Here is a 56,352-nt window from a genome sequence, read left to right as displayed (position 1 = left end):
CAGGCTCATCTGGCGAGCCTCTCCCGGCCTACCCTCTAGAGAACTCTGCCCGCATCCTTTCAAACAAGAACAATCAATGACAATTTAAATTGTCATGTTGACAATTACAAAATACAATGTCATCATGACAACAGATGATGGCATCCAAGACTGGCAAGAGGATGTCTTTACCAAGGAACCCAGACCATGAACAAGCACTTAGAACGAATGCGAAAAGACTTCCAAGGCAGCGCTGACGACCTGATTGCCAGTGCGCAAGAGGTGGCAAAAATTCTCAATTTAGATCAAGAAGCCACTGAAGGAAACGAACGATTGGTTCGCCACTATGTCTCCGTGGGTGTCGTGGACAAGCCGACAAGAGAGGGGCGTGACGCACTCTACGGGTTCAGGCACTTGGTTCAATTTGTGGCTGCAAGACGATTATTGGCCGAAGGCCTCCCCTTGGCCAAGATCGCCAAGTTCACAGGTGCCGTTCCTACCGAGACGCTGACCGAATACTTGGAGAACCCAAACAAAACCAACGAAGCCGAGCTTCTGGTGGCTGTGTTTCGCTCTGAATCAACCACACGCAATTCGCCGCCGCCCGCCTCCCGCCGTCCACCCCCAGCCAAGCCTCCACAAAGCATGGCCACGGGCATGGGGATGGTCGATGTCGTCCATGAAATGCGTGAGATGGAACAGAGGGTTCGCGATCAGCTGCAGGTCATGCAAAAAAAGGTGCACCTGATGGTTGAAGACGCTGTGAGGAACATGAGCGCCCAGCCCATGCAAGTGCAGGTCTTTGCTGACGAATTCAAACAAGCCGTTTCATCTTTGGCACGAATGATGGACGAGGCAACACATCGCTTTGACTCGATGCTTAAAAAGCCCATGCTGATGATTGAAAAGCAAATGGAACAGCAAAAGTACATGTTTGAAGAAGCACATCGCCAAAAAGATTTTTTGGATCAGATGTTTGGATCTTTGCTGAAAGAACAGCGACAAGACGTCCAGGTCCTCTTTGCTCAACAAACGGCTAGCTTCAACCAATTAATCACTTCGATTCATATGGCTAACGACGAAACAAAGCACCGCATAAGCGCTCTCGAATCCATCTTGCACGACAAGCTCAACCGGCTTGAAGTGGAGATGAAGATTCAAAAAAACAACCCCTAACCCCCCGCCCCAAAACGAAAGCAGGTGTATTGTGAAAATCGTCATCAATCCCATCAGACCAGCCTTGTACGACTCAGACCAAGACTTCCATGTTTTGGTACGTTTGCAGTCTGAGCCCAAAGTGGGCTTTAAACGCACTCCTCTCAATTTGGCAGTCGTAGTTGATCGCTCCGGATCCATGGAAGGCACAAAACTGACTGAGGCCAAGCGTTGCGTCTTGGAACTGATAAAGCGCATGAACCCGCAGGATCACGTAGGCATTGTTCAGTACGACAACCAAGTCGACACAGTCCTACCGCTGTCTCCTGTATCCGAAATTGGCAGTGTGGTCGAAACCTTGATTCAGGGCATAACGGCAAACGCCAACACTGATTTACACGCTGGATGGCTGCGGGGCGGTGAGATGCTAGCGCCAACGGCAGGTCAGGACACAACATGCCACGTAATCTTGTTGTCAGATGGTCAGGCAAACAGCGGTATTACCGACGCTGATCGAATTTGCAAACAGATCTCAGCACTTGCGGAAGCAGGAGTCACCACAACCACAATAGGCCTAGGCGCAGACTTCAACGAAGTATTAATGACTGCCATGGCGCAAGCTGGGCAAGGCAACGCTCACTATGGCGAGCGGGCAGTTGACTTGTCTGAAACGTTTGACGCCGAAATAGGACTGCTTTCTCAGCTGCAATGGCGAAACGTCAAACTGTCGATGACAAACAATGCGGATGACATCAAGGTCATCAACTCGTACGAACGTACGGAGGATGGATGGCGCATGCCCTCTGTGGCAATGGGCTCGGAGTGCTGGATGTTGATTCGCATGTCCATGAAAGAGGCAGTCCGTTGCCAAAATGAACATGGCTCAGCCCTGACGGTGAAAGTGCAGGCTGTCGACTCAAGCGGGCAAATGTTTAATTTCCAAGGTCAATTGAATTCATTGCCAGCTACAACTGAGACGGAATACGCAGCAATGCCAGCACATGAATTGGTTGAGCGAAGAATGAAAGAGCTCTCAGCTGCTCAACTTCAGCTTCAAATTCGAAATGCGGCACTGGCGGGCAACTGGATACAGGTGGAGCAACTGCTGTCTCAGTTTGAAACCATGGGTAAACAAGAACCCTGGATAGCCGCATCAATCGCGTTTACGAGGCAGCTGATGAGCGAACGCGACGAGAGTCGTATGTCAAAAGAAATGCTTTACAAGTCACGAAAAATGAACAACCGTTTGTCCAGCACAGATGAGATGATTTTTAGCATGCAAAGCGACTTGGAAGAACAAGCTTTTTTGCGGCGTAAGTCAACTGAGGGACGCAGGTCTGAGACTTAAAAATGAAAACGACCACCTTCTATCTGAACATTCGAAGATTCAACGCCCTCTTGCCGCTGCTTGCCATATTGTTGATGGCATTAGCGTTGGCTTGGGGGGCCTTCTTTAGCGATACATCCCCTCCTCCAAAGTCAGTGATACCACCTGACAGAAAAGAGAGTGCTTCGAGCGAAGTACTTGATCTTAGCAAGCTTGATGTCGAACTGGATCTAGGGCCTAAGCTTGTGATGCTGAAGGTTGTTATCCGAAAGAAGTCTGGCTCTGATTACAGCCGATCAGCAATTCGGAACTTGGTGTTTGTAGAGGATGACAGCACAGATTTGAAATGGGTTTTTCCCACACAGCAGCAAGAATTGGTCAGTGTTCATCCCCTGATGAATTCGAATGGAGTCATCAAGGGAATTTATGTTGAAGCTATTGATAAAGAGAATGCTGTGAAATCTTCTGAGCATGAGCCTCGCTCAATTTATGTAGTACCACTAGATGGAGCGGGATACAAGAAAATTTTGTCCAATGTCGATGAGGTGATCAGTAGACGCAACGATGCGAATAAGTTGCGGCTGATCTATCAAAAAGACAACACAATTCGAATGGCACAAGTTGATATGCAAGATTTTCTGATCACTGGTGATCACGAGCTTGCAAAAATGACAGAGTTAAAAAAATAAAAAGGGATGCAGCAGAAGCTAAGCAGGTTGGTTCTTCGGATTTTTTACAATAGTACAAAAGTACTTGATAATTCCACAAACGGTATGGCACTGGGATTTCTGAATATTGCAAATATGGCAATGTGTGCGCAAATGTTTGAGGAGGTAAAAAAGAAATTAAGACCAGCGCTCACTGGACAGTATGTAAGTTTTTTTTAACACTTGTTCCACTTTAAATTTATAAGGATTGATGACTGATGCCAATGAACGACTCACAGATCCGGGCAGTTATTGAACAGCAACTAGCTATATACCCAGGCACTTTCTATGGAGCTGCTCAAAACGCTCCTCGTAACGCCAATGGTACTCGGGCGCTCGAGGCTCTTAATCAAGTCGCGCAAGGCGATATCGAAACAGCGGCGCAAACTGAGGAGGACGGTCATGCCACTGAGAGTTGATCAAATTCAGCTCGCCCCTAACGGTCCGATTGGTCCTGTCATTGTTGATTCTCTTGCAAACTTTGACTTGATTGTTGTGACCGGCACAAATGGTGCGGGTAAATCAACGTTGATCGAACCGCTTCGGAGACCTGGCCCCACAACAGGCAGAGCTTCGTGCATAAATGAAGCAGGCGAACGAACCGACTACATCGCGCAAGGCGTGAATCAAAAAATCACGTCCATCACATCCATTGAACTGATGTCGAAATTTGTCGGCTTCGAGCAAGCGTTGGCGTTGGCCGCTGGTACGATTCGCTTCTTGCATGAGGGACGTTTGTTGGCACAACTAAAAAGAAGTCTCAATGCACTGGTTGGTAGTAACGTCAATGCTGAGTCGCCCCTGCTCAACAATCACCGTATGGCTTACTTGCAAGCAGATCAACTTTGTGCTAACACAGTCCGCACTGAGGCGGAATACAACCGAATTGGCGAAGGGCTCGCCTTGCGCACTGCCGCTCGATGGCAGCGTCTTGATCTGAATGCGCAGGAATCCGTTCGTCTTAATGCGGAAAATACACTTCGACCCCAAGCGCGCAGCATCGCTGGTCTTTACGAACTGCGCCAGTTGCTGGCAGAACTTATCGGTCTTCCAGTTCCGGCTTCTGCAATCGAGAGCAATGCGTCGCTTCTACATACGGCAACAGATGAATTACGAGTGGCCCTCAATCATGCGGCCACATTAATTTCTAATGAGGCCGCTTTTGACGCGAACCTAGAAATCAGTCAGTTTGCCGACGAGATTTTAGAGCGATGTTTAGAGGCTTCGGAAAAAATTAGCCTGTTGCTTACTGCAAGAGATGTTCTTCGTGAGTGTCGTAACAGTGCTCTTGTTTATATAGGTAACCAAAATGCCTTGGGATGCATTACTGAAAATTGTGTGGTGTGCGATGGCCGAGTCAATTCAGTCGAACTGTCAGCATCGCTTGAGGCGCAGGTCGCCGGCGAGGATAAAGAAGGTCAGAGACTTCGGGGCGTGTTGAATGACATTGATCTTGCCCGCGTGAGTCTGGATAAAAAGTTGGGTGCATTCAAAGCTGCGGACGTTCGCGCGCGGGAGGAGCACAAGCGTATCGTGGGTGCGATCAGTAACGTCTTGCCGACACTTCACGGTGCCATCAACTGGGATCCTGAGGTAGTCAATTCAGTCAACGTGCTGCGTTTTCAAAGCCAACAATGGATGCAAGAGCACAGCGTTGCGCCGAGTATTGATGCGGTGGATGCAGCTAGCACGCTTTCTGCACTCGCCAAGCAGAAATTTGATGAGTTGGTAGTCACTGAGCAGCGTCTAAATACCAACCTTGAAGTCGATCAAAGAGAATTCAGTACTCTACAAGCCCTCGGTGTTGCGCTGTCAATGCGGCATGCGCTCGATGCGATTCCTTGGGAGGCCAATTTAGACCAGATTGATGCAACACGACGTCTCGCAGCGCAGCGTGATCGTTGGATCGCGGTCATTGACACCATTTCGAAGGAGCTTGAAGCTCGCGCGGCGGAAGCCGCTAGGCTAGTTGTAGACGATCCGGGAGTACAACTAAGATTTCGGCGTTTAATTGAGCGGCTTCCGAACCATCGTAGGCTAAACGATCTCCAATTCCGTGGCGGCACGGTTGAACTAGAGCAACAGAATGCCGGTGACACTCTGTCTGAGGGTCAGAATGTACTTGTCAATATCGCGGCGGCGATTGCCGTGGTTGGCATGGTCGCTGGAACGCCCGACCACCGCCCTGGTTGGATTGTTTTTGATGAACCAACGAACGGACTAGATTCAAAAGGTTGTTCGCAGGTTGCTCAGTACTTAGGTGCATTGACCATAGCTGATATTCCTTGCCAGGTTGTGGTTGCAACATTCGATACAGTATTTGCGGAACAACTTATGAGCTATGCCGTATCGCAGGGGAACCGACGTGTGAAGCATGTCTCCTTGCCGGAGTTCCAGCCTGGCAATGCGGTTACGCCTGTCATTCGCGAACGCATCCCCAACCCTGTTATTTAAAAGGTGCCACATATGGTCAACCTCTCCAATTCCTCAACGATTTTGCTTGAAGCCGTTCTCAACCAAAAGGGCGCCCAAGTGTTTGGCAGTTGGTTTCAGGACGCAGTGGCCCATGCGCTTAGCACGATGGACGTCTATCAAGGGTGTTACATGAACAGAGGAGCGGGACAGCCAGACATCATCAGCGGGAGAACCGGCTTTGAAGTTAAGAGTATCGCGAATGGCACGGTGGCACTTGATGGAAACTATCAAGCGATCCGATCACAGTACTACCATTTCAAACTCGTTGGACTTCGGACTGACGTAAAGCCATTTCCACTTTGGGTTATAGAGATGCCATTGAACCCACCAGAAAGCGTCACATTTCGCCGCATCATGGACGCCCGCACTCCTGTAGACGAGGAACTCAATCGAGAACTGGCAAGCCGTCTTTCCAATGTGTTGGTCGCTGCCGGTACTTCATGGACTGAGGCTTTAGATCGCGATACCGGATGTAATGCTCTTCGACGGGCGGCCGGGACGGAATCGCTAATTTGATGAATTGTTCTCCTGCCCGTGCCTCTTTACTATAAATTGATCATCCCGTACTGTTACGAATATCAATCCGATCCGATTTCAAAAATAAACTGCATCAACATCCAAAGCTGCTCAACCCAGTGATTCAGTGAGCCTATTTAGCAACTAATCGTTGTAGACGCCGATGTCAAATTGAACACCTGTGACAATTGCGCGTTGGCCCGTTCTTCTGTAGTGAAGAGTAGTGGTCAATCGCCAAACGGTACAACTTATTACAGATAAAAAAAATTCAAGATCGTCGGCAACAGACAGCCTTATAAAAAGAACTCAATACTCACTGGGCAGCATAATGACCCAGTGCTCCCCGTCCCAGCAGGCGTAAAGCGTTTGCTCAGACAAGGGGAAGTCCGTAAACGGGATCTCTTGTCTGGCATGCTCATGGCCGTTGCCGTCTTCATAAACCATGGTCGCTCGGGTGCCTTCCACTGTGACTCGGATCAGCACAAACCAGTCCTCAGTGCCAATCTCGCTTAGGTGGCTGGCAACTGCATCCATCATCCAAAAACACTCGGCCTCTTCTGCCAAGTACTTGGTGCCATCTGTCAAAAGGTGCCTACGGCTGATCCGGTAGTAACGCTCTGTACCGGTGAAGTGCGAAAGTTGGCTTGCATCGAATTTTTTCATCTGTAGTCCTCTTTGTATGACCACAGTTTTGTGTCAGACACGCAGATGGACAACCGATTTCAAGAGTCCCGACAGATTGGACGGATACCGACTCAACACCGCTTTTTGAGTCTGTTCGTTTTTGGCATTGAGTTGAAGTTGTGTGTGATTTGTTCGGCGCTCAAGGCTTACATGCGCCAAGCAGCACACACAAAAAGTCCATGCGTAAAACGCCCTACACCACGTTTTTCTTTGGGTCCGAATACTCAGAGTGCTGACTCAACCGATCAGCGCTTGTAGGGCTTTTTTGACGCCCTGCCCTGCTGCGCACTGAAAGAGTGCGAAATCGCGGCGGAAATCTATGAAAAACATGCTTTTCCATGATTTCGGTGGTTGAGCATTGAAATCATTGAAGAAAATTTCAGCGAAAAAGTTATCCACAGGAAGTTCATCCTGAGCCAGATCTAGTCTGAAACCCGCCACATTGGCCGGGCACCGGTTGTCCAGATAAATATGTGAAAACACAATGCAGTCAACGCAAACACATGATTACAGGAGAACTTAAATGGCACAGGCAAAAACACTGACTAAAGACGAATTGGCGCGCGTACTGGACTACATAGACACGCGCCGCTTTGCGCAGCGCAACAGGGCAATGATGTTGCTCACGCACCTGGCGGGCTTGCGCATTGGCGAGGTGGCCTGCTTGCGTTGGAGCGACGTGATCAACACAGATGGCACAGTGAAAGAAGAAATTCGCTTGCTACCCGACATGACAAAGGGCAGACACGCTCGCACAGTTTTCGTCAACATCAAATTGCGCGAGGAGTTGGAGACTTACGCAGCACAGGCCAAGTGCGTGGAACGTAGCTACCCATTTTTTGCGAGCCAAAAAAGCATCCGTACTGGGTTCAGCGCAAATAGCCTAGCACAGACATTTGCGTTGTTGTATTCAGGTGCAGGACTGCAAGGTGCGAGCAGTCATAGCGGTCGCAGAACGTTTTTGACGTCATTGGCCAACAAAGGCACTGCCATTCACATTCTCAAAACTTTGGCTGGCCATCGCAGCATCCAGACCACTGCCGCATATTTGTACAGCAGCCCAACCCAGTTGAAGGCTGCAGTTGAACTTGTCTAGGCCTGATCTCAACGGGTCTCTTCGCAGACAAGCAACCGAATCAGTAGAGAATTAATTTAAATTGAAAAATTCTCTTTAAACTTTAATTTTAATAAATTTCAATTAACGCTGAGGGTGTTGGCAGGTCAATAAAATATGTTGCAATTTTCCTTGCGACACGATATGCTTATGTGAAATAGGAGTGTTTATGAAAAAATTTCTTACCGCATTCGCTACTCTTGCAGCTGCCTTTGCCGCGGATGCTGCCCCAACGTCCTCAAACGCTGCGGCCTCTTCATTTGTGAAAGATTCACAAAACATCTCTATGGCTCAGACTTCATCTCTTGGTGAGAACATTTCAATCAAGGATGCTAACGGCGATGAGTTCAATTTTGTACTCAAAAGAGCCGAAGATACTGGTTTGCTGATGGCATACCACTCTTCGCACAGATCACATAGCTCGCACAGTTCGCACCGATCCCACTACTCTAGCCGCTAATGCTCGAATTTTGAACGGTCTGATAGTCCGCCTTTGGCGGACTTTTTTATATCGGATTTCATAATGAAATTGAATTTGAGCAAAGAAATCTATAGCCTCGAAGCAACTCAAAAAGCAGCTTATCGTTTCATTGATCGAGTCACCATACTGATCGAACCAGCTGGCGAAGAGTGGCTATGCGAAATTGAGCCCGTAGCAGGCCACGAAGATAAGTTTAATGAGCACATTGCCAACTTTAAACGAGAACTTCTTGATCAACAGCTGCGAAAGAAAATCAAGGAAGAGACTGAAGATGTTCGTAACCTGATCCTGGCCTATACGTTTTCACGCACAGGATTACAGGGGTGACAAAATTTAGCCCTCTTATCGAATACAAGGCAACTCAAGGCCAGTATCAACTGCTGCCCTTCAAATTTGAGCCCTTGGATGATCACGAAGTGGTGATCACAAACTTTGTAGGTGAATTCGCCTTCATTTCACGCGAAGACTTGGAGGCGACTCTTAGTAAGAAGCTCGATCCGAATAGCAAAATTTACTCTTTACTGCGTTCTCGCCACTTCATCAAAGAGAATGGTGATGAAGCCAGCATTGAGTTGTTGGGTCTAAAGACTCGAACGAAGTACAACAAGCTACGAAACTTCACCAACTTGCACATCTTCGTGGTTACGCTTCGCTGCGATCACAGCTGCCAATACTGCCAAGTCTCACGTCAGTCTGAAAACAAAGTTGCCTTTGATATGACGATTGACATGGCTGAAAAAGCCCTTGCAATCGTCTTCAGATCGCCGAACCCTGCCATCAAGATCGAATTCCAGGGCGGTGAGCCATTACTCAACTTCGATCTCGTCAAGCACATCGTACTCAGGGCAAAAGAGATCAACGAAACTCAAAAACGTGATCTTCAATTTGTGATCACAAGCACATTGACTCTGGTAACAGACGAAATTTTGGTTTTTTGCAAGTCTCATAAAGTCTATCTTTCCACTTCGCTCGACGGTCCAGAGGACCTGCACAATCGGAACCGACCCAGACCAGGCCGTGACAGTTACGCGCGGTTCGTAGAGGGCCTAGAAAGAACACGAGGCGTGCTCGGATTTGACGCTGTGTCGGCCCTAATGACTACTTCACCGGCTAGCCTGACACGAGCCAAAGACATTGTTGACGAGTATCTCAAGCATGGCTTTGATGGAATCTTCTTTCGCCATTTATCACCCTATGGATTTGCGATTAAAACAAAGAGCTATGGTGCATACAACGTAGATAGGTGGCTGAAGTTCTATCAAGAAGGTCTCGACTACATCATCGAACTTAACAAGCAAGGCGTGCGGTTCACGGAGCATTTCGCTGCGCTAATGTTGACGAAAATGCTGACGTCAAACGATCCAGGCTATGTTGACCTAATGAATCCATCGGGTGCTGGCATCGCAGCCGTAGTCTTCAACTATGACGGGGACATCTATGCCTCCGATGAAAGTCGGATGCTACGAGAAATGGACGATACAACCTTTAAGATTGGTAACCTCTTTACGAGCAGCTATGAGGATGTTTTTACCAATGAGGTACTGCTTGGCGCACTTGAAGATTCATTTACGTTGTCTGCGCCAATGTGCAGTGATTGTGCTTTTGAGCCTTGGTGCGGCGCTGATCCGGTGTATCACCATGCAATGCATGGAGATGTTCTCGGCCGCAAGCCCGAGTCGGAATTTTGCAAGCGCATCATGGGCGTGGTGAAGTTGCTCCTAGAGCGCATGAAGTCTGACCAGCAGGTCAAAACTATTTTTATGAGGTGGGCAAACAGATGCTGATGCTCTCCGGTCGAGTCGTTCGTAAGTCAGACGTACTTTCTGACATCAAGGAACCGCGTCTTTACAGTCTGTCGACCAACCCCTACTTGCCTTTGCCCCTCAGGGGTAAGAAGGCCTTCCTAGCTAGAGATTCTTCACCTGTACCTACTGGCTTCGGACACTACTTTGTTCTTCCTAGTGCGTCTTCGGAGGGGTTTCCACCTGACAAAACAACCGGTCTGGGCCTAGAGTTTGACTACTTTGGCGATGGAGATGTCGTTAGTTTGTTAGCCGACGGCCGTATTCGATCGCTCTTTCGCGCCAATTCAAACCACAACAGTATTTTGCTGACTGAGCAATGTAACCACTATTGCCTGATGTGTTCGCAGCCGCCAAAGCGCGTTGATGACAGCTGGCTGCTAGCAGAAGCCTTCGAGGCTATAAAAATGATGCCTCGCGAAACAAAAGAAATTGGTTTCACTGGAGGAGAGCCTACGTTATACGGAGATGACTTCATCAAGCTACTCCATCACACCAAAAGTTGGCTGCCCCAAACGAGCTTGCATGTTTTATCCAATGGGCGGGCCTTCGCAGATGAGGCGTTTTCCAAGGCTTACGCTCAAGTAGAACACCCAGATCTAATGATCGGAATTCCAATTTACTCTGCCGATGCGAGTGTGCATGACTATGTCGTTCAATCCAAGGGCGCGTTCGATGAGACCGTGCGAGGCGTACTCAACCTTAAACGCCATGGACAGAGGGTTGAGATTCGAGTAGTCATCCACAAACAAACCTGTGAAGGTTTGTCAGAGCTGGCAAATTTTATTTCTCGCAACCTCCTCTTTGTCGATCAAGTGGCATTGATGGGACTTGAGCATATCGGCTTTGCTAGGGCTAATATCGATAGCCTTTGGGTAGATCCAATTGAATACAAGGATCAGCTTAGTGAAGCAGTAAGAATTTTAACAAGCTACGGCATACGTACAGCGGTCTACAACCATCCTCTTTGCTTGGTAAATCCAGATGTCTTACCTGTATATGTCAAGTCCATATCAGATTGGAAAAACGAGTTTGCCAAAGAATGTGCCCCTTGCGTCCGAAAGAGTGAATGCGGTGGATTTTTTTCATCAGGTATCCGTAACGGATACAGCCAATCCATCACACCCTTTTTGTGAAAATTCATAGTGTTGCTACACCACGCTTTAACTGATTTGAATCGACTATTCAATGACTAGACCTACTGCGTCTGACAGGGCGTTCGGAGTATTGCTTTGCATCTGTGCGGCATCTGCAGCCTTATATGCCGCTTGGAAATCAAACGTAGCTCTCTCTGTGTCACTTATCTTGCTCACCTCCGTCATGGTAGTCATGGTCCTGTGCTGTCCAACCAAATTCACAAGACTGAAGCACGGATGGCTGTGGCTAGGCGAGCGAATTGGTTCTATCGTCAGCCCCATAGTTTTGGCAGCACTCTACTTCATCGTATTGACTCCTACTGCTGTTATTTCACGCTTGGTTGGCCGAGACGCCTTGAGGCTTAAACGCCCTACCTGTTCTACTTATTGGATTACGCGGCAACAGCTCGAGCGCTCGCAAAGTGATTTTTTTAGACAGCAATACTAAAAAAAATGAATCTTCTTTATGAACTTCTTCAGTTTCTTAGAGCCAGAAAAAAACTCTGGCTCCTTCCGATTATTTTGATCATGCTCACGTTGGGAGGTTTGATGGTAGCCGCCAAAGGATCCATCCTTGCGCCTTTCATTTACACTATCTTCTGATTAGATGCGCATTCTTGGGATTTCCGCTTATTACCATGATGCCGCTGCGTGTCTACTGGTGCACGGTGAGATCAAATGCGCGGCACAAGAAGAACGATTCACGCGGGTCAAGCATGATCCTAGCTTTCCAATAAACGCGATTCGATTCTGCCTTGAATTTTCCAACACACAGCCGTCGGAAGTCGACTACGTCGTTTTCTACGACAAGCCTTTTTTGAAGTTTGAAAGACTTCTGGAAACGTACCTTGCTTTTGCTCCGAGAGGATTTCGTAGCTTCTCTTTAGCCCTTCCTAGTTGGATTAAGGACAAGCTATTTCAAAAATCTCAGTTGTTGCAAGACTTGACAGAGCACGTGGGCCAAAACGTAAATTGGACACCTCGCTTAGCTTTCTCAGAGCATCATCTGAGTCATGCGGCAAGTGCATTTTTCCCTTCACCCTTTGAGTCGGCGGCAATACTAACGATGGACGGGGTCGGGGAATGGACAACCACATCCATGGGATTCGGGAGTGGGAATAGTCTAGCGATTGAACGAGAGATTCAATTTCCTCATTCAATTGGACTTCTGTACTCAGCGTTTACTTACTACCTGGGTTTTCGAGTGAACTCAGGCGAGTACAAGGTAATGGGGCTAGCACCTTATGGAACTCCAAAGTATATAAGTTTAATCAAAGACAATCTCATTGATGTAAAAGCCGATGGGTCCTTCGCTCTCAACCTGCGCTACTTCGATTACTGCACGGGTTTGACGATGACCAACGAAGCGTTTCATGAATTGTTCGGTGGAAGTCCACGAACATCGGAGGCAACACTTGAGACTCGCCATCTTGATATTGCGGCCTCCATTCAAGCCGTAACTGAAGAAGTCGTTCTGACTTTGGGGCGTGAAGTATCACGTCAAACCGGTGCTCGAAATCTTTGTCTGGCTGGCGGTGTGGCATTGAACTGTGTAGCTAATGGAAAGCTCTCTCGGACTGGTATTTTTGACCGGATTTGGATTCAGCCAGCTGCAGGTGATGCGGGTGGAGCGATCGGGGCGGCACTGGCCTTGTATTACCAGCTTCTTGGGGAAAGTCGCGTCGTTTCACCAAGCGATGGAATGAAGGGCGCCCTACTTGGACCTGAGTATTCTCAGAAAGATATTGAGCAACGCTTGTTATCATGCGGCGCTCGATTCACGGTATTAGAAGAAAACGAACTGCTAACTAAAACTGCCCAGAGTATCGCTAAGGGAAAGGCGATTGGATGGATGACTGGGCGCATGGAATTCGGCCCACGGGCCCTTGGTGCAAGAAGCATCCTCGCCGACCCTAGATTACCTTCGACTCAGCGGCAACTTAATCTGAAGATCAAGTTTCGGGAGTCATTCCGGCCTTTCGCCCCAAGTGTCCGTGAAGAGGACGCAAATGAGTGGTTCGACCTACGGGAGCCGAGCCCATACATGTTATTGGTTGGTGAGGTAGGGGAGCGGCAGCGGCTACAAGTAAACCACAATGACGATAAGATCGTCGGGTTGGATAAGCAATCAATACAACTATCGACCATACCGGCCGTAACTCACGTTGACGGAACTGCGCGAGTTCAGACAGTCAGTCGCGATGTAAATCCGCGGTTTCACGGATTACTGACCCGATTTAAGGAAATTACTGGATGTCCCGTATTGGTCAACACGTCTTTCAACGTAAGAGGTGAGCCAATCGTGAATACGCCTGAAGATGCCTTTCGCTGCTTTTTAGGCACAGGGCTCGATGCACTCGTTGTAGGTAATTGCTTTCTCGAAAAAAGCGAGCAAACCGAAATACCGCCAAGGCCGCATCATGAGCTTTACTCTCTTGACTAACTAGAAATTAGTTGAAAACTGGAATGTCTACCCTTCGAAATCGCGCAAAAAAGGCATTTTTTATTGCCGTAGTAGTTATGCTTTTGCTCGGGACACTTACCTTAGCTGAATTAGTTGCTGGTTCAACCGAGAACGTGAAGCTAACTCGCACGGAAACTAAGAGATTCGTGAACGAGTCTGCTCCGTTGAATACAACCACACGCTGGCTACAACCGAATTTGGCCGACGAGTTCATCAATGAACAACCTGATGGTGGCCCCACCCGACTGCTTCGCACAGATCCATTTGGACTCGTTCTTGGCCCGCCAGACATTCAGTTCGAAGCTACAGCACGGAAAATACTTTTTCTTGGTGGATCAACTACTGAGAACAACGAGGTAGATGAGCAGTATCGGTTTCCATTTCTTGCTCCGTTTCAACTTAGCAAGTCTACTGGGCAAAATTTTGAAGGGCTGAATGCGGGAGTTCGTGGACACACCTCGCATGACAGCCTCAATCTCTACTTAAACCATCCTTCTAGCAGAATCCGTGAAGCTGAGATAGTTGTCGTAATGCACAACATTAATGACAGACTGCGACTCACACTGAATGAAACGTATAGATCCAACTTTGGAAATTATTCAGAGGCTACAGCCACTGGACTCCTTGAGACAGGAAGGGGCCTAGCCCAGTTCTCTTGGGAATGGGCACGTCTTAATAGTAATGTGATATTCCTCGCCGACGCAGTGATTCGAAAAATCCGTGATGCAGAGAGCGGCCGTGGTATCAAGGTTACTGAGAGGGCTCTTGATGAGCATACAGGGATAGCATCGCGTCGCATTCATCTTTATGAGCAGAGCCTACGCAACCTCATAGCCGTAATCAAAGCTAATGGCCAAGTTCCAGTGCTGATGACACAGCCGCTTGGTCGGCCGTCCGTGGATCAAGATAGTTTTAACGACGCTATACGCAGTGTTGCAAAAACACAATCGGTTGGACTTGTCGATCTCGCTAAAGAGTTGAAGATTCTATCTAGCGGCTCCTCTCTTTTTTACGATGACCACATTCATTTTAATAATTTCGGTTCAAAGTGGGCATCAGAAAAGATTGCTCAAACGATTTATCAGATCTTGGGTGAAAACAAAAAGAACTCTCCACAAAATAGGGCCACATGCGCTGACATACGCGTAGGAGAAAAGTCGCTCCTAACTGCGACTCTTCATGAGGACGTACTAAGGGGACGCTACCCAAGCTTCGATAATTCTGATCAGCGACTATTGTTTCAACTCAATCACTCAGAGGGAAGCGCTATTGTTATATTGAACGTTAAGACCGGCACTAGAGATGAGATTTTTCGAAGCAGCGATCCACTAGGACTTGAACATCCGACATGGATTGATGAGCAGCGGATTCTTTTTACTCAGCGATCTGGAGACGACCGCCGTCTGATGATCTTCGATCTTAAAGAAAGAAATGCACAAGCCCTACTTGCTGACCAAGGACTAAACGGTGCTATAGCAAACGTCGGTTCGGATGGTGTCATTTACTTTTCAGGATATCGACATGCCGATCAAAAGCCTCCAATATTGTATTCACTTAGGGAGCCAGGAGCCGTCCCTAACCCTCTTACCATCCCTAGTGAAGAGAGCTGGCGACCATTCGCAAGTGCAAAGGGTGACATCTATTTCATCAACAACGGACCTGGGCGCTACCAAGTCCATGCAAAAAAAACGACTGATCAAGTCTCTTCTAAGCGGCTTGTAAGTCCCTCTAACTATGAGCAGTGGGATCCTGCAGTTTCGGCCGATGGATCGATGCTGGCATTTGCCCAAAAAGAGGGAGGAAATTTCGATGTGTTCGTCATGCGATTGGACGACCGCGACCAAAAGCCAATTAGACGCATTTCGACAACTGAGGACGAGTGGGATCCTCGCTTTAGTCCTAGTGGACGCTATCTCTTATACGCTGCCACGTCGCACTTTGGCGATCAAATTCGCGCTGTGTGTCTGAAGTAAATTTTTGCGACAATACTAAATCGCTGCAAAACTCCAAATTGAACCTTGTTTATTTGCCCGCCGCCCTTACACAATAAGCTGATGTGTAACGTTGGATTTAATTCTGTTTTTTTATAAGTTACTTTATTCACCCAAGCAGTATTGCGACAACTTTCTCAGGTGCCTCATGACGGGCTCAATGGTGAAAGCGGAAGGTCTTGGTTGGCCATGGCGTGTGTCACAAGCAAGGACCTTGTCTAGGGCGCTTTTCGGAATTTTGTCCATGCCATGCAGGGCTCCCAGCAGGCCGCCCACAATGCAGGCGTTGGTGTCCGTGTCACCACCCCTGACCAGCGTTTCGAGGATGGCCTTTTGAAAAGGCGTGGATTTATACAGGTGATGAAACGCATAGGTGAAGCCGTATCGGACAAATCCGGCCATGGGGTGCGCGGGTGGCAGATTGCCTTCTTGGGCATCTTGCAGCCACTGGCTGACTTCTTCGCTGGCGCTTTGAGCGTAGCTCAGTGCAGCTGCATATGCGCCGCCGTGATCCCCTGGTTTCTGAATCAAATGGCGAATGGCCAGCACATAGGCTGCCGTGGACACCTGGCAAGAAGAATTTGGATGGGTCAAGCGTGCATCTGCACAGGCGACCGCAACGGTTTGCTCTACCGTCATGTTGGCCGCTGCTATCCCTAAAGGTGTTGCCCGCATCAAGCTGCCATTGGCTTTGGATTCACTGTTGTAGTCCAGTGCTTGCTCTGCGATCAAGTCAGCCGCCCTCACCCAATTGCGCTCCGACTTGGGAATGCGCAGGGCGCTGGATGTGGCATTACCGATGTCAAATGGCTCAGATGCCTCCCAATCGCTGTAGGCTTTGGCCACCATCAGCGGGTCGTATTGGCCCTGCCCGAGTACCAATGCCCGGAGCAAACTGACGGTCATCTCGCCGTCGTCGGTGAACTGGCCAGGAGCCAAATCAAACACCCCACCGCCAGGCATGTCGAAAGCCTGCTCGCACTCTTTGGGCGTGGGTTGATGGCCCAGGAATTCAAGGACTCCACCAGCGGCATCCCCCGTCAAGGCTCCTAAAACGGCACCGTATGCACTTTGCTCCGAGCGGCTGAGTTCTTTGTTTGTGTTCATTTTGACTGTAGATCTTCCAAGATTTTGCATGATGACCTGGACATGGTTTTTGAGAGCCGGTGATGGCATGTGAGTGCAGTGGCCCTGAGCGTCATCGATCAAGTCATTGACACTGACCGTTGCTTGCAGCAAACCGAGCAATTGGCTATAAACCGAGTCGCCTAAGAGCTTCTTCCAGCTCTCGGTGTAGGGGCTTTGCGAGACCGCCGATTCGATGGCCTGCACACCTTGCCATGTCAGCTCAGCGTTTTGGGCTTTGCGCAAATCAGACCACTTCCGAACCATCCAACCGGGGTATTCAGGGCTCAAGCGCCCAATCTCGGTGTAAAAAAATGATCTGCACTCCTCCAGCGGAGCCTCTTCATCCCAGCCTCTTGGAATCATCCGGAATGTGACCGTTGGGCACCGGGGATCGACTTTTTCGCAAAAACCTTCCTGGTAGCCGGTGGGACCACCTCTGAGGCTAAACTTGTAGCGAACGCCTTCAATGGCCCAAAGCGGACCCGACCAACCGCTGTAGCTGGCCATAGGATTGACGCACATGGCCAATCGACCTTCCATCACACGCAGCTCTCCGACATGGGGCGCTTGATCTGACCGTCGTCTGTATCTGTTTGAATCTTGCATGACTTGCCTGTTTCTGATCCGACCCCGGTGGCCGAATTCCTTTTTCAGCAAATCACGAAAATCCACAAACTGTCAAATGAGGCGAACTGACCGGCAAGTACCTACGGTAAGGTTTCCGACTGTTTTGGTGGGGTAATGCTTCATCCAACAAAACCCAAGATCGCGGGCTCACAAGTACTGGGTAATTCAACAGCTCCATAGGCTCTCGACTTGAGCCTCGCCCCCTGCACCATCATGGCCCTGACCAACCCAAGGAGCCTGTGATAACCCAACCGAAATGACGTGCTATGGCAAGCAATGGCGTGAACCCTGGTGCATTGGCGGTTGCCGAAATCACATCACAACCTGGGGCGGGTTCAAACCAAATCTTGTGGCCCATGTAAATTTCATCATGTGTATTGCTAATGACATGGAAGTTGAGGTGCATTTGTGATCAGGTTACTTAGGTTTTAAGCCGTAAGCAACCCACTAGGAAAAAATAACTGGCCAGATGATCTCCAGCGTTCAATATTTAGGAAACAGCCCATTCGCCGCGTTGTCAACCAAACATCGGCCCTTTTTCAAATAGCTGCTCACGGTTTGTCCCATGGCCTTGTGCTTGTCGGCTATTACGCTGGGATAGTCATCGCTTTTTGTCATGGCTTTATGGTTCAGCTTGAGCTGTTCACCTATTTGCCATAGACAAGTCTGCGGGGCATTTCGGATGATGTGCTCATGAATTTCCATGATGCTCAGCAACTGTGACATCGCCTCCAGTGCGATACGGCTTCGATAAATTGGCCATGACAAGGGCGCATCTGACAGTAAGCCCTGCCGTGAGTTCAATAAACATATCTGATCAAGCCAAAACCCAAATTCTTTTCCCGCCAGTTGGCTTGACACCTGCTGCATAGCGTCAACGGTGATCTCCAGTGCATCACTGTTTTTACGCTTGACATACAGCGTTACTTGCAAGGTCGTGATGCTTTCGCCAAAAGTCTCATGACCCTTGGTGAACCACCACTCTCTCAAGGTCAAGTTCTCAACGTCTCCAAACAGGCGGTAAGTTTTAAAGGCACCTTGGGTGGTGAAAAGGCCAGTGCGGCAACTCTGGGTGAACACCTTCGAGCATCGGAGACATCGCCACCAGATGTCAAGGTGTGAACCCTGGACAAACGACTCAGTGCTCTCTGCCCTCAATCGGCCCGCAGAGATAAATGGAATCAATTTTTGCGCGTCTTTATATCGATCTAGCCTTTGAACTTTCATTTTTTCGTACCCCTTCGAAAAAGTGAAAAACCACCGTCGCCGAAAACCTAACCTCAGCGTGTCGCACCAATCCTGGTCGACGGAACCCATGTTTATAAATTTAACAGGAGTTTGAAATGAGCTTAGACAACGCAAACATCACGCAGCCCGCGATAAATGGGGCACCCGTCGAAACCCCGGCAACCACCACACCAGTGGATGAGTTTTCCTTTGGTCTATTGATGAACCGCGCCTTGGGCGGCTCGGACAAGCGCCGGCCCAGTGACAAAAGCGCCAATGAAGTGCAGGTGGACATGATCCTGGGACAGGCCCAGAACCTGGCCAAGATGAACAACCAGTACGTTGAGACCTACGTGGTTCGGGGCACCAAAGAGTTGTACGCACTGCTGGGTGCCATCTACAGCTATGCGCTGCAAATCAATGAATCCGTTTTGAAAGATCACATCCTGCAGCGCATGCGCGATCGGCTGGAAAGCGAGCACGACATCAAGACCCAGATCAACACACCTTGGATCACCACGGTGTTGCGCTTTATCCTGCCCACCGATCGCCAAACAGCCTACAACTACTCAAAGGTTCTGCAGGTGGCGTACGAGGAAAACTTGGACGCCACTGAATTGCCTGGTTACATCAAGGACCGGGGTGGCATTGCCAAGATCACAGCCACCAAGGAAGACGCAGAATCGGCCAAGGCTGTGAAGGAACACAAGGAGGCCAAGACCAAACTGCTGCGCAAAATCTTACTGGCCAATGCCAAGGTTGCAGACACCGTGGTTCAGGTGGAGGACAAGTTCGTGCTCAACACCGTGGGCGAAGGCAAAAAGGAAGGGACCTTTGAATTCGCAGTGTGCGTGAACCCCATGGGACACGAGCGCCGTGTGGTTCGCTTCATCCGGCTCAATGAAGCCATGGAAACCCAGATCCTCGCCATGGTGGCTGAAGCCAGCCTCTCTGACGATTTGAAAAGCATGGAAGACAAGCTGGATGTGCTGCGCGAGAAATGGGGCATTACATCCGGTTGGGGCATGCAACCTGGTGACAAAGGTTATCAGCCTGCAGGACTGCCTGCCCTCAACTCAACTGTGCAGCCAGAAGCCATGATCAATGCGCCTATGAATGCCACCGTCGCTGGCGTCACGGTTAAAGAAGCCATGTTTTAACTGCAAGCCTGATCCCCAGCCGATGAGGATCTGGGGATCCGTCAAACCCATTAGGAGAACCCAATGAGCGAATTTTTAGGACCCCGTGGCAAAGCCACTGTGATCTTGATGAAGGCCCACTTTGACACCGAGCTTCCCAAGTTGAAAGATCTGAAAAGGATCTTGTCGATTCCAGACGGCAGGTACTACAAGAGCAGAGGCAATTTCTCCAACAGCATTCATCGGCTAACAGACCTGCTGGGAATTGTTGCTCGAATAGAAAAGACGGGAAAGAAGCAATCGGACTTTCGCAGCTCAGATTTTTTGATCACCGTGGCCGAAGTTCATTCCAATCTGTTTATGAAACTTCAGTACGACGCTGAAGTTATTGAAGGCTTCAATCTGACTGAGCAGAATTTTGATCAACTGGCTAATCTCATCGATCATTTTTACGAAATCCATTCAATGATTCAGTCGGTTCAATACATGTCCCGAACCCTTGAGGATCAAAGAGACACTGCTGTTGAAAAGGGGTTCACAGACATAACTCTATTGCAGCCTGATGTGAAATCATTAAATAACTTACTTGAAGGCTACGGTGATGCGCAACTGGCCATCATCGAAAAAGCTATTCTTGATTGGTACGAGTCAAACCGATGGAAGGTCACCTCACCTTTCAAGAAAGCATCTTCTGCCGAAACTGAAGATGAGGCTGAAACCGTGTGAATAACGTCCTGCAAATGATTGCCGAATTTGCAGGGCGATTCTTTAAGCGATTGATCGTCTAAAAGCCACAGATCAACCCAAGCCCTGCCGCTTTCAGGTTGACTGGCCAGCTGTTCAGAAAACAAACTTTATGAATACAGCCGAGAAATTGACATGCCACGCGCCATTGAACCCGACTCACACGAACGGCACAGATCTGTGCCCATCAAGGAAACCATCACACGGATTCCAGGCTACCCACGCAAGTTAGTGATCTTCAAAATTCCAGCTTCTAGCTACTGGTGGGTCAGGTATTACGCCGAGAGCCACATCTTCAAACGCACCACCAAGACCGAAATCAAGCGTGACGCGTTGGAAGCGGCCAAACGCTTTTACGACGACATCACCATTCGCATAAGAGGTGGCAACTTTGAAGGCTTGCCCATCAAGGTCAACGCGGCAGAGGTTGTAACCTTTGCCAAGGCCACCAAGATGCTGATGGACAGTGAGCTGGCCAAGTTGAAACGAAGCCAATTGTCCAAGATCAGTTACGAAAACATGCAACTGCGCTACGACAAACACATCCTGCCCTTTTTCGGCCAAACGGATGTGCTGAGCATCAACTACAAAATGCTGGACGAATTTCTGCAAAAGCTGTCCAACCAAGTGCCCAAGCTGAGTGTCAGCACTCTGGGTGCCTACATGGGGCTCACGCGCAAAGTTTTGCAACACGCCGCCCGGCACAGTTTCATCCAACACATCCCAGAGTTTCCCAAGGTGGGCATTGAGGACAAGCCGCGTGGCTGGTTCAATGTGGGCGAATACAAAGAAATCACCAAGGTGGCAAAAAAACTGGCTGGCAAGAAAGTCGAGTGGCGAGCACACTCAGAGGAAACCAAGGGTTCCTACTTTTGCGAGCCTGGTGGAAAACTTGGGCCTGCTGACCGTTTGATCAAGCGTATCGAGATGACCAAGGACTTGGCTGATTTGATCGTGTTCATGGTCAACAGCTACATCCGCCCCACTGACATCCGCAACATGCAGCACAAGCATGTGGAGATCATTCGCAGGGAATGGACTTACCTGCGGCTCAGTTTGCCACCCAGCAAGGGGCACACATTTCCCATCACCACCATGCCATGGGCTGTGAAAGTTTATGAACGCATCAGACGGCGACAGGTGCTGGAACTTGGTCGCGACATTCACCCCGAGGACTATGTATTCATGCCCGATGCGGCATCACGCGACAACGCAATGAAACTGCTGGCAAGGCAGTTTGAAATCGTGCTGGAAGTTACGGGCTTGAAGCTGAGCACTGCTGGCGAAACTCGTACCTTGTACAGCCTTCGCCACAGCAGCATCATGTTCCGATTGATGTTTGGCCGCACTGTGGATACTTTGACCCTGGCACGCAACGCCAGAACAAGCCCCGAGATGATTGACCGCTTCTACGCCGCCCCACTACAGGGTGAAATGAACGTGGGTGAACTGCAAAGCAAGCGGCGGCCACGTCCTTGGGAGTGATGTCTGCTATTTTTTCTGCCTAAACACTTCAGGCTTAATAGGGGCGGGATCCCTCCAAAGACCCATTTTCTTGTCTTGAGCCTGTAACTCAGATTGTGCGTAAGCGACACGATCCTCTAGAGATTGCTCATTTTGGTATTCCTTGTAATGCCAGGCCATACCGCGCTTGATTTGCTCCAAATTGATGTCCACGACACCTAGCATGATCTTTCCAACAATGCGACCGTAACGATCTTGCTTGCTCCATTCCACATCAACATGTTTTCCGAAGACAAGATCAGACAAGGACTCTTTGGCCTTTTGACCGTAGGCTTGCGCTTTTTCAGGGGCGTCAATTCCCGCCAGTCTGATTTTGAACTGAGTTTTTTTGGCGTCAATGACAGTGACCGAGTCACCATCGGACACGCCCACCACACTTCCATGGATGATGTTGGCAGATGCCATGTTGCCCAGGAAAAAGGCAGCAAGGATTAAGAAAATTGACAGAAATCGAATCACTCCCTGATTTTGTCAGTTATCGCTCAAGAGAACTAGAAGAAATCTATTAATACTTAGAGAGCTCTGTCGCGTAGATATTGTTGACGCCCCTGACGATTTGACCAGCCTGGATCGAATGCAAATCTGGGCTCAGCACTATTGGCACTGCCCCCACAGGCTGGTCTCATCTTGGGCGGGAGTAATAGTGCAGGATCATTGCAAATTTCCGCCTGTTTTTGAACAGTTTTTTTGATCATGACAAGCCAAAATTAAGCTTGTGAAATACGTTGATCAAAGGTAAAATCTACCTAACATCACGAGTTGGACTGACGTCCACACCAACCTGCCTGACCGGGCAAGGTGGTATCCGAAGATGAGGCCCACGGGCAACCAATCGGCAAAGCGTCAGCCCACCCCTTGGTGGGCTTTTTTGTCGCTGATTTATGACCACTTGCAGGGCGACTCACAAATGCTGCTAAAGCGTCGCCCGCGCTCTTAGCCCCTGCGCGTTCTGGCGATGCCAGACATCAGGGGCGCAGGAAGAGTGAAATGAAATGCAAGCATGGTGACTTAGCCATCATCGTCGATGACTTTGAGGGCTGCAAAGGCAACATTGGTCTGATCGTCCGGGTGATAGGACCAGCAGAGGTCGTCATGGAAATGACCTGCTGGCAGGTCATCCCTCTGAGCGGTCAAGGGATGTGGCTGATCGACGAGGGCAAAGCCCGAAAGAACCTGATCACGCCAAGAATTCAGGCGATCCACCCAGACAAATGGTTAAAGCCGATCAAGGGCAACAGCCCTGCCCCGTCGAAGCTTGAAGGGGAGTTGGCATGACTTACTGCAAACCCGGCGATCTGGCGGTCGTGATCAAAGCTCACAACGCATGCAACATTGGCACCATCGTTCATGTCATTGGGCTGTACACAGGTCAGTCTGATTTGTGTGCACCAGCGGGTGACGTTATCTGGGAGGCGCAGGCTAGTCACCCCATGACCTATGACTACAGCGGAGTCCTTAAAAGGAAGCGGATCGGACCTGTCCCAGACAGCCAGTTGAGGCCCATACGAGGTGCGCCCCAAGCCAAGACGGTCAAACAGCCAAATGACTTGGTCACTTCTTAAAGGAGAAAAACATGCGCAGACTCAATTGCCGCCCCGGCGAACTTGCCATCGTGGTGAATTCTTTTGACCCCGCCAACATCGGCTCCATTGTCAAAGTCCTTGGCAGGGACGCCAAAGCTTGCGAGAAGAAGTTCTTCTGGCGAACCCATGCCGCTCACACTCTGAACTACGCGAAAGGCTATAAGCAATACCGCAGAAGAAAGGGCAGCCTCGCGGATGCTGACTTGCAGCCGATTCGAGGCTATCCATTGGGGATGGATATCGCAATTGGTGTCGTAGAGCAGATGGATATCAAAGATGGCCGACTTCAGGTGTTTGAGGTCGACATAGATGGAACCATCACCTCAAACGAGAAAGAACCAAGGACCAACGCAGAGGCCTTCAGGCTTGGGGGCTACCAAACTGCGGCACAACTGATTTCCGCAGTTCAGGCTTGCCCGCCATTGGAGTTTGACGTGGAGCAAGCGGTACAGGACTACAGAGCACTGATTGATGACCGCACCCATGTGAGACAAGAGGACTGGTGCGATTGGATTGATTCAGACGAGACTGCCCTTGCGTGGCTGATCGAGTTCATTGACGGATGGCTTGAAGAGAGCATTGACTTTGGCAACAGTGAGTTCTTCAAATGCACCACGAGTGATGGTTATGCCCTGCGGTATTTCCAAAGATTTGACGTTGAAACGCTAGATCAACTTGGGGTGTGCCTCATCGAGGGAGAGCACCCGGGCAGCAGTTTCAGCGGGGGAGTTCTTCGAGAAGACATGGATTACGCCAACCAAGTCGCGAGAGAAAAAGGATTGGGGTTTCGCTTCCAGCGTGTTTGGTAATGGCGATAAACTGCCACACATGAAGCCTTGTGCCTTTTGTACGCTGCCACCTGAGCGCATCATTGATTCCAGCCCTCTGGGGCTGGTAATTCGTGATGGGTTTCCGATTTCACCCGGGCACACGCTGATCATCCCCAAGCGTCACGTTGGCTCTTTTTTTGAGCTTGATCCAGAAGAACGCTCCGAACTACTAGCCCTTCTCGACAGGGCGAAGCTTGTGCTGGATAACGAGTTCAGCCCACAGGGCTACAACATCGGCATCAATGACGGGCCTGCCGCCGGGCAGACGGTACTTCACCTGCACATCCATTTGATTTCCCGGTATACCAACGACCGTGCTGACCCCCGTGGCGGGGTCCGTTGGATCATTCCAGAAAAGGCTGATTACTGGAGCCAACGGTGAAGCCGGAGTTCCAGCTTGCCTTCCTGTCCAAGCTCCAACGACTGTTTGCGGAGGGTGACTTCACGGCCACCTACAAGTTCGCTCTGTTGATCGCCCTCGCAGACTTATCCGTCGAAGTGGGGCGTGACGACAACGAACCGTTGAAGCTGCCATACCGCAGCATTGGTTTGAAATTCATCCAACTGTATTGGCAGCAAGCAGCCCCCTTCACGGGGGGCGGTGTGTTGGTGCAAAACCTTGGGACCCAAGCTGCGGTGGTTTCGGCGATCACCGAGTATCGGCGCAAGCATCCGTCCTTGACCTTGAACACCTTTCAAAACGGCGATGGTTTCCAGACTCTGTTGAGTGCCGTGACTGCGACCGTCAAGCTCCAGCCAGTCAAATACATCCAGAACCTTGGTGGGGGGCAGGATGTATTTTTGTTTGAGAGCGGCAAAGACGGAATAACTCTTTTGCCTGGAGTGGGGTACTGCCTCCGGCGCTTTCAGCCCTTGGTCCAACAACTGGCACGCAGCCATTGGCTTGACCATATCCGTGGAAACAAACGCAATTTGCCCCTACTCGGGGAGGACGACGACTTGGAATTGTTCTTGTTTGAAACGCCACGACAAGCTTTAACGACTATCAGCTCAGGCCTTCGCAAGATCAGGAGTAAGTGCCATTACTGCGACGGAACAGTCAAAGAAGCAGACGTTGATCACTTCATCCCTCGTTCCCTGTACCCAAGGGATTTGATGCACAACTTTGTTCTTGCGCATCCTTCCTGCAATCGCAGCAAGTCAGACACACTGGCAGCCAAACCGCACCTGATGCGCTGGATGGAATTCATTTATACCCATGACAATGACTTGAAGGAAATTGGTTTTGAGGCAGGGATCAAGTCAGATGCGCCGACAACCATATCGGTGGCACGCTGGGGCTACTCAAACGCTTTGAGCAGTGGTGGTCAGGCATGGATCAAGGCTGCACAGTACGAGCCCCTTGAATGCACTTACATGGGACTGTGGGAATGAAGCAAGAAATATGGGACAAGTTCTGCGACAGATTTAATGTTTTTGATCTGGCTGTCCCGTTGTTTGAGACCGATCCTGACGGGCATGTTGAATCTAAGCCAATTGGCAAAGACGGTAGGCACGTTCTCAAACGATCTGAAGAATGTGATCGCTTGATCCTAAACGTCACTGACCAGCTCGTGAATGACTGGAACCGAAAGGAACATCAGTTTGATGGCATGCTTTACGTAATGGGCTGGAAGCAGCAAGGGAAGTTCAAGCCTTTGTATATTGGAAAATCAGAGTCACTTGGTAAGGGTGATCGGAACCTCTCAGCAAATATCAAGAACCTGCATACTGACAAGACCAAGTTTGCTCGTTGGGGGGACGGTTACAGCTATCACATTGGTGATTTGAGTGCCTGCGTTTTACCGGGACACGATGAAACCAAAAGAACCAGCAAGTACCAAGCATGGGCTGAATTTTTATTTGATGCAGGTACGCACTTACGGCATCCTATCTACATATGGGCTGGAGCTTGGAATTCAGCCGAAACTGGAGTCTGGGATGAGTATGGCCCGACATCATTGGCGTTTCTCGAATACCTCTTGATTGGTGTTGCTGGAGGTATATCGGACTCTCTACTGAACAGGGAGGGTATTGGCCGAGCGAGAAATCAGATTTGAATTCAAGTGATTTATGTACTGCGACTATGTTATCAATTTTTGCGCAGTCAAAAAATTGCCTAGATAATCTAATTTTTTTAACCCCAAAAATAACCTCAACTAATCCCTTACAAAACCCGAAATACCCATACCAGCACCCCAACCATTTTTTTGTGATTTTGTAAAAATTGTAAATCTGTTTCTATCAACTTTTATGCTTAAAAAATCATCCCACTGAAACATAAAAACCAAATCCCCCTTCTTCCCCAAAAAAGATAACGAGCTTTTCTTAAAAACTCTAAAATCATATTTATTATCACCATATTGCGTACACTCAACAGTATATGCTTTTGAAATCCAGCCAAAAGCCAAAAGGAAACTATAAATTTGCATTGCAGCTCTTTTTTCAACAATAAAATCATTTTCTTTGATAAGAGGATGTGAATCCCAAAATGAATTATATTGATAAAACTCTTTTTTCTCAATTTTTATTTCGGATGAGTAAAATGATTTTTTAAATATATTTATTATCAATTCTTCAGCATTTTCAGTCAAACCGGAAGATGGTAATTGCTTTTCAATCCATGGCTGCGAAGTAAAATACTTGTATAAACTATGATTTTTTCTACAAACCTGCGTCAAGGATGGCTCCAATAGCCTTCTTGGAAATATAAATATTTCATCATCTTTATTTCCAATTAGATAACATATAGTTTGGTCTAAAACAATAGTATGACTCATATAATTATCCCATCTTAGTTTTTGATTATTGGAAATTAAGTTATCAAGCACGGAAATATTAAATAAAAAACCTTATCCGAGGTTTACACCAAATAATATTGAGACTATTGATGATTTAAGCATTTGTATTGATTTCAGTTTACCATTACATACCCGATCAAAGGACAGATCACAGAACAACCGCCACTACCGACTAAAAATAGTCATCGTGATCGAGGGGAACATCAAGGGCCTTGGGGAGATTCAAGAAAATGATAGCTGGCCGCAGGTTCAAGTTCAAGGACTGCATGCCAACAAAGTCTGCGTAAGGCAGTGATCTTTTGGAGCTAGCACCCGCGCGGTACTCAAAAAAGCCCTACTGTCCGTATCTTCCTAGGCTCGCTGGGCTGAGTAGCTGGACTCGTTTCAAAACAAACGTAGCGTTTTTTTTAATCTGAGCACAGCGCTAGCTGCGTCTGCGCAAGGGCTAAAAACAATGCTGCATTGACACCATGTTGGTGTCACTGACAAAAGATTGAAAAGGGGTGTTTTGACTGTTCCGAAATCTATGAAAAGACATCGAAAAATCTATGAGAAGTAGTAAACCCGGACCATACTACTTTGAACTAAAGAAAAAGCACCTAGAGTTTCCTCTAAGTGCTTGATTTCATTGGGAATTTTTGGTGGGCGATGCAAGTTTCGAACTTGCGACCCCTGCAGTGTGAATGCAGTGCTCTACCCCTGAGCTAATCGCCCTGCGCCATTCAGCGAAGACGACGATTATGACATGAAAACCTGACCCATTTGACTCTTAACAGCTGAAAAATCGCCGTCAAACGCATGGCCTTTTGGTCGATGGGACTCAAACCGACAGAGCCAGTCGCCAAACAGTTTTGCCGCCACTTGATTTGTCGAGTTGGGTCAGCACATCATCGTGCGCGGCCAACTCTTGGGCATTGGCGGGAAGTACCGGCAAAGCATAGGTGCTCAGGTCCAGTTGCACCTTGACCGACAGTGTGTCTGTAGGTGCGTCGCCCGCATCGATCAGCAGCGCCTCTTGGCCGCGTGTCATATTGATGTAAACGTCGGCCAGCAACTCGGCATCGAGCAAAGCGCCGTGCAGGGTGCGCCCAGAGTTGTCGACCTCAAGGCGGTCGCACAGCGAGTCGAGGCTGTTGCGTTTGCCGGGGAACATTTCCTTGGCCATGGCCAGGGTGTCGATCACACCATTGACGTAAGCCTTCAACGGCTTTTTCCCGACACGTTCAAGTTCCTTGTTCAGAAAGCCGATGTCAAACGCTGCATTGTGAATGATGAGCTCGGCATCGGCCAGGTAATTCAGGATGTCTTCCGTCAGCTCGGCAAACTTGGGTTTGTCTCGTAAAAACTCGTTGCTGATGCCGTGCACTTTGAGCGCATCTTCATGGCTGTCACGCTCGGGGTTGAAATAGAAATGCAGGTTGTTGCCCGTGAGTTTGCGGGCATACAGCTCCACACAGCCCAGCTCGATGATGCGGTCGCCGCCTTCGGCTGAGAGGCCCGTGGTTTCGGTGTCCAGAACAATTTGACGCATGGTTCGGCTTCGCTCAGTGCAGCTCTTTGGCGTGGTTGATCGTGTAGCGCGGAATCTCGATGACCAGATCACTCTTGGCCACAAAGGCCTGGCAGCTCAGGCGCGAGTTGGGCTCCAAGCCCCAGGCGCGGTCGAGCAGATCTTCTTCGGTCTCCTCCATCTCACCCAGGCTTTTGAAGCCTTCGCGCACCACCACATGGCAGGTGGTGCAGGCTGCGCTCATGTCGCAGGCGTGTTCGATGTTGATGTGGTTGTCCAGCAGGGCTTCGCAGATGCTGGTGCCCGCAGGCGCGGTGATTTCTGCTCCGTTGGGGCAGTATTCGGCGTGGGGCAGGATTTTGATGACGGGCATGGCGGTATTGTGGATTACATCGACTGGATATTTTGGCCAGCCAGGGCTTTCTGGATGCTGTGGTTCATGCGCTCGGCCGCAAAGACTTCGGTGCCCTTGGCCAGCGCCTGGGTGCAGTCTTCCAGGGCTTTGGCGTCTTGTTCTGTTGGGATGGCCGCTTGCAAGGTGGCCATCAGGGCGTCGATGCTGGCGCGTTCGGCAGCGCTCAGCAATTGACCGTCTGCGGCCAAGGCGCTGCGCGTGGCCAGTAGCATGCGGTCGGCGTCCACGCGGGCCTCGACCAAGGCGCGAGCCTTCATGTCGGCTTGCGCGGTCGTGAAGCTCTCTTGCAGCATGGTGGCGATTTGATCATCGCTCAGGCCATACGAAGGCTTGACGTCGATACGCGCTTCCACACCGCTGATTTGTTCTTTGGCGCCCACGCTGAGCAGGCCATCGGCATCGACCGTGAAGGTCACGCGAATACGGGCTGCGCCTGCGGCCATGGGCGGGATGCCGCGCAGCTCAAAGCGGGCCAAGCTGCGGCAGTCTTGCACCAGGTCGCGTTCGCCCTGCACCACATGCAGCGCCAGCGCGGTTTGGCCGTCTTGGTAGGTGGTGAAGTCCTGCGCCATGGCGGTGGGGATGGTCTGGTTGCGCGGGATGATGCGCTCGACCAAACCGCCCATGGTCTCGATGCCCAGCGACAACGGGATCACATCGAGCAGCAGCAACTCGCCAGAGGCGTTGTTGCCCGCCAGTTGGTTGGCCTGGATCGATGCGCCCAAAGCGACGACTTCGTCGGGGTTGAGGTTGTTGAGTGGCGCTTGGCCAAAAAATTCGGCCACGGCCTGCTGGATTTGCGGCATGCGGGTAGAGCCACCCACCATGACCACGCCTTGCACGTCTTCTTTGGCCAGCTGCGCATCACGCAAGGCCTTACGCACGGCGGTGATGCAGCGGGCCGTCAGGGCTTGGGTGGCTTGTTCGAAATCTGCACGGCTGATGGGCGACGACAAGGCACCTGTAGACAGCGCCACATTCAGGCTGACCGTATCCGCGCTCGTCAATGCTTCTTTAGCTGCACGGGCTGCTGCCTTGAGGCGTGTTTTGTCTTCGGCTGTTGAAGCCTGCAGTGCGGGCTGACGTGACATGGCGACATCAGCCAGGGCTTGGTCGTAATCGTCACCACCCAAGGCGGAGTCACCGCCGGTGGACAAGACCTCAAACACGCCTTGCGTCAGACGCAAAATCGAAATATCGAACGTGCCGCCGCCCAAATCAAACACGGCATAAACGCCTTCGCTGGCGTTGTCCAGGCCATAAGCAATGGCCGCTGCTGTCGGCTCGTTGATGAGACGCAGCACGTTCAGACCCGCCAGTTGCGCTGCGTCTTTGGTGGCTTGGCGCTGGGCGTCGTCAAAGTAAGCGGGCACGGTGATGACGGCGCCGTACAGGTCGTCGTTGAAGGTGTCTTCGGCGCGGTAACGCAGGGTGGCCAAAATTTCGGCACTCACCTCGACGGGCGATTTGGGGCCTTGCACGGTTTGAATGGACAGCATGCCCTGTTCACTGGCGGTGAACTCGTAAGGCAGTTTGCTGCGGTCGGCGATGTCTTGCAGGCCACGCCCCATGAAGCGCTTGACCGAGGCGATGGTGTTGACCGGGTCGCTGGCGGCAGATTGCACAGCGTCAAAACCAATTTGACGGCCTTGCCCCGGCATGAATCGAACCACCGAAGGCAGGATGACCCGCCCATCGTCATCGGGCAAGCATTCGGCCACGCCGTTGCGCACTGAGGCCACCAGCGAATGCGTGGTGCCCAGGTCGATGCCCACGGCGATCCGGCGTTGGTGAGGGTCGGGCGACTGGCCCGGTTCAGAAATCTGCAGTAACGCCATGGTCAATCAGGGGAGGTCAGGTCAATCGGTCGAGTTTAGCGTTCACTTCTTGCGTGAAGCGCTCGATGAACATCAGCGCCCTCACCTGCCCCACGGCTTGCGCAGGGTCTTTGGCCACATCCAGCAAATCGCCCAGCGTTTGCTGCACGCGACGCTGCTCGGCAGCCACAACGTCTGCCAGTGCTTCCAAGCCTTGGGCACTGGCCGTGTCTTCCAAGCTTTCACGCCATTCCATCTGCTGCATCAGGAATGCGGCGGGCATGGCGGTGTTGTTTTCGGCCTGCACGGGCGCACCACGCAACTCGCACAAATAGGCGGCGCGTTTGAGCGGGTCTTTGAGCCGCTGATAGGCCTCGTTGATGCGCACCGACCACTGCATGGCCACGCGCTGAGCTGCGGCGCCATCGGCAGCAAAGCGGTCGGGGTGGGCTTCGCGCTGCAAGGCTTTCCAGCGTGCATCGAGTTCAGCACGGTCCTGCGCAAACTGCACAGGCACATCAAACAGCTCGAAGTCGTTGGCTTGAAGCGAGATCACACGCGGAAAGACTCACCGCAACCGCAGCGGTCGCGCTCGTTGGGGTTGTTGAAGCGGAAGCCTTCGTTCAGGCCTTCGCGCACAAAGTCCAACTCTGTGCCATCGATGTAGGCCAGGCTCTTTGGGTCCACCAGCACCTTGACGCCGTGGCCTTCAAACACCACGTCTTCTGGGGCGATGTCGTCCACGTACTCGAGCTTGTAGGCCAGGCCCGAGCAGCCCGTGGTCTTGACGCCCAAGCGCACACCCACACCCGAACCACGTTTGGCCAAGTAGCGGGTCACATGCCGCGCTGCGGCGGCAGACAAGGAGATGGCCATGTCAGTTCAGGTGTTTCTTTTTGTAGTCTTCAACGGCCGCCTTGATGGCGTCTTCGGCCAGGATGGAGCAGTGGATTTTGACCGGTGGCAGCGCCAGCTCTTCGGCGATTTCGCTGTTTTTGAGGGCTGCAGCTTGGTCGAGCGTTTTGCCCTTGACCCATTCGGTAACGAGCGAGCTGGACGCAATGGCCGAGCCGCAGCCATAGGTTTTGAAGCGCGCGTCTTCGATCACGCCGGTTGTCGGGTTGACCTTGATCTGCAGCTTCATCACGTCGCCGCAAGCCGGTGCGCCGACCATGCCGGTGCCCACGCTGTCGTCGCCTTTGTCAAACGAGCCGACATTGCGGGGGTTTTCGTAGTGGTCAACCACTTTTTCAGAATATGCCATGGTGTTTTCTCCGTATTCAGGTCAATGTCAGCTCAGTGGGCAGCCCACTGAATGGTGCTCAAGTCGATGCCATCTTGGTGCATTTCCCACAGGGGGCTGAGATCGCGCAACTTGGCCACGTTTTCGCGGATGGTTTTGATCGCGTAATCGATGTCCTCTTCGGTGGACCAGCGGCCAATCGTCATGCGCAGGCTGCTGTGGGCCAACTCGTCGCTGCGGCCCAGGGCGCGCAACACATAGCTGGGCTCCAGGCTGGCCGAGGTGCAGGCCGAACCAGAAGACACTGCCAGGCCCTTGATGCCCATGATGAGTGATTCACCTTCAACAAAGTTGAAGCTCATGTTGATGTTGTGGGGCACGCGCTGGGTGGCATGACCATTCAAAAACACCTGCTCCATGTCGCTCAGGCCGTTGATCAGGCGGTCGTGCAAAGCGCGGGCCTTGGAATTGTCTTGCACCATCTCGAGCTTGGCAATGCGAAACGCCTCGCCCATGCCCACACACTGGTGCGTGGGCAGAGTGCCCGAGCGCATGCCGCGCTCATGACCGCCACCGTGCATTTGCGCTTCGAGGCGAATGCGGGGCTTGCGTCGAACATACAAAGCGCCAATGCCTTTGGGGCCATAGGTTTTGTGCGACGCCAGGCTCATCAAATCGATGGGCAGCTGTGTCATGTCGATCTCGACCTTGCCAGTGGCTTGGGCCGCATCGACGTGGAAGATGATGCCTTTTTCGCGGCACAAGTTACCAATCGCGGTCACGTCCTGGATCACGCCGATTTCGTTGTTCACGAACATCACGCTGATCAAGATGGTGTCGGGGCGAATAGCGGCCTTGAGAGCGTCCATGTTCAGCAAACCATCGGCCTGCACGTCCATGTAGGTCACTTCAAAACCCTGGCGCTCCAGCTCACGCATGGTGTCGAGCACAGCTTTGTGTTCGGTCTTAACGGTGATCAGGTGCTTTCCACGCGACTTGTAAAAATGCGCAGCGCCCTTGATGGCCAGGTTGTTGGACTCGGTTGCGCCACTGGTCCAAACGATTTCGCGGGAGTCGGCACCGATCAGATCAGCCACTTGATCGCGGGCTTTTTCGACGGCAGCTTCGGCCTCCCAGCCCCAAGCGTGGGTACGGGATGCGGGATTGCCAAAGTGCTCGCGTAGCCAAGGGACGATGGCGTCCACCACGCGGGGATCACAAGGGTTGGTGGCACCGTAGTCAAGGTAAATGGGGAAATGGGGTGTGGTCATGGTCTGCTCTTCTTCGGAAATCAGGATTTGGCGAACATGTTGCCCAAGTCAAACACCGAGTTGGGCACATTCACGCGAATAGGCTGGCTGATTGGCATGGGGGCAATTGCACGCTTAAGGCTGGGCTTGTTTTCGACCACCAAACCTTTGGCCAATTGGTCATCCACCAGCTTTTGCAAGGACACCGAGTCCAGAAACTCCACCATTTTAGAGTTGAGTGAGGCCCACAGGTCGTGTGTCATACAGCGGCCATCGCCGCCATTGCAATTTTCTTTGCCACCGCAGTGGGTGGCGTCAATCGGCTCATCCACGGACAAAATGATGTCGGCCACGGTGATGTCTGTGGATTTGCGGCCCAAGGTGTAACCGCCGCCGGGTCCACGGGTGGACTCAACCAGGTTGTGGCGACGCAACTTGCCGAACAACTGCTCTAAATAGGACAGTGAAATCTGTTGGCGCTGGCTGATGGCGGCCAATGTCACGGGGCCTGCGTCTTGACGCAAAGCCAAGTCGATCATGGCGGTGACGGCAAAACGGCCTTTGGTGGTTAAACGCATGGCAGACTCCTGAAGTGGGTGGAAGTGCTGTCTGAAAACCGGCTGAGTTGGTTCCCGACTAAACAAGTCAAGTATAAGGCATACCCGATCAAATCAGTCGGGTTATAGGGTTATTCAAGCCCTGATCAGCGGCACGATGTGGTCGCCCCCTGCCGCGCCAAAGGCCTGCTCCTTCAGGATGGTCAGTTGGTCGCGTACCTGAGCGGCCTTTTCGAACTCCAGGTTGCGGGCGTGTTCCATCATTTGCTTCTCCAACTGCTTGATGGCACGGGCGATGTCTTTCTCGCTCATGTCCTCCACTTTGGCCCTTTGCACCGCAGCTTGCTCTAAGCGCTCGGCTTCTTTGCCCGACTTTTCGCTGTAAACGCCGTCGATCAGGTCTTTGACCTTTTTGACAATGCTCTTGGGCGTGATGCCCATGACCTCGTTGTGCGCCACTTGCTTGATGCGGCGGCGCTCGGTCTCGCCCATGGCTTTTTTCATCGACTCCGTGATGCGGTCGGCGTACAAAATGGCGCGCCCGTTGAGGTTGCGCGCTGCACGGCCAATGGTCTGGATCAAGCTCCGCTCGGATCGCAAGAAGCCTTCTTTGTCGGCGTCCAAAATCGCCACCAACGAGACCTCGGGAATATCAAGGCCCTCGCGCAGCAAGTTGATGCCCACCAGCACATCGAAAGCGCCCAAGCGCAGGTCACGCAAAATCTCGACCCGCTCCACCGTGTCCACGTCGCTGTGCAGGTAGCGCACCTTGACGCCGTTGTCGCTCAGGTAATCGGTCAGCTGCTCGGCCATGCGCTTGGTCAGCGTGGTGATCAGCACCCGCTCGTGCTTGTCCACCCGGATACGAATTTCCTGCAGCACGTCGTCCACCTGGTGGATGGCAGGGCGCACCTCGACCTGCGGGTCGACCAAACCTGTGGGGCGCACCACTTGTTCGACCACTTTGCCCGAATGCGTCTTTTCATAGTCGGCGGGCGTGGCCGAGACAAAGATGCACTGGCGCATGCGCTTTTCAAACTCTTCAAACTTGAGCGGGCGGTTGTCTAAAGCGCTGGGCAAGCGAAAGCCGTATTCCACCAAGGTGGTCTTGCGGGCCTTGTCGCCGTTGTACATGGCGTTGAGCTGGCCAATCATCTGGTGACTTTCGTCCAGAAACATGATGGCGTCGGGCGGCATGTAGTCGGTCAGCGTGCTGGGCGCGTCACCAGGTGCCGCGCCCGACAAATGGCGCGTGTAATTCTCAATGCCCTTACAGTGGCCCACTTCGGACAACATTTCCAAGTCAAACCGGGTGCGCTGCTCCAGCCGCTGCGCCTCGACCAGCTTGCCCATGCCCACCAGTTCTTTCAAGCGCTGAGCCAGCTCCACCTTGATGGTTTCTACCGCCGCCAACACCTTGTCGCGCGGCGTCACGTAGTGACTGGACGGGTAAACCGTGAAGCGCGGGATCTTCTGGCGAATGCGCCCGGTGAGCGGATCGAACAGTTGCAGGCTCTCAATCTCGTCGTCAAAAAGCTCGATGCGGATGGCTAACTCGGAATGCTCGGCCGGAAACACGTCGATGGTGTCGCCCCGTACGCGGAATTTGCCTCGGCTGAATTCCATGTCGTTGCGCTGGTACTGCATGCGGATCAGCTGCGCGATCACGTCGCGCTGGCCCAGCTTGTCGCCGGTGCGCAGCGTCATGATCATGCGGTGGTAGCTCTCAGGCTCGCCAATGCCGTAGATGGCCGAGACCGTGGCCACGATCACCACATCGCGCCGCTCCATGATGCTTTTGGTACACGACAGGCGCATCTGCTCGATGTGCTCGTTGATCGCGCTGTCTTTTTCAATGAACAGGTCGCGCTGCGGCACATAGGCCTCAGGTTGGTAGTAGTCGTAATAACTGACAAAGTACTCGACCGCGTTTTTGGGAAAGAACTCTCGGAACTCGCTGTACAGCTGCGCCGCCAACGTTTTGTTAGGCGCAAACACAATGGCGGGCTTGCCTATTTGTGCGATCACATTGGCCATGGTGAAAGTCTTACCAGAGCCGGTCACGCCCAACAGGGTCTGGAACACCTCGCCATCGTGCACGCCTTCGACCAGCTGCTCAATGGCCACGGGCTGGTCGCCAGCGGGCGGGTAAGGCTGGAACAGCTCAAAGGGCGAGCCCGGGTAGCTAATAAATTGGCCATCGAGTGGGACAGATGTGACCTCTGACAGAGGAATGATTTCAGACATGGGAACTCGTTTTTTGTGGAAAGAGGAGCGACTGACCGGACTGAATCTGCCTGCTCAGAGCACGCCCTGAGGTCAATAGCCGCCAAACAAAATGTCGAGCGCATTGACCACATCGGGTGCTTGGGCGCGCAAATTCAACAGCGGCGCACCCAACCAGCGCAGAGGCACTGCGGCAAGCGCAGCACTGTCCAGCACCAGCGCCTGACCATCCACCGTACAGACAGGGTTGAGGTCACGCATCGGCAAAGGGGCATATTCGGCGCTTCGCAAGGGAATCACGATACGCGTGGCAATCTTGTCCAAAAAGCTGTTTTGAACGTCCAGCAAATAGGGGGTGCGCTCGCGCATGTGGGCATCCGGGTGGGCATACACGTCGAACTGGGCCATGGCTCAGAAACTGCGGTAAGCGTCCAGGGGCAAGCCCTCTTGCTCGATGCGGGCGTTGTAGCTGGCAATGGCATCCAGGTTTTGCGCCTGCCAGCGCGCCCAATACTGGCGCTTGACTTCTTGAGCCAGCAAGGCATCCACCGTGCGTGACACATTCATGTCCAGTTCACGCGCCATGGCCAGCACCTCAGCGTTGAGCGATAAATTGACGGGCTTTTTCGGGGCATCTTCAAAGCGCAACATGCGGAACCTCCGAGAAGTATGCGCATAGTTTATGCGCAAAATAACATTAAAGTGCTTTGCAAGACCAAGTGTCTGCAGTCCAATCCATCTGCCCAAGACCCAAAGCCAACGGATTACGGAGCCCACACCGCCTTGAGTTGGAACGCGCCGGTGCAGTGGTTTGAGCCTAAAATAAAGGGCTTTTCCCCATTGACTACACAGGATTGTCACCATGTCTTTGTTTTCCGCCGTCGAAATGGCCCCCCGCGACCCGATCCTGGGTCTGAACGAACAATTCAACGCCGACACCAACCCCAACAAAGTGAACTTAGGCGTGGGCGTTTACTTCGACGACAACGGCAAACTGCCCCTGCTGCAATGCGTGCAAGCGGCTGAAAAAACCATGATGGCCACCCCCACCGCGCGTGGCTACCTGCCAATTGACGGCATCGTGGCCTATGACAACGCCGTCAAAGCGCTGGTGTTTGGCGCTGAATCCGACGTGGTCAAGTCGGGCCGCGTGTCCACCGTGCAGGCCATCGGCGGCACGGGCGGCCTGAAAATCGGTGCCGACTTTCTGAAAAAAGTCAGCCCCAAGGCCAAAGTGCTGATTTCTGACCCCAGCTGGGAAAACCACCGCGCCATCTTCGTGAACGCCGGTTTTGAAGTAGAGAGCTACGCCTATTACGACGCGGTCAATCGGGGCGTGAACTTCGATGGCATGTTGGCCAGCCTGAACGCCGCGGCCGCGGGCACCATCGTTGTGTTACACGCCTGCTGCCACAACCCGACCGGCTACGACATCACTGCAGCAGAGTGGGACCAGGTCATTGCCGTCGTCAAGGCGAAAAACCTGACCGCCTTTTTGGACATGGCTTACCAGGGCTTTGGCCACGGCATCCAAGAGGACGGTGCCGTGATCGGCAAGTTTGTGGCTGCGGGCCTGAACATCTTCGTGTCGACGTCGTTCTCCAAGAGCTTCAGCCTGTACGGTGAGCGGGTGGGCGCCTTGTCGGTGGTGGCCTCTGACAAAGAAGAAGCCTCCCGCGTGTTGTCGCAACTCAAAATCGCCATCCGCACCAACTACTCCAACCCACCCATCCACGGTGGCGCGGTGGTGGCGGCTGTTCTGAACAACCCCGAACTGCGCGCCCAGTGGGAAAGCGAACTGGCCGAGATGCGCGTGCGCATCAAGGCCATGCGCCAAAAACTGGTGGACAGCCTCAAAGCCGCTGGCGTGAAACAAGACATGAGCTTTATCACCACCCAGATTGGCATGTTCAGCTATTCGGGTCTGACCAAAGACCAAATGGTGCGCCTGCGCAGCGAGTTTGGCGTGTATGGCACCGACACCGGCCGCATGTGCGTCGCCGCGCTGAACAGCAAAAACATCGATTACGTCTGCGCATCGATTGCCAAAGTCGTCTGACCGCCCCCTTCAAGACTGAAATCCGGTTTGAAACCGCCCCTGACGGGGCGGTTTCTTTTTGGACGGTCCGGAAGGTGACTGTCAATTAGGGGGCAAACTCAAAAAATATATGCTGGTCTCCTGTACTATTGCTGCAGTGCATCATTTTGTTGCAAGGGAAACTGTCACATGCTTTATCAGATTTATGAAACGCAACGCTCGATCATGGAGCCTTTTTCCGATCTGGCACAAGCTGCAGCCAAGCTCTACAGCAACCCCCTGAACCCCATGGCGCAAACGCCTTTGGCCCAGCGAGTGTCCGCTGGCTACGCCCTGATGCACCGTTTGGGCAAAGATTACGAGAAACCAACGTTTGGCATTCAGACCGTCAAGGTCAACCAAACGGACGTCGCCATCCATGAGCGCATCGAGATCGACAAGCCCTTTTGTGAGCTGCGCCGCTTCAAGCGCTTCACGGACGATCCTGCAACCCTGTCACTCCTCAAAAGCCAGCCCGTCGTTTTGATGGTAGCGCCTTTGTCCGGCCACTACGCCACGTTGCTGCGTGACACTGTCAAAACCATGCTGCAAGGCCACAAGGTCTACATCACCGACTGGAAAAACGCCCGCTTGGTGCCCATGTCCGAAGGCGAATTCCACCTGGACGACTACATCAACTACGTGCAGGAATTCATCCGCCACCTGCAATCCATCTACGGCCATTGCCATGTGGTGAGCGTGTGCCAGCCTACCGTGCCGGTGTTGGCGGCAGTGTCATTGATGGCCAGCCGTGGCGAAAAAAACCCATTGACCATGACCATGATGGGCGGCCCCATCGATGCACGCAAATCACCCACAGCGGTGAACAACTTGGCGACCAACAAGAGCTTTGATTGGTTTGAAAACAATGTGATCTACCGCGTACCGGCCAATTTCGCAGGTGCCGGTCGCCGTGTGTACCCCGGGTTTTTGCAACACACTGGCTTTGTGGCCATGAACCCCGACCGCCATGCCACCAGCCATTACGACTACTTCAAGGACCTGATCAAGGGTGACGACGCCAGCACCGAAGCGCACCGTAAGTTTTACGACGAGTACAACGCCGTGCTCGACATGGATGCCGATTACTATTTGGAAACCATCCAGACCGTGTTCCAGGACTTCAAGCTGGTCAAGGGCACTTGGGACGTCAAGGGTGTGGACGGCAAAGTGGAGCGCGTTCGCCCTCAGGACATCAAAGGCACGGGCTTGATGACTGTCGAGGGCGAGCTGGATGACATCTCGGGCTCGGGCCAGACCCGCGCTGCACAAGACCTCTGCACTGGCGTACCTGCCAGCGAACGCCAGCACCTGGAAGTGCCTGGCGCAGGCCATTACGGTATCTTCAGTGGTCGCCGCTGGCGTGACATCGTGTACCCACAGGTGGTGAAATTCATCCAAGCTCATGCACTCAAGGCCAAGGCGTCAGCGCCCAAGGCAGTTGCTGCAGCGCCTGTGGCGGCCAAAGCCGCGAAAGCCGTGGTCAAGGCACCTGCCAAGACCCCGCTAAAGGCCCCAGTCAAGCCAGCGATCAAGCCAGCAGCCACAAGCGTGGCCAAAGCTGCCGTCAAAGCCGTGGCAACACCAGCAGCCAAGCCTGTGACCAAAGCCGCAGCGCCTGTCAAAACTCTGGTCAAAACATCGGTCAAAGCTGTGGCCAAAGCACCCGACAAAAACGGCAAAGCGGCAGCCCAGCCAAAAGGCACAGTCAAAACCACCTGGGTGGCCCCCAAAGCCTGAGGCCCATGCCCCTGAAGCCCACAGCGCCTGAGACCCAGGCGCTTTTTCTTGCCCTCAACGATGCCCTGCCTCAAACGCAGTGCACACGTTGCGGCTTTCCCGATTGCGCCAGCTATGCCCGCGCCATGGCCGAAGGGCAAGCGGCCATCAACCAATGCCCGCCGGGTGGACAGGCCGGTATTGAGCGTCTGGCTGCACTGACTGGCCAGCCTATGGTCATGCTGAACCCCGAGCATGGCATTGAAGGCCCACGGCACGTGGCCATCATCGACGAGGCATGGTGCATCGGCTGCACGCTGTGCATCAAGGCCTGTCCGACCGATGCGATTTTGGGGGCCAACAAAGTCATGCACACCGTGATTGAGCCTTGGTGCACGGGGTGTGAGTTGTGCATCCCGGTGTGCCCGGTGGACTGCATTGCGCTGGAAAATATGACCGGTGCAGATTCTGGCTGGGCTGCCTGGTCTGCCGAGCAAGCTCACACCGCACGCGAGCGCTACACCTCGCGCCAGCAGCGTCTGGTGCGCGAAGAAGCCACCCACCAACAGCAACAAGTGGCCAAAGCCGAGCACAAGCTGGCCGACTTGAACGCACACACAAAAGGCACTGAAAACGCCCCTGAGATGGACCGCAAACGCGCCATCATTGAAGCGGCACTGGCCAAAGCAAAAGCCCGCCAAGCCGGAGCATGACGGGCTTTTGAAGGTCATGTCGGGGCTGAAGCCACCGACCTACGAGACGGTTTATTGCAAGTCGGTGGCTTTAGCCCCGCCATATTTTCAATCAGCCCTTCAGGTCCGACAAAATTCAATGCGCGTTGGCCGCCAATGCCGCAAAAGCCTTCACCACTTCATCGGGTGCCTGCACCAATTCGATCAACACGCCCTCGCCGCCAATCGGAAACTCTTCATTCGCCTTGGGGTGCAAAAACGTGATGTCAAATCCAGCAGCGCCCTTGCGGATGCCACCGGGCGCAAAGCGCACGCCTTGTGATGTGAGCCAATCCACCGCCACCGGCAAGTCATCAATCCACAAACCGATGTGGTTGAGCGGCGTGGTGTGCACGGCAGGTTTTTTCTCGGGGTCGAGTGGCTGCATCAAATCGACCTCGACCTTGAACGGGCCGGTGCCGATGGCGCAGATGTCTTCGTCCACGTTCTCGCGTTCGCTTTTGTAGGTGCCGGTCACCTCCAGGCCAAACATGTCGACCCAGAGCTTTTGCAAGCGACCTTTGTCAGGCCCGCCAATGGCAATTTGCTGGACACCCAGCACTTTGAAAGGGCGGGGCATTTACTCAAACTCCACGATCATCTGGTCCACCGTGAGCGATTCGCCTTTGGCGGCCACCACTTTCTTGACCACGCCGTCTTGCGCGGCAAAGAGTACGTTTTCCATCTTCATGGCTTCGATCACGGCCACGCGTTCACCCGCTTGCACCTTTTGGCCCACCGACACGGCCACGTCGACCAAAAGGCCAGGCATGGGTGACAAAACAAAGCGGCTCAAGTCGGGGGGGGCCTTGTAAGGCATGAGCTGGTGCAACTCGGCCATGCGGGGCGACATGACCAGCGCTTCAATGCGGGTACCGTTGTGCTGCACTTGCAAAGCCAATGGGTTCTTCAAGGTACCACGCTCGATTTGCGCGGTGAATGGCAGGCCGTTGCAAGTGCCTTCGATGCGGATGTCGTTCAAGCGCGAGTTGCTGGCGATGGCGTAGATTTTGCCATTCACTGTGATCTGCGCTTCGCCGTGCTTGCCCGCAAATTCGTCAACATGCACGGGCACATAACGGTTGTTGCCCGCCTTGCCCAGTTCGACCACAGCGTAGTCTTGGCCCACTTGCACGTCGTATCCTGGCAACTGACCACTTAAACCCGCGGCACGCTCGCGCGACTTGCGACGAACGAAGGCCGCCAGTGCGGCCAAGAAATCGTGGTCTTCGTGGGGCACATCTTCAGCGCGGAAACCATGGCTGTATTGCTCGGCAATGAAGCCGGTGTTGAAGTCACCCGACACAAAACGAGGGTGCGCCAACAAAGCAGCCTGGAAAGGGATGTTGGTGCTGATGCCGCGGATCACAAAACCATTCAAGGCTTCGCGCATTTTGTGAATTGCGTCGTTGCGGTCTTTGCCGTGCACGATGAGCTTGGCAATCATCGAGTCGTAGAACATCGGTATCTCGCCGCCGTCTTGCACCCCCGTGTCCACACGCACGCCGAACAAGTCGGCGGTATTGCCTTGGAACATGGTTTGTTTGGGCGTCTGAAAACGCACCAAACGGCCCGTAGAAGGCAAGAAATTGCGGAACGGGTCTTCAGCGTTGATCCGGCACTCGATGGCCCAGCCGTTGCGCTGTACGTCTTTTTGCTCGATTGGCAATTTCTCGCCCGCGGCCACGCGGATCATCATCTCGACCAGGTCCAGGCCGGTGATGGCTTCGGTCACCGGGTGCTCGACCTGTAAACGGGTGTTCATCTCCAAAAAGTAAAAGCTCTGGTCTTTGCCGACCACAAACTCCACCGTACCGGCCGATTGGTATTTCACCGCCTTGGCCAGTTGCACCGCCTGCTCGCCCATGGCTTTGCGGGTGGCATCAGAGATAAAGGGTGAAGGCGCTTCCTCGATCACTTTTTGGTGACGGCGCTGAATCGAACACTCGCGCTCGTTCAAATAAATCACGTTGCCGTGGCTGTCGCCCAGCACCTGAATTTCGATATGACGAGGTTCCTCAACAAACTTCTCGATGAACACACGGTCGTCGCCAAAGCTGTTGCGCGCTTCGTTGCGGCAGGACGTAAAGCCTTCAAACGCTTCCTTGTCGTTGAAGGCCACGCGCAGGCCCTTGCCGCCGCCGCCCGCCGAGGCTTTGATCATCACCGGGTAGCCGATGCCCTTGGCAATTTCGACGGCTTTCTCAGCCGTCTCAATCGCGTGGTTCACGCCGGGAATGCAGTTCACGCCTGCAGCGCCAGCCAGTTTCTTGGACTCGATCTTGTCGCCCATGGCGGCAATTGAAAAGTGACGCGGCCCAATGAAGGCGATGCCTTCATCTTCGCAGCGCTTGGAGAACTCGGCGTTCTCGCTCAAAAAACCGTAGCCGGGGTGAATGGCTTGTGCGCCTGTGGCTTTGGCTGCGGCGATGATTTTGTCAGCCACGAGGTAGGACTCGCGCGAGGCTGCTGGACCAATCAGCACGGCTTCATCGGCCAGTTGAACATGGCGCGCTTCTTTGTCGGCTTCAGAATAAACGGCCACGGTTTGGATGCCCATTTTTTGGGCGGTGGCGATGACGCGGCAGGCGATTTCGCCACGGTTGGCAATCAGAATTTTCTTGAACATAGGGAATCCTTTTATCTGTCTTCCCGGGCTTGACCCGGGATCCATGGATGGCGGATCAAGTCCGTCATGACGGGGTGCCGATCAAAGCGGAATGTTCCCGTGCTTGCGCCATGGGTTTTCAATCTTCTTGTCTTTGAGCATGACCAGCGATCGGGCAATGCGTTTGCGGGTGTTGTGCGGCATGATGACGTCGTCGATGTAACCCCGGTTCGCCGCCACAAACGGGTTGGCAAAGCGGGCTTTGTATTCGGCTTCTTTGGCGGCCAGTTTTTCGGGGTCGCCTTTGTCTTCGCGGAAGATGATTTCCACAGCGTCTTTGGCACCCATCACTGCAATCTCGGCATTGGGCCAGGCAAAGTTCACGTCGCCGCGCAGGTGCTTGGAGGCCATCACGTCGTATGCGCCGCCGTAAGCCTTGCGGGTAATGACGGTGATTTTGGGCACGGTGCACTCGGCATACGCATAGAGCAATTTGGCACCATGCTTGATGATGCCACCGTATTCTTGGCTGGTACCAGGCATGAAGCCGGGCACGTCCACAAAGGTGATAACGGGGATGTTGAACGCATCGCAAAAACGCACAAAGCGCGCCGCTTTGATGGAGCTTTTGATGTCCAGGCAACCGGCCAACACCAAAGGCTGGTTGGCCACAATGCCCACGGTTTGGCCATCGATACGGGCAAAGCCGATCAGGATGTTCTTGGCGTAATCGGGCTGCAGTTCAAAGAAGTCGCCGTCATCCACGGTTTTGAGGATGAGCTCCTTCATGTCATAGGCTTTGTTGGGGTTCTCGGGCACCAAGGTGTCCAGGCTCATGTCAACTCGGTCGATGGTGTCGCCGCTCTTGCGAACGGGTGCTTTTTCGCGGTTGTTCAGCGGCAAGTAGTTGTACAGGCGGCGCACCATGAGCAGCGCTTCCACATCGTTTTCAAACGCCATGTCGGCCACGCCGCTCTTGGTGGTGTGGGTCAATGCACCGCCCAATTCTTCGGCCGTGACTTCTTCGTGGGTCACGGTCTTGACCACTTCAGGGCCCGTCACAAACATGTACGACGTATCCTTGACCATGAAGATGAAGTCGGTCAAGGCTGGCGAGTACACCGCACCACCGGCCGATGGGCCCATGATCATGCTGATCTGGGGCACCACGCCCGAGGCCATCACGTTGCGCTGGAACACATCGGCATAACCACCCAAGGACGCCACACCTTCTTGAATGCGGGCACCGCCCGAATCGTTCAGGCCAATCACCGGCGCACCGACCTTCATGGCCTGGTCCATGACTTTGCAGATCTTCTCGGCGTGCGTTTCAGACAAGGCACCGCCATACACGGTGAAGTCTTGGCTGTACACAAACACCAAACGGCCGTTGATCATGCCGTAGCCGGTGACCACGCCGTCGCCGGGGATTTTGTTGTTTTCCATGCCGAAGTCGGTGCAGCGGTGCTCAACGAACATGTCCCACTCTTCGAAGGTGCCTTCGTCCAGCAAAACCTCAATGCGCTCACGGGCTGTGAGCTTGCCTTTGGCGTGTTGCGCGTCAATGCGCTTTTGCCCGCCACCCAAGCGGGCCGCAGCGCGCTTTTTTTCCAGTTGTTCAATGATGTCTTGCATGCTTGCTCTCTCTCAAAAATCAGGTAGGGCGCTCATCAGCGCGAACGGGTTGGGAATGCGATTGCGCGGCCAGCAACTGGCGCGCTGCTGTCGAGGCGACCAACTGGCCAGAAGCGACTTGTTGGCTCAGTTGGGGCAGCAGTGTTTGCACACGCGACTGCGCCCGAAAATTGTGTTTGAGCCCAGCGTCGATGCGTTCCCACATCCACGACAGGGCTTGATACTGGCGTCGCTCGGCCAAGCGGCCATTGGCCGTTTGCAGACTTCGGAACTCGCTGACTGCGGCCCAAAAACTGTCCACGCCCTGGCCCAGCAAAGCGCTCAGCTGCACCACCTTGGGGTGCCACTGCGTGGTGTCGGCGTGCGCATGACCCGAGCCGCCGTGCATGCCCAAAAGCTGCAAGGCACTGGTGATCTGCAACTCGGCGCGGGTGGCAGCGATGGCATCGATGTCGGCCTTGTTGATGACCACCAAATCGGCGATTTCCATCACGCCTTTTTTGATGGCTTGCAAATCGTCGCCCGCGTTGGGCAGCTGCATCAGCACAAACATGTCGGTCATGTTGGCCACCGCCGTTTCGGACTGGCCCACGCCCACCGTCTCGACAATCACCACGTCGTAGCCCGCCGCTTCGCAGACCAACATGGACTCGCGGGTTTTTTCGGCCACACCACCCAAGGTGCCGCTGCTGGGGCTGGGGCGGATGTAGGCGCGCTCGTGCACGCTGAGCAACTCCATGCGGGTCTTGTCCCCCAAGATGGAGCCGCCCGACACGGTGGAAGACGGATCGATGGTCAAAACCGCCACGCGGTGGCCTTGCGCAATCAGGTACAGGCCCAGCGCCTCGATGAAAGTGGACTTGCCCACCCCCGGCACGCCGCTGATGCCCAGCCGGAACGAATTGCCCGTGTGCGGCAGCATGGCCGTGAGCAGCTCATCGGCCAGGGCACGGTGGTCCGCACGCGTGGATTCCAGCAGAGTGATCGCTTTGGCCATGGCACGGCGCTGCAGGGAGGCAGTGCCATGGCGCATGCCCTGCAAAAGCTGGTCAGTGCTTGGCATGCTCATAAGATCTCGAATCTGCGCCCATCGGGCAGGCGATACCGCGAGAAGTCGCGCACATCCATGGTCATCACGTTGATGGTGTTCGTGTCTTGCGCCAACCAAACCAAAGAGGCATCCGCCAAGTCCATTTCTGTCCGAGGCTCAGCGGTATAACGCGCCATCAGCTCCGCCAAGTCGGGGAGGTTCGACACGTCAAACGGGAACACGATGACACCACCTTCGGACACCCATCGCAGAAATCGCTGGACGGCATTGGCACCCAGAAAATGGCACACCTCCACCACACAAGGCCAAGTGGTCGTCAACCGCCAGTTTTCGGCCAACAAACGGGTGTAGTGCCGATGCGCCACATCACTGGCGTCAAACAGCGCCACCATGGGCCCGGTGTCGATCAAGGCCACCTTCACGGCGTGTCCGTTTCCTGGTCTGAGCCTGACCACACTTTGCCCTGCTTTTTGGCCTCTTGAAAAGCCAGCCAATCGGCTTGATGGGCATCCCGTTTGGTTTTGAGTTTGGACCGAATGGCCACCTTGGTTGGCGAAAGGGATTCATGGCCTTCTGGCAAAGACTCTCGCACCTCAGCCTGCACCTTGAGCAGCAGGTCATAGGGATTCTTGCGCCCCAATGCCCTCTCCAGCGCCGAAACGATGAACTGTGACTTGGTCACGCCCATTCGTTTGGCGGTCAGCTCCAGCTCTTTTTCGAGCAAAGGCTCCAATCGAACGGAAACAGCCATGGCAGACTCCTTGATGATGTTCGCAATACTGTATTACTGTATCACAAGCATCTTTAAGCCAAAGCCTTCTTGATCTGCTCCAGCACATCCTTGGCGCTGACCGGGATCGGGGTGCCGGGGCCGTAAATGCCCTTGACGCCCGCTTCGTACAGCATGTCGTAGTCTTGGCGCGGGATCACGCCGCCCACGAACACGATGATGTCGTCTGCGCCCTGCTTATTGAGTTCAGCAATGATGGCGGGGACCAGGGTTTTGTGGCCTGCGGCGAGTGTGCTCACGCCCACGGCGTGCACGTCGTTTTCAATCGCTTGGCGGGCGCACTCTTCGGGGGTCTGGAACAGCGGACCCATGTCCACGTCGTAGCCCAGGTCGGCAAACGCGGTGGCGACCACTTTGGCGCCCCGGTCGTGGCCGTCTTGGCCCAACTTGGAAATCATCACGCGGGGGCGGCGGCCTTGGGCATCGGCAAAGGCGGCGATGTCGGCTTTGAGAGCGTTCCAGTATTCCATGGTGTCTCCCACGTTTTCGCCATCGTCGTAGGCGGCGGCGTAAACGCCGGTGACTTTTTGTGTGTCGGCGCGGTGGCGACCAAAGGATTTTTCAAGTGCGTCGGAAATTTCACCAACCGTGGCGCGCAGGCGCACGGCCTGAATCGACAAGTCGAGCAGGTTGCCTTGGCCCGATTCGGCCGAAGCGCTCAAAGCGTCCAGCGCGGCTTGCACCTTGGCGCTGTCGCGGGTAGCGCGGATTTTGGCGAGTCGCTCGATCTGGCCGTCGCGCACACGCACGTTGTCAATTGACAAGGTTTCGATCGGGTCTTCCTTGGCCAGCTTGTATTTGTTCACGCCCACGATCACGTCTTTGCCTGAGTCGATGCGGGCCTGCTTTTCAGCCGCTGCGGCTTCGATCTTGAGCTTGGCCCAGCCGCTGCCCACGGCCTTGGTCATGCCGCCCATGGCTTCGACTTCTTCGATGATGGCCCAGGCCTTGTCGGCCATTTCTTGGGTGAGCGACTCCATCATGTATGAACCGGCCCAAGGGTCGATCACGTTGGTGATGTGGGTCTCTTCTTGAATGATGAGCTGGGTGTTGCGGGCGATGCGCGAGCTGAATTCAGTAGGCAGTGCGATGGCCTCGTCAAACGAGTTGGTGTGCAGCGACTGGGTGCCGCCAAACACGGCCGCCATGGCTTCGATGGTGGTGCGCACCACGTTGTTGTAAGGGTCTTGCTCGGTGAGCGACCAGCCAGATGTTTGGCTGTGGGTGCGCAGCATGAGACTCTTGGGGTTCTTGGCGTCAAAGCCCTTCATGATGCGGCACCACAGCAGGCGGGCCGCACGCATCTTGGCGATCTCCAGATAGAAGTTCATGCCAACGGCCCAGAAGAAGGACAGGCGACCGGCGAACTCGTCCACGTCCATGCCCTTGGCAATCGCCGTCTTCACGTATTCCTTGCCGTCGGCCAAGGTGAACGCCATTTCCAGTGCCTGGTTGGCCCCGGCTTCTTGCATGTGGTAACCCGAGATCGAGATCGAGTTGAACTTGGGCATGTTCTTGGCCGTGTACTCGATGATGTCGCCGATGATTTTCATCGACGGCTCGGGCGGGTAGATGTAGGTGTTGCGCACCATGAACTCTTTCAGAATGTCGTTCTGAATCGTTCCTGAGAGTTTTTCTTGCGAGATGCCCTGCTCTTCAGCCGCGACCACGTAGCCTGCCAGCACCGGCAAGACCGCGCCATTCATGGTCATGGACACGCTGACTTTGTCCAGCGGAATCTGGTCAAACAGGATCTTCATGTCTTCGACGGAGTCAATCGCCACACCGGCCTTGCCCACGTCGCCCGTCACGCGGGGGTGATCAGAGTCGTAACCCCGGTGGGTGGCCAGGTCAAAAGCCACCGACACGCCCTGCCCGCCCGCAGCCAAGGCCTTGCGGTAGAAGGCGTTGGATTCTTCGGCGGTGGAAAAACCGGCGTATTGGCGGATCGTCCAGGGGCGCACGGCGTACATGGTGGCCTGCGGGCCGCGCAAGAAAGGCTCAAAGCCAGGCAGCGTGTTGGCGTAGGGCAAGTTGGCCGTGTCTTCGGCGGTGTACAGCGGCTTGACGACGATGCCGTCGGGTGTCTTCCAGTTCAGGGCGTTTACATCACCACCAGGGGCGGATTTGACCGCTGCTTTTTGCCAGGCTTCCAGGTTGGAAGCGTTGAATTCAAAGGATTTGGACGTCATGGCGCTGTGCTTTCGGGACAAAAATGGCTGAGCCGGATTTTGGCAGCCTGGGGCTGCCTACCGGCTGACAAGTACCGTGATTCATAATTATTGATGCAGAATATTTTAACCGGCTTACAATTCAGCATCTGAAAAATTTTCTGTCAACGCCTCAAAAACCGGTTTCCCCGGCACGCCACGCCTCATGTCCGCCCTGTCCCTTGCCCCTCGCGCCCTGTACGAAGAAGTTGCCGAACTAATGCGGCAGCGTATTTTTGCGCGCGAACTGGAGCCCGGTAGCTGGATCGACGAGTTGCGCATCGCCGAAGCGCTGGGCATAAGCCGCACCCCCTTGCGCGAGGCCTTGAAGGTGCTGGCCGCTGAGGGTTTGGTGACCATGAAGGTGCGCCGAGGCGCTTATGTCACCGAGGTCAGTGACAAAGACCTGCGCGATGTCTACCACCTGCTGGCCCTGATGGAATCGGACGCGGCCCGCGTGGTGGCACAAAACGCCAGCGTCGAACAAATGGCGCAAATTGAAGCCTTGCACCAGAACTTGGAAGAGGCCGTGGGCGACCGCGACCGATTCTTCGAGATCAACGAAGCTTTTCACATGTTGCTGCTGGAGTTGGCCGACAACCGCTGGCGCGACCAGATGGTGGCCGACCTGCGCAAGGTGATGAAGCTCAACCGCCACAGCTCCCTGTTCAAGGAAGGCCGGATTGAACAATCTCTGGCCGAGCACCGCGCCATCGTGCAGGCCCTGACCCAGCGCCAGCCCGAGCAAGCGGCCGAGCGCATGTCGGCGCACTTCACGAACGGCCTGCAGGCCGCCCAATAAATCAGTCGGTGACCACCGCCCCCCGCGCCAACGCAGCGCGGGCCAGCTGCCAGACCTCACGCGGCGGCAAGGGCTTGAGTTTGTGGTCGCTCCACACTTGCCGCCACAAGCGACCACCGCGTTGCCCGTGGTACAGGCCCAGCATGTGCCGCGCAATTGCATACCAAGGGCAGCCGTCTTCGGCAAAGGCTCGCTCCATGTAGGCCACCATGGCCTCTTCCACCGCTTCGCGGCTGGGCACCTCGTGGGCGTCGCCAAAAAAAGTGACGTCCCAGCTGCCCAATAGCCATGGGTTGTAATAGGCCTCGCGCCCGACCATCACACCGTCGGCATGCTGCAAATGGCTGGCGATGTCTTCGTTGGTCTTGATGCCGCCGTTCACGGCAATCACCAGTCCCGGAAAATCTTGTTTGAGCTGGTAGGCCAATTCATAGCGCAGCGGCGGGATCTCGCGATTTTCCTTAGGACTCAGGCCATCGAGCCAGGCATTGCGGGCGTGCACGATGAAAACCCGGCTGCCGGCCTCGCTCACTGTGCCCACAAAGTCGCGCACAAAGTCGTAGCTCTCGATGCGGTCCAGGCCAATGCGGTGCTTGACCGTCACCGGCACATCCACCACATCAAGCATAGCTTTCACGCCGTCGGCCACGGTGCGCGGCTCGTTCATCAGGCAGGCGCCAAATGCGCCGCGCTGCACCCGGTCACTGGGGCAGCCGCAGTTCAGGTTGATTTCGTCGTAACCCCACTCCTGGCCCAGCTTGGCGGCATAGGCCAGATCGGCCGCTTCGCTGCCGCCCAATTGCAAAGCCACAGGGTGCTCTTCGGCATTGAAGCGCAAATGCCGCTGCACGCTACCGTGTCGCAAAGCGCCTGTGGTCACCATTTCGGAGTAGAGCAAGGTGTGGCGGGTCAACAGGCGGTGGAAAAAACGGCAATGCCGATCGGTCCAGTCCATCATGGGAGCGACACTTAAACGCCACGGGCTTGGTGGCGGGTGGCTGCTGTCTTTTTCTTCTGAAATTTGCTGCATTGAAGGCATTTTTGAACATGAAGTGCACACGAACGGCACACGAAGTCAAGATCTGGATCACAAGGGTCAACCGGCTTGAGCACCCAGACCGAAGGCATGGACGACATTCTCGCAGCTCCCCTGCGATGGAGCCTACCCTTAATGGCGCAGGCATCAAACTCATGCGCCAGCATCAGCGACATAAGAAGAAAAATGTGACCGTGAACCTCATCTACAAAGGGCAGCGGATCATCGATCCATGGCTTGGAGCCTGCGACAATCTGGACATGAGTCATTCATCTTTCGCCCCCCTCCAAAACGACAGCTTCTTGCGCGCCTGCCTGCGCCAAGCCACTGACCACACCCCCGTCTGGCTCATGCGCCAAGCCGGGCGCTACCTGCCCGAGTACCGCGACACCCGCGCCAAAGCCGGCAGCTTCATGGGCCTGGCCACCAACGTCGACTACGCCACCGAAGTCACTCTGCAGCCGCTGGAACGTTATGCACTGGACGCGTCCATCCTGTTCAGCGACATCCTCACCGTGCCCGACGCCATGGGCCTGGGCCTGAGCTTCGCTTTGGGTGAAGGCCCCCGCTTTGCCAAAAACGTGCGCGACGAAGCCGCCGTGGCCGAGCTGGCCGTGCCCGACATGAACAAGCTGCGCTACGTCTTCGATGCGGTGACGTCCATTCGCAAGGCACTGAACGGCCGCGTGCCCCTCATCGGCTTTTCCGGAAGCCCCTGGACGCTGGCGTGCTACATGGTCGAGGGCGCGGGGTCTGACGATTACCGTCACGTCAAAACCCTGATGTACAGCCGCCCAGACCTGATGCACCGCATTTTGGCCATCAACGCCGACGCCGTGGCCCTGTACCTGAACACGCAAATCGAAGCCGGTGCGCAAGCCGTCATGGTGTTTGACAGCTGGGGCGGTGTGCTGGCCGACGGGGCTTTCCAGCAGTTCAGCCTGGCCTACACCGCTCGCGTGCTTGCCCAACTCAAAACCGAGCACAACGGCCAGCGCATCCCCAGCATCGTCTTCACCAAAGGCGGCGGCCTGTGGCTGCCCGAGATGGCGGGCCTGAACTGCGACGTGCTGGGTCTGGACTGGACCATGAACCTGGGCCGCGCACGCGCCCTGGTGGGAGGTGAAGTGGGCGGCCCCGGCAAAGCGCTGCAAGGCAACATCGACCCGAACATCCTGTTTGCGCCGCCTGCGCAAATCGCCACCGAGGTGCACCGCGTGCTGGACAGCTTTGGCACCCCGCACACCGGCCGCAGTTCCACAGGCCCCACGCACATCTTCAACCTGGGCCACGGCATCAGCCAATACACCCCGCCCGAGCATGTGACGGCCTTGGTCGAGGCGGTGCACCAGCATTCCCGCCAGATGCGCCGCACCGCTTAATTGAGCTCTGGGTGTCTCAGGGCCGTTGGGTTTTGATTTCCAGATCCAAGCCGGTTGCGCCCACTTTGACAGGACCCAAGCTGCCCTCCCAATCACCCGACTGCGGGATCGCATTGCCCGACTTCGAAATCCGGGCTTTCACAAGCACCTGACTGGCACCTGAGAGCTTGCGATCGGGCAGCATGGCACTGCTGTCGTCGAGGGTGAAGCTCAACGGTAATTGGGCCACGGTGGTCTTCAACAACGCCAGTGGCATCCGCTCGCCATTGGCGGGCACGGCATAGACAAACACCACATCCGTAGGGCTGGTTTGGCTTTTTAATGCCGCTGACAGACGCACTTGCCCTGAGACATTCAGCGCCGATGCAGCGCCCCCTGCAGCAGAGGCTACGGCAGCTGCTGGCGCCGCTCCTGAAGCAGCGCTGCCTTGCGCAGGCACCGCTCCTTGCGCGCTCTGAGCAGCCGGGGTAGACGATGGGCTGGCTGGGTTTTTCAGTTTGGCTTGAACGGTCGACATGGCTTCGATCAAGTTCGGGACATCGGGGTGATCTGCTGACAGCCGAAGCCGAGCGCGTTGCCAAAATTCAAGGGCATCGGCGTAGCGGTTGTTTGCATAAGAAGCGCTGCCAGCCAACAACAATGCGGCATAGTTTTGGGGATCGCGCTGCAAGACTTCGCGAATCACGCGCCAAGGTTCTCCATCAAATCGGCCTTGGTTCTTGGCCGCCAACACCTCGGCCCGCGCCAAAATCAGCTCGTCGTCTGCATTGAGCTTCAACGCACGGTCAAAGGCTGACAAAGCCGCATCCAGGTTGCCTATGCTGCGGTGAGTCCGCCCCAGCAAGACCCAGCCTTCGAGGTTGTTCGGATCGGCCTGCAATTTGCTCGCCAAATTCTCTACGATTTGGTCGAGATTTGGGGCCGCTGCCTGCTCAGTCGCTGCTTCGGCCAACGCTGATGCGGGTGGCATCGGACTTATAGCTTCAGGAGCACCCAGCCAGATGTACAAGCCCAAAGCCGAAATGGGAAAGACCAAAGCGATCACCACCGCTGTGCGCCATGATTGCGCTTGGGTGATGAGCTGTGGCTCGTCTTCAACCGCCGTGTCTTGCAGCAAGCGCACACTCAGTTCATCGCGTGACTGTTGCCACTCGGCATCACTGAGGTGGCCGTTGGCGTGTTCACGGTCCAGGTCCAAAATTTGCTCTCGATAAACCTTGACGTTGGCTTGCGACTGGCTTGCCGAAGTGACCACTGGGCCCTGACGCAGCAAGACCCACACCACCACACCCGCCACACACAGCGCCATGCCCAGCGTGACGGCCAGAAACATCAGCAGTTCAGTCATGGCGACTCTCCGTTTTTCAACAAGACACGAACTTGGTCGCGTTCTTTTTCACTCAAAGGTTTTGCCAACTTCTGAACCGCCTGGCGCTGACGCACATAAAGGGCCATGCCCACCAAACCGCACAGCAGCAAGGCAAAAGGGCCAAACCACAACAGCCAAGTCAAGGGTTTGACTTCGGGTCGGTAAAGCACAAAGTCGCCATAGCGCTCGACCAAGTAGGCTTTGATGGCGGCATCACTTTTGTCTTGGCGAATCAGCAGGCGAACTTCTTCGCGCAAGTCGTTCGCCAATTCAGCCCGCGAAGAAGCCAGCGATTCATTTTGGCAAACCAAACAGCGCAGCTCTTCAGAGATATGAATCAAACGCTGCTCGATCAGTGGCTCCTTGGCCGAAGGTTCAGCCTCTTTGCTTTGGGCAGTCGCTACTGCTGCTGCGGCAAGCAGGAACAAAACCCCCTGCATTAGCCGCTTGATTCCAAGAATATTCGTGATCATGGACTCTTTCAACCTGCCTTACAAGGCGTTTAACTTCTTCACCAAAGGCAAGATTTGGGCGTCCAACAGTTCCTGCGTGATGACCCCCACGCGTTTGTAGCGGATCACGCCTTTTTGATCGATGACGTAGGTTTCTGGTACGCCGTATACGCCGTAGTCAATGCCCACACGACCATCCAAATCAAACACAGTGGCGGCATACGGGTTGCCATAGCGTTGCAACCACTGCGCGCTGCGCTCACGAGCGCGTTGCAATTTGTCTTCGGGTGACAGCTTGCTGCCCGAGGGCATATCCTGGCTTTGAATTTCTTTGTAACTCAAGCCCACAATGGGCAGTTGGTTGGCTTTTGAGAATGCCACCAACAAGGGATGTTCCTCCCTGCAGGCCACACACCATGTGGCCCACACGTTGAGCATCCAAATTTGACCCCGCATGTCTTGCGGCCCAAATGGGGGCGCGCTGCGGTCCAAAGTCGGTAAGGCAAATGCAGGCGCTGACTTGCCCACCAAGGGCGAAGGGATTTCTTGCGGGTTGCGGGTCAATCCAACCGCCAGAAAACCCACCAAGACCAGAAACAGCCCTAGGGGAATCAAAAACTTTTTCATGCCAAGCCTCTCCCCTTAGGCGGCAACAGCCGCCGGAGACTTGCGGTAGCGACGGTCGCTGACCGCCAACAAACCACCCAAGACCATCAAGATGGATCCGTACCAAAGCCAGGACACAAACGGCTTGTAATAAACACGCACGCTCCACTGTGGGCGCTCGCCTTCAATGGGCTCGCCCAGTGACACATACAAGTCGCGGAAAAAGCCCGAATCAATGGCCGCCTCGGTCATGGGCATGTTGCTGGAGAAATAGCGGCGCTTTTCTGGATACAACACCTCGAGCAGTTTTTCATCCTTGTTGACCCGTACCTCGCCTCGCAGCGCTTTGTAATTGGGGCCATTCACTTCGGAGACATCCATCAACTCAAAACTGTAATTTTCAATTTGAACGGTATCGCCCACGCCCATGCGCACATCGCGCTCGACTTCGTAGCCCTTGACCAACGTGATGCCCACCACCACCACCGCAATGCCCAGATGCGCCAGGTGCATGCCCCAAAAAGACGGCGGGATGCGGCCAGGTTTTTGCGTGCGGTTAACAATTTGGTGCAACAAACCCGCCACCACCCATGTGGCCAAGGCCATGCCCATGACGGTCAGCCAAGTGCCGCGGGCGCTAAAGAACAAGACGCCCAAGCCCACCAGCACAGCGGCCAAAGCCGGCCAGCGCATGGCATGAGCCAACTCTGCCCATCGGGCTTCGCGCCAATGCGCAACACCCCCTGGCACCATCAGGAACACCACAGGCACCATCAAAGGCACAAACACCGCATTGAAATAAGGTGCCCCCACCGAGAGTTTGCCCAAGTTCAAGGCGTCCACGATCAGGGGGTAAACCGTACCCAACAACACGGCAGCGGTGGCCACCACCAGAAGCACGCTGTTGGCCAATAGCATCGACTCGCGTGACACCAATCCCATCTTGCCGCCCAAGGTGGCTTTTGGTGCACGCCAGGCAAACAGCGTGAGCGAAATACCCACCACCAAGGCCAAAAAGATCAAGATGAACACCCCCCGTTTGGGGTCTGAGGCAAACGAATGAACAGAGGTCAGCACGCCCGAGCGCACCAAGAACGTGCCCAGCAAAGACAATGAAAAAGCCCCAATGGCCAACAAGATCGACCAAGCCTTGAAGCCACCACGCTTGTCAGTCACCATCAAAGCATGAATCAAAGCAGTGCCAAACAGCCACGGCAAAAGTGAAGCGTTTTCCACCGGGTCCCAAAACCACCAACCGCCCCAACCCAACTCGTAATAAGCCCACCAAGAGCCCAGCGCGATGCCGGCGGTCATGAACATCCAGGCCACAATCGTCCACGGCCGTGACCAGCGGGCCCAAGCTGCATCCATGCGGCCCGACAACAAGGCGGCAATAGCAAAGGCAAAGGCCACCGAAAACCCCACATAGCCC

The 56,352-nt window shown here is 53.8% G+C and carries 57 protein-coding genes, 1 tRNA gene and 1 riboswitch (2 of these 59 only partly in view); of the genes, 27 read left to right on the top strand and 31 right to left on the bottom strand.

Features of this window, described 5'->3' with window-relative positions; translation table 11 throughout:
- Positions 1 to 9, bottom strand: partial view of a hypothetical protein gene (locus B9Z49_RS22020; protein WP_199224993.1) — the start only. Its footprint begins 642 nt before the window's first position; 9 of the gene's 651 nt are visible here — the first part of the coding sequence; the start codon lies at positions 7 to 9; its stop codon lies off the left edge, out of view.
- A gap of 177 nt (positions 10 to 186) precedes the next feature.
- Between B9Z49_RS22020 and B9Z49_RS05955 the strand changes: the two genes are divergently transcribed.
- From B9Z49_RS05955 to B9Z49_RS05930, 5 genes are all read left to right on the top strand, one after another.
- Positions 187 to 1,155: a MerR family transcriptional regulator gene (locus B9Z49_RS05955; protein WP_108352508.1), complete on the top strand. Its 969-nt coding sequence runs from the start codon at positions 187 to 189 to the stop codon at positions 1,153 to 1,155.
- 31 nt (positions 1,156 to 1,186) lie between these two features.
- Positions 1,187 to 2,482: a VWA domain-containing protein gene (locus B9Z49_RS05950; RefSeq protein WP_146188475.1), complete on the top strand. Its 1,296-nt coding sequence runs from the start codon at positions 1,187 to 1,189 to the stop codon at positions 2,480 to 2,482.
- Between the two features lie 2 nt (positions 2,483 to 2,484).
- Positions 2,485 to 3,150 carry a hypothetical protein gene (locus B9Z49_RS05945; protein WP_108352506.1) on the top strand — a complete coding sequence of 222 codons (666 nt, stop codon included), beginning with the start codon at positions 2,485 to 2,487 and terminating at the stop codon, positions 3,148 to 3,150.
- Positions 3,151 to 3,570: 420 nt separating this feature from the next.
- On the top strand, positions 3,571 to 5,622 hold the full coding sequence (locus B9Z49_RS05935; protein WP_146188474.1) for a hypothetical protein: 2,052 nt from the start codon (positions 3,571 to 3,573) through the stop codon (positions 5,620 to 5,622).
- 12 nt (positions 5,623 to 5,634) lie between these two features.
- On the top strand, positions 5,635 to 6,159 hold the full coding sequence (locus B9Z49_RS05930; protein ID WP_108352503.1) for a hypothetical protein: 525 nt from the start codon (positions 5,635 to 5,637) through the stop codon (positions 6,157 to 6,159).
- Between the two features lie 306 nt (positions 6,160 to 6,465).
- Here the strand turns inward: B9Z49_RS05930 and B9Z49_RS05925 are convergent, their stop codons facing one another.
- Both B9Z49_RS05925 and B9Z49_RS05920 read right to left on the bottom strand, forming a co-directional pair.
- Entirely contained in the window at positions 6,466 to 6,822 is a 357-nt protein-coding gene (locus B9Z49_RS05925) for a DUF6876 family protein (RefSeq protein WP_233254528.1), read from the bottom strand.
- Between the two features lie 258 nt (positions 6,823 to 7,080).
- The gene (locus B9Z49_RS05920) at positions 7,081 to 7,326 is read right to left on the bottom strand and encodes a hypothetical protein (RefSeq protein ID WP_146188473.1); all 246 of its coding nucleotides are present in this window, start codon (positions 7,324 to 7,326) and stop codon (positions 7,081 to 7,083) included.
- 40 nt (positions 7,327 to 7,366) lie between these two features.
- On the opposite strand from B9Z49_RS05920, the gene B9Z49_RS05915 reads away from it, so the two are divergent.
- The 9 genes from B9Z49_RS05915 to B9Z49_RS05885 all read left to right on the top strand — a co-directional run bounded on the left by B9Z49_RS05915 (position 7,367) and on the right by B9Z49_RS05885 (position 15,813).
- Entirely contained in the window at positions 7,367 to 7,939 is a 573-nt protein-coding gene (locus tag B9Z49_RS05915; protein ID WP_108352500.1) for a site-specific integrase, read from the top strand.
- A 187-nt stretch (positions 7,940 to 8,126) separates the two neighbouring features.
- On the top strand, positions 8,127 to 8,417 hold the full coding sequence (gene hxsA2 / locus B9Z49_RS05910; protein WP_108352545.1) for a His-Xaa-Ser repeat protein HxsA2: 291 nt from the start codon (positions 8,127 to 8,129) through the stop codon (positions 8,415 to 8,417).
- Between the two features lie 63 nt (positions 8,418 to 8,480).
- Positions 8,481 to 8,765: a His-Xaa-Ser system protein HxsD gene (gene hxsD, locus B9Z49_RS05905; RefSeq protein WP_108352499.1), complete on the top strand. Its 285-nt coding sequence runs from the start codon at positions 8,481 to 8,483 to the stop codon at positions 8,763 to 8,765.
- The gene (gene hxsB, locus B9Z49_RS05900) at positions 8,762 to 10,222 is read left to right on the top strand and encodes a His-Xaa-Ser system radical SAM maturase HxsB (RefSeq protein ID WP_108352498.1); all 1,461 of its coding nucleotides are present in this window, start codon (positions 8,762 to 8,764) and stop codon (positions 10,220 to 10,222) included. The genes hxsD and hxsB overlap by 4 nt, the downstream gene beginning before the upstream one ends.
- Complete coding sequence (gene hxsC, locus B9Z49_RS05895) at positions 10,216 to 11,376, top strand: His-Xaa-Ser system radical SAM maturase HxsC (RefSeq protein ID WP_108352497.1); 1,161 nt, start codon at positions 10,216 to 10,218, stop codon at positions 11,374 to 11,376. Before hxsB ends, hxsC begins: the two co-directional genes overlap by 7 nt.
- 52 nt (positions 11,377 to 11,428) lie before the next feature.
- Complete coding sequence (locus B9Z49_RS22520) at positions 11,429 to 11,824, top strand: SxtJ family membrane protein (protein ID WP_369913495.1); 396 nt, start codon at positions 11,429 to 11,431, stop codon at positions 11,822 to 11,824.
- 5 nt (positions 11,825 to 11,829) lie between these two features.
- Positions 11,830 to 11,979, top strand: a complete 150-nt coding sequence (locus B9Z49_RS22515; protein ID WP_369913494.1) for a DUF5989 family protein — start codon at positions 11,830 to 11,832, stop codon at positions 11,977 to 11,979.
- Positions 11,980 to 11,983: 4 nt separating this feature from the next.
- A complete protein-coding gene (locus B9Z49_RS05890; protein WP_108352496.1) occupies positions 11,984 to 13,819 on the top strand; it encodes a carbamoyltransferase in 1,836 nt (611 codons plus the stop codon).
- A gap of 23 nt (positions 13,820 to 13,842) precedes the next feature.
- The gene (locus B9Z49_RS05885) at positions 13,843 to 15,813 is read left to right on the top strand and encodes a GDSL-type esterase/lipase family protein (RefSeq protein ID WP_108352495.1); all 1,971 of its coding nucleotides are present in this window, start codon (positions 13,843 to 13,845) and stop codon (positions 15,811 to 15,813) included.
- A gap of 123 nt (positions 15,814 to 15,936) precedes the next feature.
- Here the strand turns inward: B9Z49_RS05885 and B9Z49_RS05880 are convergent, their stop codons facing one another.
- Both B9Z49_RS05880 and B9Z49_RS05875 read right to left on the bottom strand, forming a co-directional pair.
- Positions 15,937 to 17,247, bottom strand: coding sequence for an ADP-ribosylglycohydrolase family protein (locus B9Z49_RS05880; protein WP_158273429.1), 1,311 nt, complete (start codon positions 17,245 to 17,247; stop codon positions 15,937 to 15,939).
- A gap of 822 nt (positions 17,248 to 18,069) precedes the next feature.
- Positions 18,070 to 18,903: a hypothetical protein gene (locus tag B9Z49_RS05875; protein WP_108352493.1), complete on the bottom strand. Its 834-nt coding sequence runs from the start codon at positions 18,901 to 18,903 to the stop codon at positions 18,070 to 18,072.
- A 26-nt stretch (positions 18,904 to 18,929) separates the two neighbouring features.
- Here B9Z49_RS05875 and B9Z49_RS05870 point away from each other — a divergent pair, with 26 nt between their 5' ends.
- The 3 genes from B9Z49_RS05870 to B9Z49_RS05860 all read left to right on the top strand — a co-directional run bounded on the left by B9Z49_RS05870 (position 18,930) and on the right by B9Z49_RS05860 (position 22,181).
- A complete protein-coding gene (locus tag B9Z49_RS05870; RefSeq protein WP_108352492.1) occupies positions 18,930 to 19,973 on the top strand; it encodes a hypothetical protein in 1,044 nt (347 codons plus the stop codon).
- A 63-nt stretch (positions 19,974 to 20,036) separates the two neighbouring features.
- Positions 20,037 to 20,678, top strand: a complete 642-nt coding sequence (locus B9Z49_RS05865) for a hypothetical protein (protein ID WP_146188471.1) — start codon at positions 20,037 to 20,039, stop codon at positions 20,676 to 20,678.
- 153 nt (positions 20,679 to 20,831) lie between these two features.
- Positions 20,832 to 22,181, top strand: a complete 1,350-nt coding sequence (locus tag B9Z49_RS05860) for a hypothetical protein (protein WP_108352490.1) — start codon at positions 20,832 to 20,834, stop codon at positions 22,179 to 22,181.
- A gap of 6 nt (positions 22,182 to 22,187) precedes the next feature.
- Here B9Z49_RS05860 and B9Z49_RS05855 read toward each other — a convergent pair whose 3' ends face one another.
- Positions 22,188 to 22,625: a thermonuclease family protein gene (locus B9Z49_RS05855; protein ID WP_233254527.1), complete on the bottom strand. Its 438-nt coding sequence runs from the start codon at positions 22,623 to 22,625 to the stop codon at positions 22,188 to 22,190.
- Positions 22,626 to 22,964: 339 nt separating this feature from the next.
- Positions 22,965 to 23,062, top strand: a riboswitch (SAM-I-IV-variant riboswitch).
- 145 nt (positions 23,063 to 23,207) lie between these two features.
- Between B9Z49_RS05855 and B9Z49_RS05850 the strand changes: the two genes are divergently transcribed.
- The 5 genes from B9Z49_RS05850 (at position 23,208) to B9Z49_RS05825 (ending at position 26,693) form a co-directional block, all read left to right on the top strand.
- A complete protein-coding gene (locus B9Z49_RS05850; RefSeq protein ID WP_108352489.1) occupies positions 23,208 to 23,495 on the top strand; it encodes a hypothetical protein in 288 nt (95 codons plus the stop codon).
- Positions 23,496 to 23,793: 298 nt separating this feature from the next.
- Entirely contained in the window at positions 23,794 to 24,612 is an 819-nt protein-coding gene (locus B9Z49_RS05840; RefSeq protein ID WP_108352487.1) for a hypothetical protein, read from the top strand.
- Between the two features lie 19 nt (positions 24,613 to 24,631).
- Entirely contained in the window at positions 24,632 to 25,015 is a 384-nt protein-coding gene (locus tag B9Z49_RS05835) for an HIT family protein (protein ID WP_108352486.1), read from the top strand.
- Positions 25,012 to 26,028, top strand: coding sequence for an HNH endonuclease (locus B9Z49_RS05830; RefSeq protein WP_233254526.1), 1,017 nt, complete (start codon positions 25,012 to 25,014; stop codon positions 26,026 to 26,028). The genes B9Z49_RS05835 and B9Z49_RS05830 overlap by 4 nt, the downstream gene beginning before the upstream one ends.
- A complete protein-coding gene (locus B9Z49_RS05825) occupies positions 26,025 to 26,693 on the top strand; it encodes a hypothetical protein (protein WP_108352484.1) in 669 nt (222 codons plus the stop codon). Before B9Z49_RS05830 ends, B9Z49_RS05825 begins: the two co-directional genes overlap by 4 nt.
- Before the next feature lie 99 nt (positions 26,694 to 26,792).
- Here B9Z49_RS05825 and B9Z49_RS21525 read toward each other — a convergent pair whose 3' ends face one another.
- From B9Z49_RS21525 to B9Z49_RS05760, 13 genes are all read right to left on the bottom strand, one after another.
- Positions 26,793 to 27,464, bottom strand: a complete 672-nt coding sequence (locus B9Z49_RS21525) for a hypothetical protein (protein WP_146188470.1) — start codon at positions 27,462 to 27,464, stop codon at positions 26,793 to 26,795.
- A gap of 609 nt (positions 27,465 to 28,073) precedes the next feature.
- A tRNA-Val gene (locus B9Z49_RS05815) sits at positions 28,074 to 28,148 on the bottom strand.
- 106 nt (positions 28,149 to 28,254) lie between these two features.
- Positions 28,255 to 28,965 (bottom strand): DNA polymerase III subunit epsilon, encoded by a 711-nt coding sequence (dnaQ, locus tag B9Z49_RS05810; RefSeq protein WP_108352482.1) that lies wholly within the window; start codon positions 28,963 to 28,965, stop codon positions 28,255 to 28,257.
- 13 nt (positions 28,966 to 28,978) lie between these two features.
- A complete protein-coding gene (gene fdx, locus B9Z49_RS05805) occupies positions 28,979 to 29,317 on the bottom strand; it encodes an ISC system 2Fe-2S type ferredoxin (RefSeq protein ID WP_108352481.1) in 339 nt (112 codons plus the stop codon).
- 14 nt (positions 29,318 to 29,331) lie between these two features.
- On the bottom strand, positions 29,332 to 31,197 hold the full coding sequence (gene hscA, locus B9Z49_RS05800; RefSeq protein ID WP_108352480.1) for a Fe-S protein assembly chaperone HscA: 1,866 nt from the start codon (positions 31,195 to 31,197) through the stop codon (positions 29,332 to 29,334).
- 16 nt (positions 31,198 to 31,213) lie between these two features.
- Positions 31,214 to 31,729 (bottom strand): Fe-S protein assembly co-chaperone HscB, encoded by a 516-nt coding sequence (hscB, locus tag B9Z49_RS05795; protein ID WP_199224997.1) that lies wholly within the window; start codon positions 31,727 to 31,729, stop codon positions 31,214 to 31,216.
- On the bottom strand, positions 31,729 to 32,052 hold the full coding sequence (iscA, locus tag B9Z49_RS05790; RefSeq protein ID WP_108352478.1) for an iron-sulfur cluster assembly protein IscA: 324 nt from the start codon (positions 32,050 to 32,052) through the stop codon (positions 31,729 to 31,731). Before iscA ends, hscB begins: the two co-directional genes overlap by 1 nt.
- Before the next feature lies 1 nt (position 32,053).
- Complete coding sequence (gene iscU, locus B9Z49_RS05785; protein ID WP_100174076.1) at positions 32,054 to 32,440, bottom strand: Fe-S cluster assembly scaffold IscU; 387 nt, start codon at positions 32,438 to 32,440, stop codon at positions 32,054 to 32,056.
- Between the two features lie 32 nt (positions 32,441 to 32,472).
- Complete coding sequence (locus B9Z49_RS05780) at positions 32,473 to 33,690, bottom strand: IscS subfamily cysteine desulfurase (RefSeq protein ID WP_108352477.1); 1,218 nt, start codon at positions 33,688 to 33,690, stop codon at positions 32,473 to 32,475.
- Between the two features lie 20 nt (positions 33,691 to 33,710).
- Entirely contained in the window at positions 33,711 to 34,247 is a 537-nt protein-coding gene (iscR, locus tag B9Z49_RS05775; protein WP_108352476.1) for a Fe-S cluster assembly transcriptional regulator IscR, read from the bottom strand.
- A 114-nt stretch (positions 34,248 to 34,361) separates the two neighbouring features.
- Positions 34,362 to 36,473: an excinuclease ABC subunit UvrB gene (uvrB, locus tag B9Z49_RS05770; protein WP_233254525.1), complete on the bottom strand. Its 2,112-nt coding sequence runs from the start codon at positions 36,471 to 36,473 to the stop codon at positions 34,362 to 34,364.
- Positions 36,474 to 36,545: 72 nt separating this feature from the next.
- On the bottom strand, positions 36,546 to 36,860 hold the full coding sequence (locus tag B9Z49_RS05765) for a CcdB family protein (protein ID WP_108352475.1): 315 nt from the start codon (positions 36,858 to 36,860) through the stop codon (positions 36,546 to 36,548).
- A 3-nt stretch (positions 36,861 to 36,863) separates the two neighbouring features.
- Positions 36,864 to 37,103 carry a type II toxin-antitoxin system CcdA family antitoxin gene (locus tag B9Z49_RS05760; protein ID WP_108352474.1) on the bottom strand — a complete coding sequence of 80 codons (240 nt, stop codon included), beginning with the start codon at positions 37,101 to 37,103 and terminating at the stop codon, positions 36,864 to 36,866.
- Positions 37,104 to 37,314: 211 nt separating this feature from the next.
- Here B9Z49_RS05760 and B9Z49_RS05755 point away from each other — a divergent pair, with 211 nt between their 5' ends.
- The 3 genes from B9Z49_RS05755 (at position 37,315) to rsxB (ending at position 40,961) form a co-directional block, all read left to right on the top strand.
- Positions 37,315 to 38,511: an amino acid aminotransferase gene (locus B9Z49_RS05755; protein ID WP_108352473.1), complete on the top strand. Its 1,197-nt coding sequence runs from the start codon at positions 37,315 to 37,317 to the stop codon at positions 38,509 to 38,511.
- Between the two features lie 168 nt (positions 38,512 to 38,679).
- Positions 38,680 to 40,269, top strand: coding sequence for a polyhydroxyalkanoate depolymerase (phaZ, locus tag B9Z49_RS05750; RefSeq protein ID WP_108352472.1), 1,590 nt, complete (start codon positions 38,680 to 38,682; stop codon positions 40,267 to 40,269).
- Positions 40,270 to 40,274: 5 nt separating this feature from the next.
- Complete coding sequence (gene rsxB, locus B9Z49_RS05745; RefSeq protein ID WP_108352471.1) at positions 40,275 to 40,961, top strand: electron transport complex subunit RsxB; 687 nt, start codon at positions 40,275 to 40,277, stop codon at positions 40,959 to 40,961.
- A gap of 115 nt (positions 40,962 to 41,076) precedes the next feature.
- Here the strand turns inward: rsxB and B9Z49_RS05740 are convergent, their stop codons facing one another.
- The 7 genes from B9Z49_RS05740 to scpA form a co-directional block, all read right to left on the bottom strand.
- Positions 41,077 to 41,559, bottom strand: coding sequence for a VOC family protein (locus B9Z49_RS05740; RefSeq protein ID WP_108352470.1), 483 nt, complete (start codon positions 41,557 to 41,559; stop codon positions 41,077 to 41,079).
- A complete protein-coding gene (locus tag B9Z49_RS05735; RefSeq protein WP_108352469.1) occupies positions 41,560 to 43,608 on the bottom strand; it encodes an acetyl/propionyl/methylcrotonyl-CoA carboxylase subunit alpha in 2,049 nt (682 codons plus the stop codon).
- Positions 43,609 to 43,689: 81 nt separating this feature from the next.
- On the bottom strand, positions 43,690 to 45,222 hold the full coding sequence (locus tag B9Z49_RS05730; RefSeq protein WP_108352468.1) for an acyl-CoA carboxylase subunit beta: 1,533 nt from the start codon (positions 45,220 to 45,222) through the stop codon (positions 43,690 to 43,692).
- A 19-nt stretch (positions 45,223 to 45,241) separates the two neighbouring features.
- Entirely contained in the window at positions 45,242 to 46,285 is a 1,044-nt protein-coding gene (gene meaB / locus B9Z49_RS05725) for a methylmalonyl Co-A mutase-associated GTPase MeaB (RefSeq protein ID WP_369913493.1), read from the bottom strand.
- A 2-nt stretch (positions 46,286 to 46,287) separates the two neighbouring features.
- Positions 46,288 to 46,695 carry a type II toxin-antitoxin system VapC family toxin gene (locus B9Z49_RS05720; RefSeq protein ID WP_108352466.1) on the bottom strand — a complete coding sequence of 136 codons (408 nt, stop codon included), beginning with the start codon at positions 46,693 to 46,695 and terminating at the stop codon, positions 46,288 to 46,290.
- The gene (locus B9Z49_RS05715) at positions 46,692 to 47,024 is read right to left on the bottom strand and encodes a hypothetical protein (protein ID WP_108352465.1); all 333 of its coding nucleotides are present in this window, start codon (positions 47,022 to 47,024) and stop codon (positions 46,692 to 46,694) included. Before B9Z49_RS05715 ends, B9Z49_RS05720 begins: the two co-directional genes overlap by 4 nt.
- Positions 47,025 to 47,077: 53 nt before the next feature.
- A complete protein-coding gene (gene scpA / locus B9Z49_RS05710; RefSeq protein ID WP_108352464.1) occupies positions 47,078 to 49,255 on the bottom strand; it encodes a methylmalonyl-CoA mutase in 2,178 nt (725 codons plus the stop codon).
- Between the two features lie 184 nt (positions 49,256 to 49,439).
- On the opposite strand from scpA, the gene B9Z49_RS05705 reads away from it, so the two are divergent.
- Positions 49,440 to 50,075, top strand: coding sequence for a GntR family transcriptional regulator (locus tag B9Z49_RS05705; protein WP_108352463.1), 636 nt, complete (start codon positions 49,440 to 49,442; stop codon positions 50,073 to 50,075).
- Position 50,076: 1 nt separating this feature from the next.
- On the opposite strand, the gene dusA is transcribed toward B9Z49_RS05705, so the two are convergent.
- Positions 50,077 to 51,105 carry a tRNA dihydrouridine(20/20a) synthase DusA gene (gene dusA / locus B9Z49_RS05700; RefSeq protein ID WP_369913492.1) on the bottom strand — a complete coding sequence of 343 codons (1,029 nt, stop codon included), beginning with the start codon at positions 51,103 to 51,105 and terminating at the stop codon, positions 50,077 to 50,079.
- A gap of 266 nt (positions 51,106 to 51,371) precedes the next feature.
- On the opposite strand from dusA, the gene hemE reads away from it, so the two are divergent.
- On the top strand, positions 51,372 to 52,493 hold the full coding sequence (gene hemE, locus B9Z49_RS05695) for a uroporphyrinogen decarboxylase (protein WP_108352542.1): 1,122 nt from the start codon (positions 51,372 to 51,374) through the stop codon (positions 52,491 to 52,493).
- A gap of 16 nt (positions 52,494 to 52,509) precedes the next feature.
- Here hemE and ccmI read toward each other — a convergent pair whose 3' ends face one another.
- The 4 genes in view from ccmI to B9Z49_RS05675 are tightly spaced (at most 18 nt apart) and all read right to left on the bottom strand, a layout consistent with a single transcriptional unit that may run on beyond the window.
- Positions 52,510 to 53,841, bottom strand: coding sequence for a c-type cytochrome biogenesis protein CcmI (gene ccmI / locus B9Z49_RS05690; RefSeq protein WP_108352461.1), 1,332 nt, complete (start codon positions 53,839 to 53,841; stop codon positions 52,510 to 52,512).
- Positions 53,838 to 54,335, bottom strand: a complete 498-nt coding sequence (locus tag B9Z49_RS05685; protein ID WP_233254523.1) for a cytochrome c-type biogenesis protein — start codon at positions 54,333 to 54,335, stop codon at positions 53,838 to 53,840. The genes ccmI and B9Z49_RS05685 overlap by 4 nt, the downstream gene beginning before the upstream one ends.
- An 18-nt stretch (positions 54,336 to 54,353) precedes the next feature.
- Positions 54,354 to 54,941, bottom strand: coding sequence for a DsbE family thiol:disulfide interchange protein (locus tag B9Z49_RS05680; protein ID WP_108352459.1), 588 nt, complete (start codon positions 54,939 to 54,941; stop codon positions 54,354 to 54,356).
- A 15-nt stretch (positions 54,942 to 54,956) separates the two neighbouring features.
- Positions 54,957 to 56,352, bottom strand: partial view of a heme lyase CcmF/NrfE family subunit gene (locus B9Z49_RS05675; protein ID WP_108352458.1) — the 3' portion only. The gene runs 533 nt beyond the window's last position; only the last 1,396 of its 1,929 coding nucleotides appear in the window; its start codon lies beyond the right edge, outside the window — the gene reads right to left on this strand; it ends in the stop codon at positions 54,957 to 54,959.

This window comes from Limnohabitans sp. 2KL-51, from assembly GCF_003063645.1.
Lineage (GTDB): Bacteria > Pseudomonadota > Gammaproteobacteria > Burkholderiales > Burkholderiaceae_C > Limnohabitans_A.
Note: the sequence above shows the minus strand (reverse complement) of the source record. Positions and strands in the feature narration are given on the sequence as shown.

What these genes read in the sequence shown, in the direction of transcription:
- B9Z49_RS05860 (WP_108352490.1), top strand. Translation starts at nt 20,832, where the DNA reads ATGCCACGCGCCATTGAACCCGACTCACACGAACGGCACAGATCTGTG.
- phaZ (WP_108352472.1), top strand. Translation starts at nt 38,680, where the DNA reads ATGCTTTATCAGATTTATGAAACGCAACGCTCGATCATGGAGCCTTTT.
- B9Z49_RS05825 (WP_108352484.1), top strand. Translation starts at nt 26,025, where the DNA reads ATGAAGCAAGAAATATGGGACAAGTTCTGCGACAGATTTAATGTTTTT.
- dnaQ (WP_108352482.1), bottom strand. Translation starts at nt 28,965, where the DNA reads ATGCGTCAAATTGTTCTGGACACCGAAACCACGGGCCTCTCAGCCGAA.
- B9Z49_RS05890 (WP_108352496.1), top strand. Translation starts at nt 11,984, where the DNA reads ATGCGCATTCTTGGGATTTCCGCTTATTACCATGATGCCGCTGCGTGT.
- B9Z49_RS05955 (WP_108352508.1), top strand. Translation starts at nt 187, where the DNA reads ATGAACAAGCACTTAGAACGAATGCGAAAAGACTTCCAAGGCAGCGCT.
- B9Z49_RS05855 (WP_233254527.1), bottom strand. Translation starts at nt 22,625, where the DNA reads ATGGCATCTGCCAACATCATCCATGGAAGTGTGGTGGGCGTGTCCGAT.
- B9Z49_RS05885 (WP_108352495.1), top strand. Translation starts at nt 13,843, where the DNA reads ATGTCTACCCTTCGAAATCGCGCAAAAAAGGCATTTTTTATTGCCGTA.
- B9Z49_RS05780 (WP_108352477.1), bottom strand. Translation starts at nt 33,690, where the DNA reads ATGACCACACCCCATTTCCCCATTTACCTTGACTACGGTGCCACCAAC.
- B9Z49_RS22515 (WP_369913494.1), top strand. Translation starts at nt 11,830, where the DNA reads ATGAATCTTCTTTATGAACTTCTTCAGTTTCTTAGAGCCAGAAAAAAA.
- hxsA2 (WP_108352545.1), top strand. Translation starts at nt 8,127, where the DNA reads ATGAAAAAATTTCTTACCGCATTCGCTACTCTTGCAGCTGCCTTTGCC.
- B9Z49_RS05870 (WP_108352492.1), top strand. Translation starts at nt 18,930, where the DNA reads ATGAGCTTAGACAACGCAAACATCACGCAGCCCGCGATAAATGGGGCA.
- ccmI (WP_108352461.1), bottom strand. Translation starts at nt 53,841, where the DNA reads ATGACTGAACTGCTGATGTTTCTGGCCGTCACGCTGGGCATGGCGCTG.
- iscU (WP_100174076.1), bottom strand. Translation starts at nt 32,440, where the DNA reads ATGGCATATTCTGAAAAAGTGGTTGACCACTACGAAAACCCCCGCAAT.
- iscA (WP_108352478.1), bottom strand. Translation starts at nt 32,052, where the DNA reads ATGGCCATCTCCTTGTCTGCCGCCGCAGCGCGGCATGTGACCCGCTAC.
- rsxB (WP_108352471.1), top strand. Translation starts at nt 40,275, where the DNA reads ATGCCCCTGAAGCCCACAGCGCCTGAGACCCAGGCGCTTTTTCTTGCC.
- B9Z49_RS05840 (WP_108352487.1), top strand. Translation starts at nt 23,794, where the DNA reads ATGCGCAGACTCAATTGCCGCCCCGGCGAACTTGCCATCGTGGTGAAT.
- B9Z49_RS05705 (WP_108352463.1), top strand. Translation starts at nt 49,440, where the DNA reads ATGTCCGCCCTGTCCCTTGCCCCTCGCGCCCTGTACGAAGAAGTTGCC.
- iscR (WP_108352476.1), bottom strand. Translation starts at nt 34,247, where the DNA reads ATGCGTTTAACCACCAAAGGCCGTTTTGCCGTCACCGCCATGATCGAC.
- hemE (WP_108352542.1), top strand. Translation starts at nt 51,372, where the DNA reads ATGAGTCATTCATCTTTCGCCCCCCTCCAAAACGACAGCTTCTTGCGC.
- B9Z49_RS05765 (WP_108352475.1), bottom strand. Translation starts at nt 36,860, where the DNA reads ATGGCCCAGTTCGACGTGTATGCCCACCCGGATGCCCACATGCGCGAG.
- meaB (WP_369913493.1), bottom strand. Translation starts at nt 46,285, where the DNA reads ATGCCAAGCACTGACCAGCTTTTGCAGGGCATGCGCCATGGCACTGCC.
- B9Z49_RS22520 (WP_369913495.1), top strand. Translation starts at nt 11,429, where the DNA reads ATGACTAGACCTACTGCGTCTGACAGGGCGTTCGGAGTATTGCTTTGC.
- B9Z49_RS05850 (WP_108352489.1), top strand. Translation starts at nt 23,208, where the DNA reads ATGAAATGCAAGCATGGTGACTTAGCCATCATCGTCGATGACTTTGAG.
- scpA (WP_108352464.1), bottom strand. Translation starts at nt 49,255, where the DNA reads ATGACGTCCAAATCCTTTGAATTCAACGCTTCCAACCTGGAAGCCTGG.
- B9Z49_RS05925 (WP_233254528.1), bottom strand. Translation starts at nt 6,822, where the DNA reads ATGAAAAAATTCGATGCAAGCCAACTTTCGCACTTCACCGGTACAGAG.
- B9Z49_RS05680 (WP_108352459.1), bottom strand. Translation starts at nt 54,941, where the DNA reads ATGAAAAAGTTTTTGATTCCCCTAGGGCTGTTTCTGGTCTTGGTGGGT.
- hxsC (WP_108352497.1), top strand. Translation starts at nt 10,216, where the DNA reads ATGCTGATGCTCTCCGGTCGAGTCGTTCGTAAGTCAGACGTACTTTCT.
- B9Z49_RS05715 (WP_108352465.1), bottom strand. Translation starts at nt 47,024, where the DNA reads ATGGCTGTTTCCGTTCGATTGGAGCCTTTGCTCGAAAAAGAGCTGGAG.
- B9Z49_RS05930 (WP_108352503.1), top strand. Translation starts at nt 5,635, where the DNA reads ATGGTCAACCTCTCCAATTCCTCAACGATTTTGCTTGAAGCCGTTCTC.
- B9Z49_RS05735 (WP_108352469.1), bottom strand. Translation starts at nt 43,608, where the DNA reads ATGTTCAAGAAAATTCTGATTGCCAACCGTGGCGAAATCGCCTGCCGC.
- fdx (WP_108352481.1), bottom strand. Translation starts at nt 29,317, where the DNA reads ATGCCCGTCATCAAAATCCTGCCCCACGCCGAATACTGCCCCAACGGA.
- B9Z49_RS05875 (WP_108352493.1), bottom strand. Translation starts at nt 18,903, where the DNA reads ATGGGTTCCGTCGACCAGGATTGGTGCGACACGCTGAGGTTAGGTTTT.
- uvrB (WP_233254525.1), bottom strand. Translation starts at nt 36,473, where the DNA reads ATGTCTGAAATCATTCCTCTGTCAGAGGTCACATCTGTCCCACTCGAT.
- B9Z49_RS05755 (WP_108352473.1), top strand. Translation starts at nt 37,315, where the DNA reads ATGTCTTTGTTTTCCGCCGTCGAAATGGCCCCCCGCGACCCGATCCTG.
- B9Z49_RS05760 (WP_108352474.1), bottom strand. Translation starts at nt 37,103, where the DNA reads ATGTTGCGCTTTGAAGATGCCCCGAAAAAGCCCGTCAATTTATCGCTC.
- B9Z49_RS05730 (WP_108352468.1), bottom strand. Translation starts at nt 45,222, where the DNA reads ATGCAAGACATCATTGAACAACTGGAAAAAAAGCGCGCTGCGGCCCGC.
- B9Z49_RS05835 (WP_108352486.1), top strand. Translation starts at nt 24,632, where the DNA reads ATGAAGCCTTGTGCCTTTTGTACGCTGCCACCTGAGCGCATCATTGAT.
- hxsD (WP_108352499.1), top strand. Translation starts at nt 8,481, where the DNA reads ATGAAATTGAATTTGAGCAAAGAAATCTATAGCCTCGAAGCAACTCAA.
- B9Z49_RS05685 (WP_233254523.1), bottom strand. Translation starts at nt 54,335, where the DNA reads ATGATCACGAATATTCTTGGAATCAAGCGGCTAATGCAGGGGGTTTTG.
- B9Z49_RS05740 (WP_108352470.1), bottom strand. Translation starts at nt 41,559, where the DNA reads ATGCCCCGCCCTTTCAAAGTGCTGGGTGTCCAGCAAATTGCCATTGGC.
- B9Z49_RS05915 (WP_108352500.1), top strand. Translation starts at nt 7,367, where the DNA reads ATGGCACAGGCAAAAACACTGACTAAAGACGAATTGGCGCGCGTACTG.
- dusA (WP_369913492.1), bottom strand. Translation starts at nt 51,105, where the DNA reads ATGCAGCAAATTTCAGAAGAAAAAGACAGCAGCCACCCGCCACCAAGC.
- B9Z49_RS05935 (WP_146188474.1), top strand. Translation starts at nt 3,571, where the DNA reads ATGCCACTGAGAGTTGATCAAATTCAGCTCGCCCCTAACGGTCCGATT.
- hscA (WP_108352480.1), bottom strand. Translation starts at nt 31,197, where the DNA reads ATGGCGTTACTGCAGATTTCTGAACCGGGCCAGTCGCCCGACCCTCAC.
- B9Z49_RS05865 (WP_146188471.1), top strand. Translation starts at nt 20,037, where the DNA reads ATGAGCGAATTTTTAGGACCCCGTGGCAAAGCCACTGTGATCTTGATG.
- B9Z49_RS05945 (WP_108352506.1), top strand. Translation starts at nt 2,485, where the DNA reads ATGAAAACGACCACCTTCTATCTGAACATTCGAAGATTCAACGCCCTC.